This is a genomic window from Nocardia acididurans (assembly GCF_016741815.1).
Taxonomy (GTDB): domain Bacteria; phylum Actinomycetota; class Actinomycetes; order Mycobacteriales; family Mycobacteriaceae; genus Nocardia; species Nocardia acididurans.
In genome coordinates, this window is the sequence record NZ_JAERRJ010000016.1 from 1 (window position 1) to 55,949 (window position 55,949).

The window sequence follows — 55,949 nt, forward strand, 5'->3', positions numbered from 1 at the left end:
GTTCTCCTCGATCCGGTCGGCGATCCTGTTGAGGATATTGGCACGCTCGGTCACCGCCGTGGCACCCCACGCGTCGGCCGCCCGATGTGCCGCCTCTAGCGCCATATCGATGTCGGCAGCACCGGAACGTGCTACCTCGCAGAAGATTTCACCGTCGACGGGTGAGGGATTGTCGAAGTATCTGCCCTCTATCGGGGCTTTCCACTCCCCGCCGATGAAGTTGTCATAGCGGCGCGAGTAACTGACGACACTGCCCTCGGTGCCGGGTTTTGCGTAGATCATGGCGCGGCTCCTGATCACGAATCTTCAGTGATGGGCGTCACTATGAACCGGGAAGGTTGGCGCGAGGTTGGCGGCGGGTTGGCGCGAGGTTGGTGAAAAGTTGCCGCTTCACTGACGTAGCGCGGTGTGCAGGCGGGCGGTCGCGAGCCCGCGCCGGCTGTCGCCGGGTGCGAGCAGTCGCAGTGCGTGCTCGTGGATCTCGATATCGTCCGGGCACCGCTGCCCGAACCGCAGCGCGTGTTCGGGATTGTGATCGGCCAGTACCGCGGTGCGCAGGCACACGTCCAGATGCTCGCGCCACTGCACGATGCCCGGGGTATCCGAATCGGGCAGCAGCGGCCCGCGATACAGCCGCACGGCCGTCGTGATGTCACCGGCCTCGAGGGCGGCGAGCAGTTCCGTGGCATCGCAGGCGAGGGGTTCGGTGAGCATGTACCGGCGGTCGGCGATCTGCCCGTCCGTGGCCCGGCGCAGCCGCGACACATCGGCTTTGAGCGTGCTCGAGGACACCGAGCGTTCCCCGTAGACGGCTTCGTGTAGCCGCTCCGGGGTGAAGCCGTCGGGTTCCAGCGCGAGCAGGGCGAGGATCTCCAGCTGCCGCGGCCGCATGGCCACCGGCTTGCCCTCCTTGAAAAGCCTTGGCACCCCGAGGCATTCGAGCCTGGTTCGGGCTTCGGTGCGGAAATGCCCGACGTGCACACGGGATTCGATGGCCGTGACCAGCGCCCGCACCGTGGTGAGGATCAGCGGGTGCGCGCGGTCCCAGTAGGTCGACAGATCCAGCACCCCGAGCTGTCGCCCGTCGGCGGCCCGGATGGGCGCGCAGTAGCAGACCCAGCCGTGCAGCGCCTCGACCAGATGCTCGGCCGCCCACACCGAGGCGGGCCGTCCGGTGTGCAGGGCCAGCGCCACCCCGCTGGTGCCCATATACGGTTCGTCCCAGCAGCCGCCCGGTGCGAGGTTCACCGATTCGGCCCGCCGCCGCACCGCCCGGTCACCGCAGCTGAACAGCACGGTGCCCGCCTCGTCGGTGACGACCGCGATCATTCCGGCGTCCTCGGCGATCGCCCGCAACTCGCCCGCGAGCTCGGTCACCGGCGTGCGCAGCGGGGATTCGGCCCAGCGCGAACCCCATTCGTCGCGGGAGGTCGCCGGTGCGACCGCGCGAGCCGGATCGACCGTGCGCAGCGACCGCTCCCAGGATTCGACGACTTCATTGCGCAGCACCGGAACCGGCCCGACCGGCCGCGATGAACCGCTGGCCCAGCGCGCCCACATCTTCTCCAGCTCGGCGCGCTGCTGCGAGCGGGCGGGCACGTTCGTCATTGCGCACACTCCTCGCGGCGGCTCGAATCGCGTCCTCCCATGATGGCGCGCACCGCGACGACCCGTCCGCGCATTGGGGCGCACGGGCCGGGGCAATTCGTGCCGGCTGCCTTCGCAGGGTTCGCCGATTCCGCCGCCGCGCTCGCCGCCCTTCCGGATTCGACTGGTAGACAGAGGTAATGGTGCTTCCCTTCCGTTTCGGTGTGAACCTCCTGGCCCCTACCTCCCGAACCGCCTGGATCGAGAAATGCCGTCGCGCCGAGGAACTCGGCTACGACGTCATCGGCGTTCCCGACCATCTGGGCCTGCCCGCGCCGTTCCCGGCGCTCATGCTGGCCGGCGAGGTCACCACCCGCCCGCGGCTCAATACCTTCGTCCTCAATACGCCCTTCTACAACCCGGTCCTGCTCGCCCGTGACGTGGCCGGATTCGATCAGCTCTCCGGCGGCCGGTTCGAACTCGGCCTCGGCTCCGGCTATGTGCGGGCCGAATTCGAAGCCGCGGGAATGCCTTTCCCGTCTCCGGGACAGCGGGTGGCGCACCTCGAGGAGACCGTCGCCACGCTGCGTCGCCTGTTCGCCGATCCGGAGTATCAGCCCCGGCCTTCCCGCCCCGACGGTCCGCCGCTGCTCATCGCGGGCTGGGGTGAACGCGCCCTGCGCCTAGCCGCCGCGCAGGCCGACATCATCGCGTTCACCGGTGGCGGTGCGGGGGAGAGCGGCCGCATCACCCTCGCCGACGACACCGTCACCGCTAAGAAGACCGACTACGTCCGCGACCTGCTCGGCCCCCGCGTCGACAAGGTCGAATTCAACCTGCTCATCCAGGGTTTGGCCGCCCCGGAGGAACGCGAGGCCGCAGTCGGCTACATCGCCGACAACCTGCCGATGGGCTTCGCCGGACAACCCGAGGATCTCACCGTGCTGCTGTTCGGCACGCCCGAGCAGATGGCCGACACCCTGCGCCTGCGCCGAGAACGCTTCGGGTTCAACTACATCACCGTGCTCGAGCACAATATGGAGAAGTTCGCCCCGCTCATCGCGTTGTTGAACGGCGAGTAGACCCGTCCGGTCGCGTTTGGTCCCGCGCTGTCGAGGCATTACGCCAATACAACGACGGACTCGGCGAGGAGGATCAAGTGTCGGGTGCAGTGATAACCGCGATCATCGCGGTGGTGGTGATCGCGTTGCTGATCGTGGCGGCGCTGGCGCTGCGGCCGCGGATGCGCAGCCGCAAGCTACGGGATCGGTTCGGGCCGGAATACGACCGGACCGTTCAGAACGCGCAGAATCGGCGCGCCGCGGAAGAGGAACTGGCGGAACGGGAGAAGCGGCATCAGCAGTTACAGCTGCGCGACCTCTCCGAGGACGAGCGGCAGCGCTATACGGCGCAGTGGACCCAGGTGCAGGAGCAGTTCATCGACGATCCGGCGCGTGCGCTGGATGCCGCCGATCGGCTGCTCGTCAATGTGATGGCCGATCGCGGCTATCCGACCGAGAGCTACCGCCAGCAGGTGGCCGACCTCTCGGTGGAGCACGCGCGACCGCTCGAGCAGTACCGCACGGCGCACGACATCGCCGGGCGGGCGGGACGCGGTGAGGCGTCCACGGAGGATATGCGGTCCGCCATCGTCCACTACCGGACGCTGTTCGTGGACCTCCTCAACGGCCGTCACGCCCAGCACACCGCGCACAACAAGTGAGGCAAGGAAATGAGTATCGGCAGGAAACGCTCCGACAAGGATGCGGCAGAGTCACATTCACCGGCGCATACGGAAACACCCCGGACCAGCGTCACCCCGACCGACGCGGAACGGGTGTCGGCCATGGATCAGGCGGCGAACATGGATCGAGGCAGTGGAACCGAGCACGGCCGGATGGAATCCGAACGGGCGATGACCGAGCGAATGGAACGGCCGCAGCCCCGGACACTCGGGGACGCGGAACACCCGCGGACCTCGACCCCCGGCGATGCGGAATACAGCGGTCGCACAGTACATTCCGGCGGTCAAGCGCATTCCGAAGGCACAGTGCATTCCGGCGGCGCGGGGCGACCTGGCGGCACGGGGCACATGGGCGGGAACGGCGGTGACCGGCTGTTGGCCGAGGCCGATATGGGCCGGTTGCGCGATCAGTGGCGCGAGGTGCAGACTCGGTTCGTCGACGATCCGCAGGATGCGGTCACCAAGGCGGATCAGCTGGTGGACAACACCATTCAGCAGTTGACCCAGAGCTGCGCGCAGCGTCGTGAGGATCTCTCGCAGCGCTGGTCGCGTGGGGAGTCCGCGGACACCGAGGCCCTGCGCCAGGCCCTGCGCGGTTACCGCGATCTGTTCGATCAGCTGGTCGGCACCGCGTCGGCGGCCAGGAACATGTAGCTCTTCTCCTCCACCCGCTGGTGGATGCGCCAGTCGCCGTCGACGCGTACGAAGGTGTCGTGGTACCAGAGACCGCACATCATGAGCTGGCGCTTTCCGTCCGGCCCGGCCACCAGCATCGGGTTGTGGCACATGGTGCGGGCGGTCGCGTGATCGCCCTCCACCCGGATCGACGTGTTGCTCACCAGATGCTGGAAGGCGGAGAAGTTGGGCATGACCGAGGACAGAAACGCCTTGGTGGAAGCCAGATCTCCGGCCGGGCCGCCCATGGCGCTGTAGTCGATGTGCGCGTCTTCGGTGAATATCTCGTCGAGCAGATGCCACTGGTGGGTGTCGACCGCGTGCGAGTAGCGGACCATGAGGTCCTCGATTTCCATTCGGTCGGAAATTTCCTGCAGGGACAGCATGGGGGAAGCGTACGGTGCCCTGGCGTTTGATCTTGTGTTTTCCCAAAGATGCCAGGGTGCAAGAGATCTCATCCAGACCGGTCGCCCATCATTCATGATCGATAGATGGGTGCAACCGAATTCTTCATGCCTTTCGAGGCCGAGGGCGTCAATCCCGCCGAGCTCGACGCGGAAGCCGGTATGTGGGCCTGGCTCGAGGCCTTCGACCTCGTGCCCTCCGCGCCCACCCGGCGGCGCATGGAACGCACACGGCCGGCGCGCATGTACGCCCTGTGGTGTCCGCGCGCGGCCCCCGGGGAGCTCACGCTGCTCACCCAGTACACCGCCTGGGCGTTCATCGTGGACGATCAGTTCGATATCGAGGTCCCCGACCCCCGGCGCTGTCTGGCGGCGGTCACCGCGTTGATCGACGTCTTCGAACCGGGGGCCACACCCCGGGGCGTGCTCGCGGTCGCCTTCGCCGATGTGTGGAAGCGGTTGTGCGCGGGGCGCTCCCGGGGCTGGCGCGCCGCCGTGGAGACGGAGATCCGGGCCTGGCTGTGGACCTACTACAGCGAGAGCGTGGGGCGACTATCCGGCAACCTGCCCGATCTGGAGACCTACCGCGCACATCGCCGGGATGGCGTGGCGCTCTACGTCTTTCTCGATATCAGCGAGATCGCCGAGGGGGTGGATCTCGTACCCGCCGTGCGCCACCTGCCCGCCCTGCGCACCCTGCGCGAAGCGGCGGTCGAGCACATGGGGTTGTTCAACGATGTGCTCTCGGTGGCCTCCGACGAAGCGTCCGGCTATCTCTACAACGCCGTGCTGCTGGCCGAATACCACGGCGGCCGCACTCGTTCGGAGGCCGTCGCCCTCGTCGACGGCATGCTCACCGAGTGCGTGGAGCGCATGATAGCGGCCATCGGACGGTTACCGGAGGAACTGTCCGACGCGGCGGTCTCGGGGAGTGAACGTGCCGACGCCCTCGCCGCGGCCCGAAATTATCAACTGTACGTACGTGCCAATCATGACTACCACTATCAGGCCGCGCGCTATACCAGCGCTCCCGTGGAAGCTCTGGAACACGGCCTTCCGCTCACCTGATCCCGGTTCGAGGTGGCTGTTGCCGAACTGAGATCGCAGCGCAGCCCCGAGGATTCATCTTGTGATGGGAGGATGAGATTCCTTCTACGCATGGCCGCCCATCTGCCACCGGGTGGCTGGGGAGGCCGTGTTCGAGCGAGTGGGACCGATTATGCGAGCCTCGAATCCGATCAGACATGCAGTAGGACAACGGCTGCGGAGCACCAAACGCGCTGGGCTTGCCCACAAACCGGGCACCGGGTTACCCGGGGTCGCCGACGATCATTCGCGCACAGCAGATTCCGGGTTAACCCTGGCCGGCGAACGCTCGGCACGCAGACAGCTCACCGCCGCGCGTATCGCGATCGAGCCGGTGCTGCGTGCCGCGGTGGGTTCGCTGGCCGAACCGCTGGACTGGATGGCGGGCTACCATTTCGGCTGGTGCAGCGCGACCGGTCAGCCGATAGAAGGCGTGCAGGGCAAGGCATTACGGCCCGCGCTCACCTTCGCCGCGAGCACCGCGTGCGGCGGCACCGTGGAGCAGGCCGTGCACGCCGCGGCGGCTGTCGAACTGCTGCACAACTTTTCGCTGGTGCACGACGACGTGATGGATGCCGACCCGTTCCGGCACGGCAGACCGACGGTCTGGCGAATCTGGGGCGAAACCAATGCGACCCTGCTGGGTGACGCCCTGCAGGCATTGGCTCTGGGTGTGCTCTCCGACGGCGCGCCGGAGGAGGTGACCGCCGAGGCGGTCATCCGCTTGGCGCGGGCAACCGTCACGCTGTGCCGGGGACAGTACGAGGATTGCGCCTTCGAAACGCGGTCCTCGGTCAGTGTGGACGAGTACCTGTCCATGGCGGCCGGGAAAACCGGTGCGCTGCTGGGCTGTGCGTGCGCACTCGGCGCGCTGTGCGCCGGGGCGGACCACGCGGTGGTGTCGGCCATGCACACCTTCGGCAACGAACTGGGCCTGGTCTTCCAGCTCGTCGACGACGCCATCGACATCTGGGGCGACCCGGCCGTCACCGGAAAACCCGCGCACAGCGACCTGATCCACCGAAAACAGTCCTTCCCGGTGGTGTGCGCCCTGGCGTCGGGCACCGGGCCGGGCCGCGAACTGGCACGCCTCTACCACGCCCGCCAGCCGATGACGGCCGCCCGCGCAGCCCGCGCGGCCGACCTCATCGAGGAGGCGGGCGGCCGCCAGCGCACCGTGGTTCGTGCGGCCACCGCGCTACGGGCGGCCCTGGACGCTCTACCCCCGGGCCTGGCCGCCGGTGATCTGACGGCCCTGGCCCACCTGGTAGCGCACCGGGATCGATGAGTAGCCGCGCCCGGCCACAGTGTGGTGGCCGGGCACGGGTATCCACGCGGAACCGAGTGAACACCTTGGGGTTTCGTGTGGTTCCCGCGCGTGCGGACCGCGACGGCGGGGGTAGGGTCAGGCGTCGCGGCGGTAGACCGCGACCACCGGGATCTGCCGGGTGGTGCCGGTGCGGTACCCGTCGAACTGCGGCATGATCTCGACCATGCGGTCGTAGAGCCGGCCGCGTTCCGGCTCGTCGATGAATTCGGCCTTGCCCAGGTAGGTTTCGGTGCCGAGCTCGACGACGAGCTCGGGGTTGGCGCGCAGGTTGTGGTACCAGGCCGGATGCTTGTCCGCGCCGCCGTTGGAGGCGATGAGCACGATGCGCTCACCGTCGGGGAGGAACACCAGCGGGTTGGTGATCTGCCGCCCGGACCTGGCCCCGGTCGTGGTGATCACGACCATGTTGTCGCGCCCTTCGAAGGGTCCGCCGACCTTGCCGCCGTTGGCGCGGAACTCCGCGATCACGTTCTCGTTGAATGCGCTCATCTCACCTGTCCTGCCGCACGGATACCGCTCGCACCAACCGGTCGGCTGGGCGAGAAATTCCGTGCCGCGAGGACTTGTCGGAGACCCGGGTTCAGACTTCCTTCTGCAGAGCGTCGAGCCACTCGGTCTTCTCGAACATGGCCGCCGACTCACGGGCCGAGGGCGCGCCCGCGTCCAGGTCGGCGCCCGCGGCGAGAAGAGCCTTCACCACGTCGGCGGAACCGTGGAAGACGGCCCCCGCCAACGGGGTCTGGCCGCTGCCCGTCGCGCCGTTGGGGTCCGCGCCGTGGGAGAGCAGGGTGGTGACCGCCTCGGCGTGGCCGTAGTAGGCGGACAGCATGAGGAGGGTGTCGCCGCGGTCGTTGGTCAGGTTCACCGGGACACCGGCTTCGATGTAGGAGGCCAGCCCCTGCGCGTCGCCCGCACGGGCCATGTCGAAGATCTTGGAGGCGAGTTCGAGGACCTGCGGGTCGATATCTTCAGCGCTCATTCGTTCATTGGTACCAGGTCGGCGGGCGGCCCGTCACTCGAAGCCGTGAGCCTGCGCGACGAGGTCGAAGAAGACCCAGACGCCGCCCTTGTGGTAGGAGTCCGGGTGTTCCGAACCGCCCAGGAACGGGTAGGGGGTGGCGATGTAGACCTCACCGTCGGACAGCGGCCCGAGCCGGGTGCGGATGTCCGAAACATGTTGGGGTGCAAGGACATAGGTGACGACATCGGGGTCGAACAGGACCTTGTCGATGAAGTCGGTGATCTCGGCGAAGGGTCCGTAGGTCTTGGCGCCGGGGCTGTACGGGTCGAGGATGGCGTATTCGCCGGTGCGGGTGCTCATGAGGAAGGCATGCCCCAGGTCGGAGTAGCCGACGACGGTGTCGAACCGGGGAAAGTGCGGGGCCCAGGCCGGCATCACCTGCTCGAAGCCGGAGGGGCCGATCAGTTTGAAGGGCACGCTGCTCACATGGTTCATCCAACCAGAGCGGCAGGACGGCTAGGACAGCGCCTTCTCGCTGCCGCGGTGCAGATCGACCGGCGAGGTGTTGCGGGCATTGGCGCGGTCGATGCCCTTGGCCGCCGGATTCGCCTGCTCCAGTTGGGGTTTGCGGTCGAACAGGACCTTGGTCAGGACACAGGCCAGGTTGGCGTCCAGGTCGTCACGCACCAGCAGGACATTGGGGACCACGATGGTCTTGGCGTCGGCGGGCAGGCCGTAGGTGGCGGCGGGGATGACGCCCGCCTCGTAGACCGGGTTCACCGCGCGCATCTCGTCGAGCAGATCGGTGATGTCGAGGAAGCGCACCTTGTCGCGGGCCGTGGTGAACAGGTCGGTGATGCCGGGGGTGGGCAGGCCGCCGGACCAGAACAGGGCGTCGATGGAGCCGTCCTTCATGCCGTCGACGGTTTTGGTCAGGTCCAGGCGCTGGGCGTCGATATCCCTGTCCGGGTCCAGGCCCGCGCCGCGCAGCAGCCGCTGGGCGATCACCTCGGTGCCGGATTTGGGGGAGCCGGTGGAGACGCGCTTCCCGCGCAGATCGGCGACCGAGTTGATGTTCAAGCCCTCGCGCACGATCACCTGCGTGTAGTTGGTGTAGATGCGCGAGAGCGCCCGCACCGGCTGCTTGCCCTCGAAACCGCCCGTGCCCAGCGCGGCGTCGGCGGCGGAGTCGGCCAGCGAGAACGCGACCTGATAGCTGCCCGACACCAGCTGCTGGATGTTCTGCACCGACGCGCCGGTCTCGGCGGCCGTGGCCTTGACCTTGCCGCCGGTGGCGTCGGTGATCTGCTCGGCGTAGGCATTGCCGAGCGCGAAGTAGACGCCGGTCGCATTGCCGGTGGCGATGGCGATGCGGGTGTCCTGGGTGACCTCACAGGTGACCTCGCCGCCGCTGTCGGCGGTCGAACTGTCCTGGCGGCCACCGCATCCGGTGAGCAGGCCCGCCGCGAGCGCGGCGGCCGCCGCGATGGTGACGTAGCGCCTCATGTCATACCTCCTTGTCGACCGGCGACCCGTGCCGGTGAACGTCCTGTGCCGCACGGGGATCGGTATCCGCGCGCCGCGTGAGCCGGGTGGTGATCGCGGCCGCCAGCAGCAGCGCCGCGCCCGCGCCGACGGTGATCGGGCTCGGATACAGCAGCGCCGCGCCCGCCAGCCCCGCGAGCACCCGCGCGGCCGGTCCTGCCTGTCCGACGCCGAAGATCCAGCCGCCGGTGGCCATGGCCAGCGCGGTCACGCCGACCGCCACAATCGCTGTGGTGGTGAGGATTTCGAGGAACGGTCCGCGCGCCAGCAGCCGTTCGCCGGAGTCGGTGAGCACGAAGACGACCGGAACCAGGAAGGCGGGCAGGGCGTAGCGCAGCGTCTGCCACATGGTGGGCACGGGTTTCGCGCCCGTGACCGCCGCCGCGCCCACCGCCGCCAGCGCGGTCGGCGGCGTCACCTCCGACAGCACCGAGAAGTAGAAGACGAACATGGCCGCCGCCGGTTTGGCCACCCCGAGCCCGAGCAGCGCCGGGCCGATGATGGCCCAGCCGATGACGAACGACGCCGTAACCGGAATCGCCAGGCCGAGCAGTGAAAGCGCCACCGCCGCAAGCACGATGGTGCACACCAGCACCACCGTCGGATTGTCGGAGACCGCCTCGCCGACCTTCACCAGCAGCGAGGCCACCTCCGCGCCGAGCCCGGTCTTGGTGGTCATGGAGGTGATCGTCCCGGCCGCCGCGCACACCGCGACCACCGGCAGCGCCGAGCGGATGCCCGAGGACAGTGCGGTGAATCCCTCGACGAGGAACTCGCGCACCCGATTCGACGGCGTGCCCGGTGAATTCCGCTGCCGCACGGCACGATCGGCGACGGCGAGCAGGAAGGCGAGCGCGGTCGCGTACACCACGGCCCGGGGCGCGCTCATGCCGAGCACCATCAGCACGACGATGACGATCAGCGACAGGAAGTGATAGCCGAAGCGCAGCAGCAGTTTCCACGCCGGAACGACCTCGCCGAGTGCCTCGGTGTCCGCCGGGCTCTCGGCCGCTGCCGCCGCCGAATGGAAGCGCCGGGCGTCGATCTCCACCGACAGCAGGATGCCCAGGTAGTACAGCAGCGTCGGAATGGTCGCCCACGCCAGCACGGTGAGATACGAAACCTCCAGGTACTCGGCCACGATGAAGGCCGCCACACCCAGCGTCGGCGGTGACAGGATCGCGCCCACGCCCGCCGCCGCGAGCATGCCGCCCGCCTGCTCCGGGCGATATCCGGCGCGCTTCAGAATGGGCCAGGTAACCGCCCCTGTGCTCACCGCCGTCGCGGTTCCCGACCCCGACACCGTGCCCAGCAGGAAACCGGAGGTCACCGCCGTGCGCCCCGCCGCGCTGGGCGAGCGCCGGAACACCGCCACCGACAGATCCACGAAGAACCGTGCCGCGCCGGAGAATTCGAGCACCGCGCCGTAGATGGTGAACAGCACGATATAGCTCGCGGTGACGTCCAGCGGCGTGCCGTAGAACCCGCTGCCGGAGTTGTAGAGCGCGTCGACGATCTGCGAGAAGTCCAGGCCCAGATGCGCGATGGACCAGTGCTGCGGCAGCAGCCCGCCGTAGTACCCGTAGGCCAGGAACAGCGCGCACACCAGCGGCAGCACCCACCCGGTGGTGCGCCGGCAGGCTTCCAGGATGAGCAGCAGCAGGATCGCGCCCATCACGACATCGGCCGGTTCCAGCAGCCCCTGCCGATCCAGGAAGGCGTCGTAGCCGCCGCCCGCGCCGCCGATGCGCACCGGCAGCACCGGATACAGGCACACCACCAGTGCGAGCGCGGCCAGCGCCCAGTCCACCGGCGCGGGACCGTCCACCCGGTCGAGGAACTTCCACCCCGACCGGTAGCTCAGGAAGATCAGCGGCAGCGTCACCGCCAGGAAGATGACCAGGTAGTACTGACTGCCCTGCGGCAGCGGCCGAAACACCTGCCACAGCACCAGGATCGCGTCCGCGAAGGCGCACAGCGCCACGAACTTCTCGGTCCGCCCGGAGAGCCGCCGCGCGGGCCGCTCCTCGTCGTCCACGCCCAGTTCGGCCGGTGTGGGAAGTAGCTGCTGCGCACCCGTGGTCATCGACACCCGCTCCCACCTGCACCCAACCGCACCGTACGCTCCTGCTCACCCGTCCGATTGGCGGCACAGTATCACCGGACCGATGGGTCTGGAGTGGGATTCGGTGTGCACCGAATTGCCCGATCCATACCGGACATTCGGCCGAGATCCCCGATTCGGGCCGGTGTATCTCCCACAATCGGTGCCATGCCCAAGCCCTGCCTGCTGCTGCAGTTGCGCCCCGAGCGCGCGGCCGCGGACGACGAATATCACGCCGTACTGCGCGCCGGAGCGCTCGGCCCGGACCGCGTGGTGCGCATCCAGATGAATCAACAGTTCCCGCATATCGACCTCGACGAGTTCTCCGCCGTCATCGTCGGCGGCGGGCCCAGCAATGTGAGCAATCCCGAGGAGCGCAAGTACGACTACCAGCGCCGCTTCGAACCCCCGCTGCGGGAACTGCTGGGCGAGATCGTGGAGCGGGACTTCCCGTATCTGGGCGCCTGCTACGGCCTGGGCATCCTGGCGGATGTGCTGGGCGGCAAGGTCGGCGAGGCCCGCTACAGCGAGCCGCCGGGCGCGCAGACCATCGAACTGACGCCCGCCGCCGGTGCGGACGCACTGCTGCGGGGGCTTCCGACGTCGTTCCGGGCCTTTGTCGGGCACAAGGAGGCGTGCCAGGAGGTGCCGCCGGGCGCGGTGCTGCTGGCCTCCTCCGGCGGCTGCCCGGTGCAGATGGTGCGCGTCGGGCAGAATCTGTACGCCACCCAGTTCCATCCCGAGCTGGACGGCGACGGCCTCGCGCTGCGCATCGAAATCTACCGGCACGCAGGGTATTTCGATCCCGCCGAAGCCGAATCCCTGATCGCGCTCGGCCACCGGGAGTCGGTGCCCGTGCCCGCGGAGATCCTGCGGCGCTTCATCGCCCGGTACTGCGCGGACTGAGGCGCTATCGGATGCGGTGCTCCGCGATGGGCGCGCTCAGGCCGACGCCGTTGAGCTCGAGGTACAGCTCACGCTCGGTCACCGAGACGGTCATGGTGTTGCGCCGCTCCAGCGCGCCCACGGCCGCGTCGATGAAGTCCCGGTCGAAGCTGTAGACCGGAATGTCCTCGGCGCGATGAATCTTCTTGCCGCCCAGCTGCGCCAGCACCTTCACCGGATCACGGTGGGTGTAGACCGCCGCGCGCCCCGCCAGTTTCATGCCCCGGTGCACGCGATCAGCGTCGGGCGCGCCGACCTCGATCCAGGCGGTGATCCGTGTGGTGAGGTCGCGCACGAGGACGGCGGGTTCGTCGGTGGAGGACACGCCGCCCTCGCTGAAGGCGATGCCCTCCTCGTACTCCAGGCAGTAGGCCAGCACCCGGGTCAGCATGAACTCGTCGTTCTCCGACGGATGCCGTGCCACCCGCAGCTCCAGCTCCTCGTAGACGCCACGGTCGACGTCCGCGAGGTTGACCGTGAAGGTATGCAGTGTCGCGCTGAGAGCCATGGGTCCAGAAGCATAGTGCCTGATCAGGAAGGGCCGTTCGGCACGGTCACGATGAATCCCGAATCGGGCACACGCGGGGCCGCGGTCGCTTAGCGTGATCACGTTGATGCCGAGAGGGGTCGAAATGCGTGCCGGGATGCTCAGTGTTGCCGATCTGGTGCAACAGGTCGAAGCGGGAACGATCGACACGGTGCTGGTCGCCATGACGGATATGCAGGGGCGGTTACAGGGGAAACGTTGTTCGGCACGGTATTTCGTCGACGAGGTGCTCGAGCATGCCACCGAGGCGTGTGACTACCTGCTCGCCGTGGATGTCGAGATGACCACGGTGGACGGGTACGCGAGCTCGTCGTGGGATACCGGCTACGGGGATTTCGTTCTGCGACCGGACCTTTCGACCCTGCGGGTGGTGCCGTGGTGGCCGGGAACGGCGCTGGTGCTGTGCGACGTGCTGCAACTCGACGAGCACGGGGAACCGGGCGACAGTCCGGTCGCGCCGTCGCCACGGCAGGTGCTGCGAGCACAGCTGGATCGGCTGGCCGAACACGGATTGCGCGCCTACGTCGGCACCGAACTCGAATTCCTGGTGTTCGACGACAGTTACGAGACCGCGTTCACCGGCGGATACCGGGATCTGCGGCCCGCCAACCAGTACAACGTCGACTACTCCATGCTCGGCACCGCGCGCATCGAACCGCTGCTGCGCCGCATCCGCAACGAGATGTCCGGCGCCGGAATGTATGTCGAGTCGGCCAAGGGGGAATGCAATCCCGGTCAGCACGAGATCGCCTTCCGCTACGACGAGGCGCTCATCACCTGCGACAACCACAGCATCTACAAGACCGGGGCCAAGGAGATCGCCGCGCAGGACGGGCGCAGCATCACCTTCATGGCCAAATACAATGAGCGCGAAGGCAGCTCCTGCCACATCCACCTGAGCCTGCGCACCGAGGCGGGGGAGCCGGTGTTCGCCGGTGACGGTGCGGGCGGGGAATCGGCGCTCATGCGCCACTTCCTGGCCGGGCAGCTGGACGCGCTGCGCGAGCTCACCTACTTCCTGGCCCCGAACATCAACTCCTACAAGCGGTTCCAGGCGGGCAGTTTCGCGCCCACCGCAGTGGCGTGGGGACGCGACAACCGCACCTGCGCGCTGCGGGTGGTCGGGCACGGACCGTCGCTGCGCTTCGAGAACCGCGTGCCGGGCGCGGATGTGAATCCCTACCTGGCCGTGGCCGCCACCATCGCGGCCGGGCTGCACGGCATCGAGAACGAACTGCCCCTCGAAGCCGAATTCCACGGCAACGCCTACCGTTCCGAACGGCCCCGGGTGCCGCGCACCCTGCGCGACGCCGCACAGCTGCTGAGCGAGTCCAAGGTTGCGCAGCGGGCGTTCGGCGACGAGGTGGTGCGGCACTACCGCAATGCGGCACAGGTGGAGCTGGACGCCTTCGACGCCGCCGTCACCGACTGGGAGCGTGTGCGTGGCTTCGAACGACTCTGAGCCGAGCGGCGGCGCGGTGCCCGGACCCGAGGACGCTGCGCCGCAATCCGCTGCGCCGCAATCCGCTGCGCTAGATGTGGCTGCGCTGGATGTGGCTGCGCTGGATGTGGCTGCGCTGGATGTGGCTGCGCTGGATGTGGCTGCGCTGGATGTGGCTGCGCTGGATGTGGCTGCGCCGCAGACCTTTGCGCCGAGTGTGGCTGCGCCGGTGGCCGCTGCGCCGAATGTCCCTGCGTTGGTGCCCGATTCAGTGTATCGGCCGATCATCGGGTTGCCGACCTACGCCGAGCGGGCGCGGTTCGGATCCTGGGATATCGACTGCACACTGCTGCCGCGCGGATACGCCGATCTGGTGCACGAGGCCGGGGGTATTCCGGTGCTGTTGCCGCCTATCGGCGTTCCGGCCCCCGGGCTGCTGGACCGGCTGGACGGCATCGTGCTGACCGGCGGCGCGGATATCGACCCGGCGCGCTACGCCGCCGCCGCGGATCCCGCCACGCGCGGCCTGCGGCCCGACCGCGACGGTTTCGAATTCGAGCTGTTCGCACTCGCGCGGGCGCGGTCCATGCCGGTGCTGGCCATCTGCCGGGGACTGCAACTGGTGAATGTGGCGCTGGGCGGCACACTGCTGCAACACCTTCCGGACGTGCTCGGCCACACCGGGCACAACCCGACGCCGGGCGCGTTCACCAAGACCCTGGTGGCGACCACCGCGGGCAGCGCGGTGGCCGCCATCGCGGGCCTCGAGGTGACCGCGCACTGTCACCATCATCAGGCCATCGACAGACTGGCCGAGGAGCTGTTCGCGTCCGCGTACTCCGTGGACGGCATCATCGAGGCGGTGGAGACCCGCACCGGACCGTTCCTGGTCGGGGTGCAATGGCATCCGGAGGCGGATGCGACCGATCACCGGCTGATGGCAGCCCTGGTGACGGCGGCGGCGACATACGGAGAGGAGCGTGACCGGTGACATCGGCACAGGTGATCAACCCCGCGACCGAACAGGTCGTGACCACAATCGAGGCGGCCGACCAGGCCGCTACCGACGCCGCCATCGCGCGGGCCCAGCGGGCGCTGACCTCCTGGCGTCAGGTCGCGCCCGGTGATCGCGCCCGGCTGCTGCGCCGCTTCGCCGAGGCCGTCGACGCCGACCTGGAACGGCTGGCCGGGCTCGAGGTGACCAATGCCGGGCACACCATCGGCAATGCGCGCTGGGAGGCCGGCAATGTGCGCGATGTGCTGCACTACAGCGCCGGTATGCCGGAACGGTTGCTGGGCAATCAGATTCCGGTCGTGGGCGGGGTGGACATCACCTTCCACGAACCCCTCGGCGTGGTCGGGGTGATCGTGCCGTGGAACTTCCCCATGCCCATCGCGGCCTGGGGTTTCGGGCCCGCGCTGGCCGCCGGGAACACGGTGGTGCTCAAACCCGCCGAACTGACCCCGCTCACCGCCATCCGGCTGGCGGAGCTGGCGCTGGACGCGGGCCTGCCGGAACACGTCTTCCAGGTCGTGACCGGGAAAGGATCGGTGGTCGGGCAGCGGTTCGTCACCCATCCGGCGGTGCGCAAGGTGGTGTTCACCGGCTCCACCGAGGTCGGCAAGCAGATCATGGCCGGGTGCGCCGAGCAGGTGAAGCGGGTGACCCTCGAACTGGGCGGCAAGAGCGCCAATATCGTGTTCGCCGACGCCGACCTGGAGAAGGCCGCCGCCACCGCGCCGTACGCCGTGTTCGACAATGCCGGGCAGGACTGCTGCGCGCGATCGCGAATCCTGGTGCAGCGCAGCGTCTTCGATCGGTTCCTGGAACTGCTGGAACCGGCGGTGCAGGGGGTGCGGGTCGGCGATCCCGCCGACGCGGCCACCGAGATGGGTCCGCTCATCTCCGCCGCGCACCGGGATCGGGTGGCCGGATTCCTGGAGCCCTCGACCAAGGTGGCCTTCACCGGATCCCGGCCCGACGGCCCCGGATTCTGGTTCGCCCCCACGGTCGTGCTGCCCGCCTCACCCGCCGACCGGATCCTGACCGAGGAGGTGTTCGGCCCGGTGGTCGCGGTGCTGCCGTTCGACGACGAGGCCGACGCCATCCGCCTGGCCAACGACACCGAATACGGGCTGTCCGGCTCGCTGTGGACCTCCGATGTCGGTCGCGCCCTGCGAGTTTCGCGAGCCGTCGAAGCCGGGAACCTGTCGGTGAACTCGCACTCCTCGGTGCGCTACTGGACCCCGTTCGGCGGTTTCAAACAGTCCGGCCTCGGCCGGGAACTCGGCCCCGACGCCGCCCGCGCCTTCACCGAGACCAAGAACGTCTTCATCGCCACCGACTGACCGCCGGTCCGATCGGCTCACTCACCACTACAAAGGAGATGCGTTGCAGCGCTTACAGGATCGAGTCGCGGTCGTCACCGGCGGCGGCAGCGGCATCGGCTTGGCCACCGTCCGCCGCTTCGCCCAGGAGGGCGCGAAGGTGGTGGTCGCCGATATCGACGCCACCAGCGGCGAAGCCGCGGCCGCCGAGGTGAACGGTCTGTACGTGAAGGTCGACGTCACCGATGAGACACAGGTCGAGGCGCTGTTCCAGACCGCCGTCGACACCTACGGCGGACTCGACATCGCCTTCAACAACGCGGGAATCTCACCGCCGGAGGACGATTCGATCCTCACCACCGGGATCGAGGCGTGGCGGCGGGTGCAGGAGGTGAATCTGACCTCGGTCTACCTGTGCAGCAAATACGCCATCAACCACATGCTCGAACGCGGGAGGGGCTCGGTGATCAACACCGCCTCCTTCGTCGCCGTCATGGGCGCGGCCACCTCACAGATCTCCTACACCGCCTCCAAGGGCGGCGTGCTCGCCATGAGCCGGGAACTCGGAGTCCAGTTCGCGCGCAACGGTATCCGGGTGAACGCGCTGTGTCCCGGACCGGTGAACACGCCGCTGCTGCAGGAGCTGTTCGCCAAGGATCCCGAACGCGCCGCGCGCCGGCTGGTGCACATTCCGCTGGGCCGCTTCGCCCAGCCGGAGGAGATCGCCGCCGCCGTGGCCTTCCTCGCCAGCGACGACTCCTCGTTCATCACCGCCTCGCAGTTCCTCGTCGACGGCGGCATCTCGGGCGCGTACGTGACCCCGCTGTAGCGTCAATCGTCCTCGGGGACATCCGTTTTCAGCAGGCGCTTGGGGTGCATGCCGTTCACCTGCCCGATGAAGGGCGGATGGATGCTGTAGCCCAGCATGCGGCGGATGTCCTCGCTGACGGCCCGCACGATGTCGTGCGGGGTGGACAGTGTGAAGGCCTCCTGCGGGCGCAGCCACGGCTCGCAGTACTGGGCCGTGAGCGCCAGCCGGGGCGCGGGGGAGTGGTTCGCGCCGCCGCCGTGCCACAGCGTGCCGAGGAAGAACACACAGGATCCGGCGGGCATGACGACGGGTACGCGCTCGTCGGTGTCCGCCGGGAGCCGGTTGCCCCACGCGTGGCTGCCGAGCACGATATCCGTCGCGCCGTTTTCGGCGGTGAAGTCGTCGACGGCCCAGATCGTGGCCGCGCTCAACGCCTTTCGTGGCCGCGGCAGCGGATAGAAGCCGTCGTCGGTGTGCAGCATCTGCGCGGCCTCACCCGGGGTGATGTTGATGGCCTGGATCATCGACAGCAGATAGTTGGGCATGAGCAGGCGATCCAGCAGTGCCAGCACCCGCGGATGCGCCACCACCCGATCGCAGCTGCGGGTCTTGTTGAGCAGGCTGTACACGCGCTGGGTGGCATGACCCTCGAAGTTGTTGCGGCCGGTGCGATCCAGCAGCGGGCGAACCTCGCGCCGGATCTCCGCGAGTTCCTCCGGCGTCAGCAGATCCGCCAGGATCACGTACCCGTCCCGCAGTACCGCGTCCAGATCCGCTTGCGCCACAGCGGGATCCACCGTCCCGCCGCTGCTCTCGGTGCGCCGGTACCGCCCGGCGAGATCGCCCGCCAGGTCGACCACGGATGAGACTTCGGCGCCCATGAGGCCCTCCGATCCAAAACATAACTGAGTTCTGTTATTGTCCGAGGGTGGCACGCGCACCGCTGGGACGTCAACAACTTCTGGATGCCGCCCGCGCCGAACTGATCGACGGCAACGGCGTGGTGGATCTGCACGCCCTCAAACGGCGCTCCGGGCTCAGCACCGGCGCGCTCTATCACCACTTCGGCTCCAAAGCCGGTCTGCTGGTTGCCGTGTACGAGCAGTTCCACGCCGGACTGGTGGCCGCCATCGCCGACGACACCCTCCCCCCGGGCGGGCACTGGGGCGACCGGGAACAAGCGCGCACCCGCAATTTCGTCGCCTACCACTTCGGTGATCCACTGGCCGAACTGCTGCTCACCCGCATCGTGCTGGAACCCGAGGTGGCCGAACTGGAAGCCGGCGCGCTCGCGCGCCTGACCGCCTCGGCCGGTCGCAATATCCGGCAGGGCCAGCTCGACGGCGATATCGACCCCGCCATCGACGCGGAACTGGCGGGTGCGTGCATCATCGGCGCGGTGCGCTACGGCATCGCCGATCAGCTGCGCCGCGACCCGCGGCCCTCGATCGATGTGGCCGCCGAACGGCTGTGGAATGTCATCGCGGGATCACTGACGATCCGCTAGGAGGCTCAGCCCAGCACCGGGAGACTGTGCTCGCTCGCGAGCCGCGACAGCGCCCGCTGCATGATGCCGGTGACATGGTCGTAGGCGGTCTCCGGATCGGGATCGTCGCCCAGTTCTCGCCGCAGATCGATCGGCGACAGGAATTCGATGGTCACCTTGGTCGGCAGCGGCAGATGTCCGGCCAGATCGCTGATGTTCACGATCCACGGCAGCGCCAGTGAGATCGGGAAGACCTTGAGCCGGAACATCTTGTCCAGCTTCAGGAGTCGGGCCAGCCGATCGCCACGGGTCAGGATGAGGTGGTTCTCGTGCGCGCCGTAGTTGACCATCGGGACAATCGGCACGCGCTCCTGCCAGGCCAGTCGCGCGAATCCGGTGCGGCCCGCGAAATCGATGCGATCCTCCTGCCAGGCCGGGCGGTGCACCTCCCAGTCCCCGCCCGGGTACACCAGCACCGCCGCGCCACTGCGCAGGGCGGTGCGGGCATTCTCCGGATTCGCGGCCAGCGTACCGAACTTCGCGGCGGCGTCACCCAGCAGCGGCGCGGCCATCACCAGATTGTGCGCGAGCTGATAGAACGGCCGCTGCGGCCCGAAGTGCCGGGTGAACGCCAGCGTCGTCACCATCACCTCGGGAGAGACGTTCCCACCGGAATGATTGCCCACCACCAGGATCGGGCCCCGGGCCGGAATCCGCTCCAGACCCCGGACCTCCGGGCGGAAGTACAGCCGCGCCGCCTCCCAGGCCGGACCGAGCACGCGGGCAATGAATTCCGGATCACGCAGGGTCAGATCACCCTCGGGAACCCGCTCCCCGACCTGGCGGCCGATCCACTCGACCACCTCTCCGATGGGCAGTGACGGCAGTGCGAACAACTTCATGAGACTTCCCGGATGACGCCCGATGCTGCTTGCTCACGCCATACCCGCCCCGCATCCGGCCACACCCGCGCCGCGCCTCGTACCGTAGATCGCATGACCGAACGCGTGGTGATCATCGGAGCGGATGCGACCGGTATGGCGGCCGCCTCCCAGGCCCGCAGGATGAAAAGTGCCGCCGAACTGGAGATCGTGGTGTTCGAGCGCGGGCATTTCACCTCGTATTCCGCCTGCGGCATCCCGTACTGGGTGGGCGGCGACGTCGACTCGCGTGACGATCTCATCGCGCGCACTCCCGCCGAGCACCGGGCGCGCGACATCGACCTGCGGTTGCGCACCGAGGTGGTGGAACTCGACGTTCCCGGGCGGCGGGTGCTGGTTCGCGAACTGGACGGCGGCGGCGAAACCTGGTGGGGCTACGACAAACTCGTGCTCGCCACCGGCGCCACGCCGATCCGCCCGCCGATGCCCGGAATCGACGCCGCCGGGGTGCACGGCGTGCAGACCCTCGACGACGGGCAGGCGCTCATCGACACCCTGGACACCCTCGACGCGAAAGCCGAGCGGTCGGCGGTGGTGGTCGGCGCGGGCTACATCGGGGTGGAGATCGCCGAGGCGCTGATCAATCGCGGGTACCGGGTGACCATGCTGACCCGGAGCTCGCAGCCCATGTCCACCCTCGATCCGGATATGGGTGAGCTCATCCGGAAGGCCATGGAGGGCATGGGGATTCGCGTCGTCACCGACGCCGAGGTCACCGCCGTCCACACCGGCGACGACGGTCGCGCGCGCAGCGTCGCCACCTCGGATGCCGAATATCCGGCCGACGTGGTCGTTCTCGGCATCGGCGTGCGACCGGCCACCGACCTCGCCGCGGCCGCCGGGCTGCCGCTCGGGCCGCACGGCGGTCTGGTGACCGACCTCGCCATGCGGGTGCGCGGCCACGAGAACATCTGGGCCGGAGGCGATTGCGTAGAGGTGCTGGACCTGGTGTCCGGGTCCCTGCGGCACATCCCGCTGGGTACGCACGCCAACAAGCACGGCCAGATCATCGGCTCCGGCGTCGGCGGCGACTACGCGACCTTCCCCGGCGTGGTCGGCACCGCGGTCAGCAAGGTCTGCGATCTCGAGGTGGCCCGAACCGGCCTGCTGGAGAAGGACGCTCGCGAGGCGGGCCTGCAGTACGTCACCGTCACCATCGAATCCACCAGCCGCTCGGGCTATTACCCGGGCGCCGCGCTCATGACGGTGAAGATGCTCGCCGAACGCCGCACCGGCCGTGTCCTGGGCGTCCAGATCGTGGGGCGGGAGGGTGCGGGCAAGCGCATCGACATCGCGGCCGTGGCCCTCACCGCGCGCATGACCGCCGACCAGATGATCGCCCTCGATCTCGGGTACGCCCCGCCGTTCTCCCCGGTGTGGGATCCGGTGCTGGTGGCCGCCCGCAAGGCCGCCATGGCGGTGCGCAAGGACCAGTTCGTGCGCTGAGGCTCGAAAATGCGTAACCGATGCGTTACGCTTTCGGGGTGGATGAGGTTGCCGCCGCGATCGCCGACCCGGTACGCCGGGAGATCCTGCTCGCCCTGCACGCGGGCACGCTCACCGCGGGCGATATCGCCGAGCTGTTCCCGATCAGCCGCCCGGCGGTGAGCAGGCACCTGCGGGTGCTGCGCGAATCCGGGCTGGTTCGCGACGAACTCGTCGGCAGGCAGCGCTTCTACCACCTGGAGGCCGGGCCGCTGCGCGAGATCGCGGACTGGCTGGCGCAATTCGAGTCGCATCGCGGCTGGGAGGCGCACTTGGACGCATTGGAGACCGAGGTCTACCGGACCCGGCGTGAACGCCGCACCCGCCCGGCCGGACCCGGCAGCGCAAAGGAGAACACCGCATGACCCCCACCCCCGCCGGACGCCTGCTCGGCACCGCCACCGGCCGCGACCTGATTCTGACCCGCCACTTCCGCGCCCCCATCGCCGACGTGTGGGACAGCCTCACCGAATCCGAGCGCAGCGCACGCTGGTTCGGACCCTGGAAGGGCGAGTCCGGGACCGGCCGGACCATCCAGGTGCAGATGAGCTTCGAAGAGACACAACCGTGGATGGATATGCACATCGACGTCTGCGAGCCGCCACGCCGGCTCGGCCTGTCCGCGGTCGACGAGTGGGGCAGCTGGGTACTGGAGGTGACGCTCACCGAGGACGCCTCCGGCACCGAACTCGTCTTCACCCACCACCTGACCCCCGACGTCGACGTCTCCAGCGTCGGCCCCGGCTGGGAGTACTACCTGGACAACTGGGTCGCCGCCTTCGACGACGACCCACTGCCCGCCTTCGACGACTACTACCCCTCGATGAAGCCCTACTACGAGGAGCTCGCCGCCGCCTCCGGCACGACCGAGTAACGGACACAGGCGAAGTCGCCGTTGTGCGCCACCTCCTCTGTCTTCAGTTCCAGGCGGCGGGGAAGCAGCGGCGCACCCGCGCCCAGGGTGACCGGCGCGATCGAGACGATGATCTCGTCGAGCAAGCCGTGATCGGCGAACTGGCCCACCAGCTCCCCGCCGCCCATGATCCAGAGATCCTTCCCGGCGGCCGCCTCGGCCATCTCCTTGTGCACCGCGTCCACCGGTCCGGTGGTGAAGCGGATGTCGCGGCCGTCGTCGAATGACGGGAACTCCCGATGGGTGAACACCCAGGTGGGGATGTCGAAAGCCCAGGGCCCCGGATCGTTGTCGATAACCCACTGATAGGTGCTCGCGCCCATGGCGATCGCCCCCGCGTTCGCCGTGAAATGATTGAGACCCAGCGGGCCGTCGGGATCGGCGTGCCGCGACAGCAGCCAGTCCAGCTTGTGATCGGGTGTCGCGAGGAACCCGTCCAGGCTGGTGGCGGTGTGGTAGACGGTCCTGAAGGTCATGTCAGCCTCTCTTGCGGAGCCAGTCGATGGGATCGCCCGGATCGAGTTCGGTTGCCGTGGTGGCGTTTTCGGAATAGAGCCAATAGCGCGCCAGATGTCTGCGGTGCGCGGAGTAGCTCAGGACATGGGCGATGACGCTGCCGATGTGGAAACTCTCCGGCGGCTCGCACAGCGCGTCGATCAGGGTGTCGTCCCAGCCGCCGCGCAATTCCAGATCGCGCACGGTGTCGAGCCACCGCACCGCGACCCGGTCGTGGCGGCGCACCAGATCGGCCACGGTGTCGGCTTTGTCGTCCGGCATGTTCTCGCCGTGGATGGCGGCCAGCCAGACCTCCTTGGTCTCGATGTGATGAGCCAGGATCGACGCGATGGAATCCTCGGTGCCGCGGAAGGATTCGACCATGAACCCGTCGACCCTGGTGCGGCGGTACTGCTCGTCGGTGAGTTTCGCTGCGGCGTCGAGTAATTCGCGGGTGTCCTCGATATCGTGGTGCACCAGCAGGGTGGTTGGATCCATACCCGTCTGTCCTTTCGGTGCGTTCTCCACCCACAGCGACATGGGCGGATGGAAGTGGATGCCATTGCTCGCGGGCAGCCATCGGCGGCGTGCGTCCTCGGTGGTGGCGCTCGGCGGATGCCCGAAGGCCCTGCCGAACGCCCGGCTGAAACCCTCCACCGAGTCGTACCCGGCCGCGAACGCGACATCGGTCACCGAGGTCCCGGTCGACAGTTCCCACGCCGCGCGTTCGAGCAGCACCCGCCGCTTCAGCGCCACCGGGGACTCACCGGTGCCGCGCGAGAACTGCCGGGTGAAGTGGAACGGCGACACGTACGCGTCCGCCGCCATCTCACCCAGTGTGGTGTTGTCCTCGCGCAGGACCGCGTCGAGCAGTTCCCGCAGTCGATCTCGTCCGTTCCTGGCCACATGACTACTCTGTCAAACCGCGCGGACCCGGCGCTTGACCGTTCTTGCTCACCTGATTCGACCTGTTCGCCCCATTCGGGCAATCGCGCTGATGCGGACGTGACCGGGCGGTTCTACAGTCGGTGGACCAGGAAGCGGGAGGACAGGATTCGAGATGCGCATCGAACAGGTATCGGACTCGGTGTATGCCGTACGCGGCACCAACGTCAACTGGGGGCTGGTGAGCGACGGGTCGGGGGTGACCGTGATCGATGCCGGATATCCCGCGGATTCCGCGGATCTGCTGAAATCGGTGCGCGAGATCGGTCATCAGCTCGCCGATGTCGCGGCCGTGCTGCTCACCCATGCGCACCTCGACCACATGGGCGGCATTCCGGCGCTGGTCGAGGCCACCGGGGTGCCGGTGTACACCGGCGCGGAGGAGGCCCCGCACGCCCGGCGCGAATTCCAGCAGCAGATCACGCCGCCGGAGATGGCCGGACTGCTCGGCAGCCTGCGCGGGGCGAAATGGGTGGCGCAGACCGCGTGGGCGGTGAAATGGCATGTGGGCATGAGCATTCCGTCCGCGACCGCCGGGGACGCGCAGACGCTGGCGCAACTGCCCGGCGGGCTGGTGGCCATTCCGACGCACGGGCACACGGTCGGGCACACGGCCTATCTGATGCCCGCCGAGGGCGTGCTGTTCAGCGGCGACACCCTGGTCAGCGGGCATCCGATCGTGCGAGAGCAGGGTCCGCAGGTGCTGCCGACCGTCTTCAACCACGATGAGCAGGCCACCCGCGCCGCCGCCCGCTCACTGGCCGCCTATGACGCCGAGGTGCTGGTGCCCGGACACGGCGACGTCGTGCGGGAGAAGGTGTCCGTGCTCGCGAATTCGCTGCTGCAGGATCGCGATTCGCGATAGCCCCGCAGCCGCGCCGACCTTGACGCGGGTCGGCCGGCGCGGTGGTGGGTCGCTAGTTCACGACCTGCACGATATCTCCGGGTGACAGGTGGTAGAAGGTGCGCTCCGCACCCACCGGCGTCATCCGGATACAGCCGTGCGACTGCTCCTCGGTGGGGCCGATGTGGGTCGCGATATCGCCGTTGAAGAACACCGCCCACTTCATCGGCACATGGTGCAGGGTGCTCCAGTGGTCCTCGCGTTTGAACGCGACCCGGAAGGTGCCGGGCGGTGTTTCGTAGCCGGGCCGGCCGTGCGACATGACATCCGGCCCGTAGACGACCTTGCCGCCGTCCTCCATCAGCCACATCTCATTGGTCGACAGCCGCAGGCACAGCCTGGTCTCGGCCGAGCAGGGCGCGATCACCGGGGCGATCGGGGAGGGGATCAAGGGTGGGACGCCCGGGATATCGGGGCCGCCCGGCCACAAGGGATCCGCCTGCGCGGGTATCGCCATGCCGAATCCGGCCGCCACGATCCCGGCCAGAACCGCCAGGCGTGCTCCCGTACGTGAATGTCTGCTTCCCATGACGCATCCAGCCTCTCGCCACCGACACCATCTCGGATGGCCGAGCTGTGTGCCGTCTGTATCGAAGGGAACCGTCGGTTGTGCCACACTCCGGAGACAATCAATGATACTGTCCGACACGTTTTTTCGCGTTCATTCGGAGTTCGTGTCCGATCTTTGTGTCGAGATCATGACCCGATGGCACTCCAGCGCCGCGATCACGGCGCACAGCGCGGCCAGCCCGGCGGCGGCGATGCGGAAGTACTGGCCGGTCACGAACTCGGCTGCTGCCCGGTCGATCTCCGCGGCCGTATGCTCGTCCCGGTCGTCGAACAGGATCGACGCCCGCGGCCACAGATACAGGATCGACAGCAGGAACTGGCCGCTGATCAGGGCCGTCAGCGACCCGGCCAGCCAGCGCCGCGCGACCCGGTACCGCAGCGCCGCGACCGCCGCGACCAGCGCGCACAGCGTCATGGCCGCGCCGAGCGGGCGCATGACATCGCCGACCGCGATCACGCTCATGAACTCCTGCGCCTGCACCAGCGATTCCGGGACCTGCCGGAAGATATTCGGATACAGCAGCCAGGTCTCGGCCACGGTGGCCGAGAAGACGAAGAAGGCGACCGTCGCGTAGCCGCCGATCAGAGCGGTGGGGATTCGATAGTTCACGGCGGCGACGCTAGCCGTGGCCGCCCGGCCGGGACGTCCGCCCAGCAGCGCTGATCCTGTCGCTTCAGGGCGTCGTCGATCGCGCCGAGAGTTCCCACGATGTGTCGCTTCCCGAGGACGTCGACCGCGCCGAGAGGCTCGTGGCATGTCGCTTCCGGGTGACCCGTGACTACGTCGGGAAGCGACATCGGTCCCAGCCTCCGGCCGGATGCCCGGCACGGGCCGGGTTCGTATCATGGCCGTATGTCTGTCCGGGCGCGTTCACGGCGGCCGCTCGAGATTTCGCCCCGGTCGGCGGATGCGCTGCTGGGCGCGGGCTTCGCCGTGGCGCTCGCACTGATCATCGCGCTCGGGCTCGGCAACCGGGCGGCGGATCCGCTCGCCTATGTGTTCGCCGCCGGATTCGGCGCGCTTGTGCTGATCCGTCGGCGTCATCCGCTGGCGGTGCTGTGCGCCACCATCGCGGGCATATTCGGGTACTACACGCTGGAGTATCCACCCCTCGGAGTGGCGGTGCCGCTGCTGGCTGCCCTGTTCGCCGCCGCCGACGCGGGGCGGCTGGGCTGGGCGGTCGCGGGCGCGGCGCTGGTGTGCGCTGTGGCACTGTGGTTTCGGCTCCATGAGGGCGAGGCCGCGGGGTATCTCGTGGGGTACGAGGGGGTTTCGAACCTGGCCCTGATCGTGACGGCGCTCGCGCTCGGATCGCTGGTGCGCTCACGCCGCCTCCGCGCCGCACAGCAGGCCGAAATCGACCGTCTCACAGGGGAACAGGCCGAACGACAGGCGGAACTGCGGGTCCGTACCGAACGCGAGCGGCTCTCGCGCGACCTGCACGACACCGTGGGACACATGATGGCGGTCATTACCGTGCAAGCCGGTGTGGCCGCCGAGGCCATCGGGCGCGACGACGATGCGGCGCGCACCGCCGTCGGCCACATTCTCGACACCGGCCGGCGGTCGCTGCGCGAGGTGCGCGGCCTGGTCCGCGTGCTGCGCGCCGACGAGACCGATCCCGACGGCGGCCGGGTGCACTCTCTGGCCGAGGTGCCCGAACTGGTCGGGGCCGCACGGAAAGCCGGCGTGGACGTGCGATTCGAGCCGGGTTCTGTGGCGGGCCGTGCGCTGCCGTCGCAGGTGGAGGCCGCCGCCTACCGCATCGTGCAGGAATCGCTCACCAATATCGTTCGCCACGCGCACGCCACCCGCGCGTGCGTCAGCACCGCGATCGAGGACGGCGCACTGCATGTCGCCGTCACCGACAACGGCGCGGGATCACCTGCGCCACCGGGTGATTCGGCCCGGAACGGGCTCGCGGGCATGCGTGAACGGGTGCGGCTGCTGGGCGGGACGCTCACCGCCGGACCGGCCGACGGAACCGGATTCGCCGTGCGCGCCCGCATTCCGCTCGAGGTGACCGAATGATCCGTGTCGTGGTCGTCGACGATCAGGAACTCGTACGCACCGGCCTGCGCGCCCTCGCCGAGCGCGACGGCGACATCACCGTCGTCGCGGAGGCCGACAACGGTGCGAACGGCGTTGCGGTGGTGCGGCATTGGCTGCCCGACGTGGTGCTGATGGATATCCGCATGCCCGGCACCGACGGCATCGAGGCGACCCGGCGGATCGTCGCGGATCCCGCGCTGGCCGGTACCCGGGTCGCGGTGCTCACGACCTTCGACGAGGACGAGAACATCCTCGGCGCGATCCGTGCGGGCGCGTCGGGTTATCTGCTCAAAGACCTCAGCCCCGAACAGCTCCGGACCGCGATCCGCACCGTCGCCCACGGTGACGCCCTGCTCGCGCCGACCGTCACCCGCACCCTGCTCGACCGGGTGGCCCGCGAATCCGGGCGCACCCGGCCCGAACTGATCGCGGGCCTGACCCCGCGCGAACGCGACGTGCTGGCCCGAATCGGCCTGGGGGAGACCAACACCGAGATCGGGGCCGGGCTGCACATCAGCCCGGCCACCGCCCGCACCTATGTGAGCCGGTTGCTCGCCACCCTGCAGGCGCGCGATCGCGCCCAGCTGGTCGTACTCGCCTACGAATCCGGGCTGGTCCGGCCGGGGCGCTGATCCGGTCACGCGCCGCGCAGATGGAAGTCCCGGTCGTCCGGTGCGGCGAGCATGGATTCCATGGTGGCGCGGTCGAACGGCAGCAGATCGATGCTGCCGCCCTCGGTGAAGTACCAGGAATTGCACCCGGTGTTCCACACCGTGGGCCCCAGCGCCTCGGTGACCTCGGCCTCGAAACGCTCGGTCGCGGCCTCGGTGACCTCGACGGTGTCGAATTCCCCCGCACGCCAGCGCGTGATCCACGCGGTGATGTACTTCGCGGTCACCTCGGCGGCGTGATGCAGCGGAATCGATCCGGTGGGGGAGTTGGGCCCGAGCACCGTGAACAGGTTCGGGAATCCCGGAATCGCGGTCATGCGGTAGGCGCGCGGCCCCTTGGCCCAGGCGTCGTCGATCGACAGGCCCTCGCGTCCCACGAGATTCATCGGCCGCATGTAGTTGTGCGCCTTGAATCCGGTGGCGAACACGATGGTGTCCACCTCGTGGTGGCAGCCGTCGGCGGTGCGGATACCCGTGGGCGTCACCGCCTCGATACCGGTGGTCACCAGCTCGGCATTGCGGGCCTTCAGCGCGCGATAGTAGCTGCCGGACAACACCTGTCGTTTGCACAGCGGCTGATAGTCGGGCGTCAACTGCTCGCGCAGTTCCGGGTTGCGCACCTGCGCCCGCAAACTCAGCTTGGCGTACTCCTGCACCGCGCGCCGCCGCCAGCTCGGCCGGGTGACGACATCGGTGAAGACCCGCGCCCCCGTCATACCCGCCTGGTAGAGCGCCTGATTCACCTGCGGCAGCCGATTCAGCACCGCGCCGACGACCCCCGGCTGCGGCAGCCACATCGGGGCCCAGATCACCCACTGCGGGCTGCGCACGAAATGCGTGATCGACGTGGCCTTCGGCTGCAGGGCCGAAACCACCTGCACGCCGGTGGATCCGGTGCCGATCACGGCGATCCTGCGGCCCTCGGTGCGCACGGCGTCATCCCAGCGGGCGGTGTGCACGACATCCCCGGTGAACTCCGCCAGCCCCGGAATATCGGGCATGGCGGGATGATGCAGCACCCCGGTCGCGGCGATGACGAAATCGGCGTCGTACACGGTCCCGTCACCCGTCTCGACCCGCCAGCGATTCTCGTCGAACTCCGCCGACACGACCTCGGAATTCAGCCGCACATGCGGTCGCAGCCCGTACTGCTCGGCCACCCCGGCGAGGTATTGCTGAATCTCGGGGCCGGGCGCGAACACGTGAGACCAGTCCGGCTTGGGCGCGAACCCGAACTGATACAGCTGCGACGGCACATCACAGGTCAGCCCCGGGTACCGGTTCCAATGCCACACCCCGCCGAAGTCGGACCCCTTCTCCAGGATCACGAAGTCATGAAACCCGTTGCGCTGCAGAGTAATCGCACTCGCGATCCCGGACACCCCGGCACCGATGATCACAATGCGCGGTTCCCGAGACGTGGTCATCGGCCACTCTCCCGCGCCGAACCGCACCCGATCATGCCCAACCTCCTTGTTGGATACCGTCAGTATTCGAATACTGACGGTATTGGCGGGCTGTGTGCCTGTCAAGCTCGGCACCTGGATGCCGGAGGGGGGCCCGAGTGCCGGGTGGGCGGCCGTGCGGCAGCCCACCCGGTGAATCATTCAGCGGGACTTCACCATTCGACCGGAAGCGTGGTGATGCCGTACACCATGGCGTCCTCCTTGAACGAGATCTGATCGATCGTCGTGGCCAGGCGCAGGGTCGGGACGCGGCGGAACAGCGTCTGCAGGGTGATGCCCAGCTCGAGGCGGGCCAGCTGCAAACCGATGCAATTGTGCCGACCGGCGCCGAAAGCCAGGTGCTGGGCGGCATTCGGCCGGGTGACGTCGATCGTCTCCGGGTCGGGGAACGTCTCCGGATTCCAGTTCGCCGCACCGATATCGAAGATGATGCCGTCGCCCTCGCGAATGGTCTCGCCCGCGATCTCGATATCGGCGGCCGCGACCCGGCGCAAACCGGTGTGCGTGATGCTCATGTAGCGCACCAGCTCGTCCAGCGCGGAGGACAGCAGCTTGGGATCGTCGATATCGCGGAGCAGGGCCAGCTGCTCGGGACGTTCCAGCAGGGCCAGGACGCTGAGGCCGATCATGTTCGCGGTGGTCTCGTGCCCGGCCGCCAGGAAGCCGACGGCCTGCAGCGCGGCCTCCCACGACTGGAGCTCACCCGCCCGCACCAGCTCGGCCATATCGGAGATCATGTCCTCGCCCGGATTCTCCAGCTTGCTCTCGAGCAGTTTGTTCAGGTACCCGAGCATTTCGATGGTGATCTGCTGGGCTTCCTCGAGCGAGGTGTTGCTGTCGAAGCCGATCTCGGTGCTGCGCTGGAAGTACTCGTGATCCTCGTACGGCACGCCCAGCAGTTCACAGATCACCAGGGACGGCACCGGCAGGCCCAGCGCGCGCACCAGATCGACCGAATCGCCCGCGGCGAGCATCTCGTCGATGCGCTCGTCGACGGCCTTCTGGACCAGCGGCCGCAGTAGCTCCAGACGTTTGGGCGTGAACGGCTTGGCCAGCATGCGGCGGAAGCGCGCGTGTTCCGCGCCGTCGGTGTTGAACATGGTGCGCGGGCTCAGTTCGGCGAGCGCCTTCATCGCCGGACTGATGTACGGGAAGTTCGGATGCTTGTTGTCGAGGTGGACGTTCGGGTCGGGGAACAGCGCACGCAGCTCCTCGTAGCCGGTGACCAGCCACGCCACCTTGTCCTCCCAGGTGCGGACCTTGGAAATCGGTCCGGCGGCGGCGATTTCGCGCACCTGCGGCGCCGGCGCGAACGGGCAGGCCGCCGCGCGGGGCATGGGGTAGAACGGCGTCTCGGTGGATGTTTCGGTCATGGGTCATTCCTCGATCTGAATTGCTTGGGCCGGGCAGAATCTCGCTGCGGTGCGCACGGCGTCGGAGTGCTCGGCCGCGGGGCTCGCGTCGAGGAGTAGAACGAGCCCGTCGTCATCCCCCTGATCGAAAACCCCCGGCGCATGTACGGTGCAGTGCCCCGACGCGATGCACATGTCTTGGCTGACAGCCACTTTCATAGACGAACTTGATCTCCCGTGCGTACCTGTTGCCGCACCGAACATACCCCGCGCCGGGACAACTGTCAGAGACGCTTGTCTGAAAACTGGGTCGCGGCCGGTTGTTTCAAGCGCCCGAACAACCAGTAGCCGGGCGAGCGCGGGTCGTCACCGGTCAGGAAGTCGAGCACGCCCGCGGTCAGCTCCGCGGCATCGATGATCCCGTTGCCATCGGTGTCGGTCGCGGTGAACAGCGCATCCGTCTCCGGTTCGTCGATTCCCAATCCCCGCGTCACGGACCGGAATTGCGATCGGGAGATCCCCCGGCTGTTGTCACCGAGCAGTTGCATCACCGAGCTGACGAGCCGGGATGCGCTGTCGGACACCGCATCAGGTATCCGGGTCGCGGGCCGGACGAACTCGTGCAGGTCGATGCTGCCGTCGCCGTCGAGGTCGTAGTGGCGGACGAGCTCACGGGCGAGCCGCTCGTAGTTCTCGCGCAGCCGGACCGCGCACGGATCTCCGAGCGGGCGTCCGAAGGACTGCGTGAGCCGCATCGCGTGCACGCGGAAGTCATCGAGGCCGATGCGGCCGTTCCCGGTGGCGTCGAGCACCCGGAACCGGAGTTCGTGGGCATCGAATCGCGTTTCCCGGCAGGCGGTTTCGCGGGAAACGGCGGTGATCAGATCGGTGGCCCAGCGGGTGGCCTCCGGTGCGGCGGGTTCCACCAGGGCCATATGGTCGAGGGCGTCGAATTCGTGGAAGAACACATTCGTGCCGCAGTCGGCGAGCGCGCGGGTGAAATCCCGGCCGTGCTCGACCGGGAACACCGGATCGGCTCCGCCCGCGCAAAGGAACAGCGGCCGATCGTATTTCGTGGCCGGCGGGCTGGTCGACTCCAAGGCTTCGACCAGGGGTTGCCAGGCCGCGATGCCGGTGAATCCGGCCTCGTCATTGGTGAGCGCGGCGCACCGGGTGAGTAATTCCTTCATCGATTCGTGGCGGGCCGTGCGCAGCAGTGCTCGCCCCTGCTTTTCCAGTGGTTCGTCCGGTGTGAATGCGGGTCGCCGGACCTGCAAGCCCGCCAGAATCGCCGGAATGAGCGCATTGACGGGCATAGCGCCGTCGGCGGTGTGGTCACGGACGAAATCGAGGAATCGCACGGGAGGGGCGAGCGAAACCGTGCCCAGCAGATCCAGTTCCGGTGCGTAGGCGGTGCACAGCGCCGCCGCATACAGGGCCCCGTGCCCGCCCTGGGAGAAACCCGCGATCACCGTCCGGTTATCGGCGGCCACGTCCATATCGTGCACGGCCAGCACGATGTCGATGATGTCGTCGGCGATGGCCTCGCCGTCCAGGTAGGGGTGCGGTTCGCTGGTGCCCAAACCCTCGTAATCGGTTGCGGTGACGATATATCCGGCCGCGAGCCAGTGCCGCAGATGCCGTCGCTCCGCCGAGCACAGGCCCACCTTCGACGGGGCGTTGTGCTCGTTGATGCCCACCGTGCAGTGCGCCCAGCTCAGCACCGGCGCGGACGAGGCGGTGGAGTCGGGCAGGAACACCGAACCGCTCACCGCGCGCTTACCGCCCGTGAAAACGGGGGCGACGTATTCGATGCGGAATCCCCGGCGGGTGCCCTCCGGCCAGAATTTCTCGGGGAGCGGATTCACCGTGAGCAGGGTGCCGTGCGCGATATCGGTGCAATCGAGAACTGCGGTCACATCCACCTCCGGAACGCCGGAAATTCGGGAACGCGGTGTTCAACGAGCTGTGCACGAGCATAGAGCACCGTTCAGATCGGGACGCGCAGGCGTTCCAGTCCGTCGAGAATGAGGTCCAGCCCGAATTCGAATTCGGTCTGGTCGTCGCACCAGCCCAGCATCGCGCCGGCGTCCTCGGCGTGGGCCTCGTCGGCGTTCATCATGCCGGTGATGTTCGGGAAGCGGTCGGCCATGGAATTCAGCAGCGCCGCGGCCTCGTCCTCGCTCTGATCCGTCGGCGGCTGGAACAGTTCCTGGGTGAAACCGAGCGCGCGGCTGCCGAGGGCGTGCATGGCGTGATGGGCGAGGTCGAAGGAGAAGCCACCGGTGCGCAGCAGCCCGATCACCGAGTCGAAGTAGGCGATCACCGACAGTGTCATGGGGGAGCGTGAGCCGATCAGGCCCGGCGCCCAGGGGTGGCGCAGCAGCACCTGGCGGGCGGTCAGAATGCGTTCGCGCAGTACGGTTTTCCATTCCTCCGGCGACTGCGCCGCCAGGTGCGCGACCTCCTGGTTGATGGTGTCGAGCACGAGTTCGACCATGCCGTCGAGCAATTCGGCCTTGTTCTTGACGTGGTAGTAGAGCGACATGGCCTCGACGCCGAGGTCGGTGGCGACATTGCGCATGGTGACCGCCTCGACTCCGTCCCGGTCGGCCCGGGTGGCGGCGGCTCGCAGGATCTGCTCCCGGCTCAGGCGGGGTCGTTGGTCGGTGGTGGCCATGACAGTCAAATTTACCGTACGCGGTAAGGCGCGCGGGTCTTGACAGCCTTACGTCGTAATGCTTCCCTTACAACATAAGACTTACAACGTAAGGGGAGTGGCTGGACATGTGGATCTGGATAGCCGTCATCGTGGGAACACCGCTCGGGGCGGGCCTGGCCTGGATGCTGTTCCTGATGGTCGTGATGCGCGCGGGCTACGCGCCGGGCATCGCCGTGGTGCGCCGGTTCAACCGGAACGTCACCAACCGGCGGGTGCTGAAGACCGCCGGGCAACCCGGGGCCGCCGCCTCGGTCATCCGGCATGTCGGGCGGTCGAGCGGGAAGGCCTACGCCACCCCCGTCGGGATCACCGAGGCCGGTGAGGACTTCCTCATCTCGCTGCCCTACGGGACCGACCCCGACTGGCTGCGGAACGTGCGCGCCGCCGGAACCGCGAAGGTGACCCACGAGGGCATCACCTATCTCGTCAGCGAACCCGAACTCGTGGATACCGCTTCGGTCGCGCGCTACCAGTCGCTGTCCGAGCGCATCGGCTGGTGGGTCTTCGGAGTCGATCACGTGCTGCGCCTGCGCAGGACGCCCGTCGCGCCGTGACCGTCCCGAACCGACGAAGAGAAGGAAAGAGTATGAGCCAGTACGCCATTCACGCCGAAGGGCTGTGCAAGCGGTTCGGCGACCACGCCGCCGTCGACGGCGTCGATCTGACAGTTCCCGAAGGCGGCGTCTACGGATTCCTCGGCCCCAACGGAGCGGGCAAGACCACCACCATCCGCATGCTCGCCACCCTCATCCGGCCCACCTCCGGACGGGCGCGCGTCTTCGGGCACGACCTCGTCGAGGACACCGAGGCCGTGCGCGAATGCATCAGCCTCACCGGGCAATACGCCTCGGTGGACGAGGACCTCACCGGCATGGAGAACCTCGTGCTGATGGGACGGCTGCTCGGCCACCGCGGGCGGGCCGCCACCGAGCGGGCCCGGGAACTGCTGGCCGCGTTCGATCTCGAGGCCGCCGCCGACCGGCAGGCCAAACGGTACTCCGGCGGTATGCGGCGGCGTCTGGATATCGCCGCCAGCATCGTCGCCACGCCCGCGCTGCTGTTCCTCGACGAACCGACCACCGGACTCGACCCGCGCAGCCGCACCGAGGTATGGGAGGTTGTGCGGGCGCTGACCGACTGCGGCACAACGGTTCTGCTCACCACCCAGTACCTGGAGGAGGCGGACCGGCTGGCCGATCGGCTCGCGGTCATCGACCACGGCCGGATCATCGCCGAGGGCACGGTCGCCGAACTCAAGCAGACCGTCGGGGCCGGAGCGGTACGGGTCCGGCTCCGTGACCCGGCACAGGCCGCCGACGCGGAAACCATTCTGCGACAGGAGCTGAGCGCACCGGTGTATCGCGAAGACGACCCGGCCGCGCTGTCGGCACGGGTCGACGACGCCGGGCGTGCCGGGGCCGCGCTCACCGCACTCGCGCACGCGGGCATCGAGATCGGTGATTTCGGTGTCGGGCAGAGCAGTCTCGACGAAGTATTCCTGGCCCTCACCGGCCAGCCCGCCACCACCGATGCGCCCGAGGAGATTTCGGCATGAGCACCGCCACAGTCCACGCGGGGGACGCCCTCGCGCTGTCGAGCCACACCCGGCCCGCACGCCCGGCCGGCGCGACCACCGCGCTGGCCTTCGCCTGGCGGGCGGTGCTGCGCATCAAGCATGTGCCGGACCAGCTTTCGGATGTGACCGTCTTCCCGCTCATGATGCTGGTCATGTTCACCTACCTGTTCGGCGGCGCGCTGGCCGGGTCCACCGCGGACTACCTGCAGACGGTGCTGCCCGGCATCCTGGTGCTGACACTCACCATGACCACGCAGTCGACGGCGGTCGCACTCAACGCCGATATCGCCAAGGGGGTGTTCGATCGGTTCCGGTCACTGCCCATCTGGCAGCCCGCGCCGCTGGTCGGAGCGCTACTGGCCGATCTGGCCCGCTACGCGATCGCGGCCGCGGTGATCGTGGGTTCCGGTGTGCTGCTGGGCTTCCGGCCCGACGGCGGAATCGTCGGCCTGCTCGCGGGCGTGGGCGTGGTGCTTGCGTTCGCGTGGAGCCTGTCCTGGGTGTGGACGAGTCTGGGACTGCTGGCCCGCACACCCGAATCGGTGATGTTCCTGGCCATCCTGGTGACATTCCCGCTGACCTTCGTCAGCAATGTGTTCATCGATCCGGCGACGCTGCCCGGCTGGCTCGAGGCCTTCGTGGACGTCAACCCGATCACCCATGTGGTCAGTGCCGTGCGCGGACTGATGCACGGTGCGCCCGTCGCCGCCGAACTGGGCTGGGTGCTGCTCACCTGCGCGGTGCTGGTGGCCGTCTTCGGTCCGCTGACCATGCGGCTCTATCGCCGCGAACGCTGACATCAGGGTGGAACCGCCTGGCGCGCAACGCTATCGGCGTTGCGCGTCAGGGCGTGTCCAGCACGCTCGCGGGCACCCCGTACGGCAGGAACCGCACCCGGCGGCGCTCGTCGGTGTTGTCGCGGTGCGCGCGCAGCGCCTCGAGCTCGTTCGGGAACACCTGATCCACGCGGGCCGTGCCGTCCTCGTCGACGGTGTAGATGGCCCACACCCCGCTGCCCGTCTCACCGGTCGTCTCGCCCTCGGACTTGGGCGGGCGCGTGCGCTCGGGCTGCTGCACGAACTGCCCGAGCAACGACGCCAGCGTATTCACACTCGTGCGATCGATGTACTGGCCGGCCTTGCCGAGCAGATCACGAAACTCGTCGCCCGCCTCCCGCATCGCGCGCTCGAAATCCTCGGGATCGATCCCGAAAGGCCCATTGTTCGCCATCCCACCACTCCTGACGCCGGATTCGTCGCTACGCCCTCAGTCTCCTCGTCGAATCGGCGCCGCGCCACGTTCGATTCGCCCGCGTCGCGCCCGCGGTAGCCGCGGACGCGGTGTCAGTGCGCGAGATCGGCGAGACCGCCGTGCCGGTGCAGATGCCCGTCCGCGCCGAGCTCGATCACCGTGTCGATGCCGAGCCGGGCGAGGAACGGGTGATCGTGACTGACGACGAGGATCGCGCCGCGGTAGCCGGCGAGAGCCTCCACCAGCTGGTCGACACTGGCGATGTCGAGGTTGTTGGTGGGTTCGTCGAGGATGAGCAGCTGTGCGGGCGGATCGGCGAGCAGCAGCCGCGCCAGGCAGACCCGGAAACGCTCGCCGCCGGACAGGGTCGACACCGGGCGGTCGACGGTGTCGCCGCGCAACAGCAAGCGGGCCAGCTGATTTCGAATGGTGGCGGGCGGTGTCGCGGTCGCCACCGCGTGCACGTTGTCCAGCGCGCCGGCGTTCTCGTCCAAGCCGTCCAGGCGCTGGGGGAGATAGCCGACACGGTCGGTGCGCAGCGTGCCCGTCACCGCGACTCCGACCCGTGCGCCGGTGGCGGGACGCTGCGCGGCACCGGCGCTCAGCAGGTGTTCGAGCAGCGTCGTCTTGCCCGCGCCATTGGGACCCACCAGCGCGACGCGTTCCGGACCCTGGATGGTGACTGTGCGTGCGCCGTCGTGGAATTCGGCGATGCGACGGCCACGGGGCACATCCGGGTCGGGCAGCTGGAGATGGATGTGCTCCTCCTTGCGGACCCGGGATTCCGCGTCGTCGAGCATCTGCTGTGCGCCGCGGACCTTCGCGTCCATACCGGTGCGGAGCGCACCGGCGGACACCTGCGCACGGCTGGCGCGGTTGCCCGCCAGGATGCGCGGGATCCCGCCGTGCTGCTGGGTGGCGCGGGCGGTGCGTTCGCGGCGCGCCAGTTTGGTCTCGGCTTCGATGCGCTGGCGTTTCTCGGCCTTGAGGGTCTGCTCGGCGGTGCGGGCCGCCTGGGCGGCCGCGGCCTGCCGCTGTTCCAGGTCGTGCTTCCAGGCGCTGTAGGGGCCGCCGAAGACTTCCAGTGTGGCGGCATGCAATTCGGCGGTGCTGTCCATGTGTTCGAGCAGTTCCAGATCATGGCTGACGACGATCAGGGTGCCCGGCCAGGTGTCGACGAATCCGGTCAGCTGGGCGCGGGTGGCGCGATCGAGATTGTTGGTGGGTTCGTCGAGCAGGGTGATCGGCGTACGGCGGAGGCGCAGGCCGGTGATGGCGACCAGCATGGCCTGGCCGCCGGAGATCTCGCCGGTGCGGCGGCCCAGATCGGCGGCGGTGAAACCGATTTCGTGCAGCGCCTCATCGGCGCGGGCTTCGATGTCCCAGTCGTCGCCGACGATGTCGAAATGCCGTTCGTCGGTGTCGCCGGACTCGATGGCGCGCAGTGCGGACAGGGTGCGGTCGATGCCGAGCAGTGCGGCGATCGTGGTGTGCTGACCGAGGGTGAGGGTCTGCGGCAGGTATCCGACCTCGCCGCTGACCTCGACGCGGCCCGAGGTCGGGGTGAGCAGACCCGCGACCAGTCGCAGCAGCGTGGATTTCCCGGCCCCGTTGCGGCCCACGAGTCCCGTTCTGCCGGTGCTGAATACACCGGTGAGACCGGCGAGGGCCACGGTGCCGTCCGGCCATTCGAAGGTCAGGTCGCGCAGGGTGATGGGGGTGTTCGCAGAGGTAGGCATAGTTATCTCCTTGTGCCCGTGGCGGAGTGCGTGTCGTCGGGCCCGGATCGGGCCGCGCGGAGATCGCGGGGCCACACGAATCCACGGAGGGAACTCCGGAAGATGCGGGCCCGCAGGCGATTACCGCGTGAGAATGACGAAGGACCGGGCGACGGGCATCACACGGCCGCGCGCATGCGCGGTGAACAGTGCGTCACAACGGACGAACCGGCGATCCCGGGGCGCCGCCTTCGATGAGGCGGCTACAGTCTGTCGACCTCGATGAGCACCCGGCCACTCTACTCCGCATGCCTTTCCGAAGTCCGAGCGCGGTCGGATAGTCGCGCACCCGGAAACCGCCGAGGGACGCCAGGATCAGGCCGATGACCACTGCGGCCAGGGCCGAGAACACGCCGCCGGTCGCGAATCCGATACGCGCGCCGTACGTGTCGGTGATCCAGCCGATCAGCGGCGCGCCCAGCGGTGTGCCGCCGGTGAACACCATCATGTACAGCGCCATCACCCGGCCGCGCATGGCGGGGTCGGTGGCCATTTGAATGGAGGAGTTGGCGGTCACGTTCACCGTCAGCCCGAAGACGCCGATGGGCACCAGCATCAGTGCGAAGAGCCAGAAGGAAGGCGTCATCGCGGCCACGATCTCGAGGAAGCCGAAGAGGAACGCCGCGGTGATCAGCAGTCGCAGCCGGGTGGTGGCCCGGCGCGCCGCGATGAGGGCACCGGCCAGCGAACCGGCCGCCAGCAGCGAGTTGAGCAGACCGTAGGTGCTCGCACCCGAATGGAACACGGTGTCGGTGAAGGCCGTCAGCCAGATCGCGAAGTTGAAGCCGAAGGTGCCGATGAACCCGACCAGCACGATCGGCCACAGCAGTTCGGGGCGGCCCGCCACATAGCGCAATCCCGCACGCAGCTGCCCCTTTCCGCGTGGCGCGCGCTCCACCCGATGCAGTTCGGCGTGCCGCATGAGCAGCAGCGCCGCGATCGGAGCCAGGAACGACAGGCCGTTGAACAGGAAGGCGTAGCCACTGCCCACCGCGCCGATCAGCAGGCCCGCGACCGCCGGGCCGACCAGCCGCGCGGACTGGAAGTTGGCGGAATTCAAGCTCACCGCGTTCGCCAGTTGATCCGGGCCCACCATCTCGGCCACGAAGGCCTGGCGAGCCGGATTGTCGACGACGGTCACCAGCCCGAGCGCGAACGCGGTCGCGTATACGTGCCATACCTGCACGTGCCCGGTCAGTGTGAGCACGCCGAGCACCAGACCCGTTGTCCCCATGGCCGATTGGGTGAACAGCAACAGCGGCCGCTTCGGTAGCCGGTCCACGAGCACGCCACCGTAGAGCCCGAACAGCAGCATCGGCAGGAATTGCAGCGCGGTGGTGATGCCGACCGCGGCGGCCGAACCGGTGAGGCTCAGCACCAGCCAGTCCTGTGCGATGCGCTGCATCCAGGTGCCGGTATTGGAGACCACCTGGCCGGTGAAGAACAGCCGGTAGTTGCGAATCCGCAGCGAACTGAAGGTACCGCGCGGAGGGGAGGTGAGTGCGGGAGTATGTCGGTTCTCGGATGGGGTGGGCGCGACAACTCCCGGGCTCACAGATTCGCCTCCTACGATGCGATGGCTACAGGTGTGCGGGTGCGCTCCGGCACATGGCCGCTGTCAACCCGCGCACGGCACCGCAGAGGGATTCGGCGATCTGGTCGGCGATTCGAATGCGGAAAACTCCCGCTCACGGACAGGGCTCCTACGACATCATCGGCGTGGCCGGAAAGCCCAACACTTTCTTTAGCCTAATCAACTGAATGGCCGGGCGCCACCGAATTACCCGTGGCATCCGCCATAGGAGCTGCGACACTGGTGTGGTGACCAGTCGCCGTCGCGAGCGCACATTCGACAGGTTGCTTCGATTGACAGCCGCGGACCTGGACACCGCCGCGCTGATCGACGAAGCGGGGGAGTTGCTGGCCGCCGCCGTACCCCACGACGCGGGCTGCTGGCACACCACCGACCCCGGCAGCCTGATCGAAACCGGATTCCGGGCACACCACATGCCGCCACCCGATGCCTCGGTCGCGCGCTTCGCCTATCTTCCCGACGATTTCAATTCCTTCGCGCGACTGGCGAGCGGACGACAGCACAGCGGGGTGCTCAGCGAAATGACCGGGGGACAACTGGATCGGAGTGTGCGCTATCGAGAATTGCTGCGGCCCAACAATATTACCGGAGAATTGCGTATCGCCCTGATCGCCGACGGCGACTGCTGGGGCAATGTCTCGCTGTTCCGGGAAGCGCCCCGCGACTTCACCTCGGACGAGCGGGATTTCGCCGACGAACTGTCCGGGGTGCTCGGGCGCGGGCTGCGCAGAGCCGGGGTGCGGGCGCGATCCGCGCCGGAGAGCGCCGGGCGGTGGCCGGGCGTGCTCGTCGTCGGTGACGCCGGTGAGATCGTGTCGATCTCGGAACCCGCGCGCTCGTGGCTGGCCGAACTCGGCGCGCCGGACGCGCCCGAACACGAGGGGCTGCCGTTCGCGCTGGTCGCCCTGGCCGAGCGAGCGCGCGGCGATCACGAGGCGTGGGCGCGGGTGCGCGCGGACAGCGGGCGGTGGATATCGCTGCACGCGTCCGCCTCGGGCGGCCAGGTGGCATTCGTGCTGCAGGAAGCCCACCCCGGGGCCATCGCTCCGCTGCTGTACGCGGCATTCGCCTTCACCGCGCGGGAACGCGAAATCGTCGACCTCGTCGTGCAGGGCCGCAGTACGGAGGCCATCGCACAGCGGCTGTTCATCTCACCGCTCACCGTGCAGACCCATCTGACCTCGATTTTCGCCAAAACGGGTATCCGCAGCCGACGACAGCTCGCCGGGCTGCTCACCGGGAGCGCGGACCCCGGAAATACGAGAAATCTGGGATAGGCCGCACCCACCCGCCCTTCGTAGCGTCACAGGGGCCGATCCGCGACGGGCGGATCACGGGTGGGAGGACGAACCGATGGCTGTCGAAGCGCGAACCAATAGCGATGTCGCCGAACTGAACGTACTCGATCCAGGCTTCCGGCCGGACGGACCGGAGGTGGCCGCCGCCCGCGCCGCGAACTGGTACGCCCGGACGCCGATCGGGTTCGCCGTCCTGCGGCATCGGGAGGCCACCGCCTTCCTCGCCGATCGCCGGGTCCGCTGGGGCGGAGTCGAATCGCTTGCGGCACAGGGCATCACCTCCGGACCCGCGGTCGACTGGATCGGATCGGTGCTGCCGAGCATCGAAGGCGAGGACCATGCCCGGCTGCGGCGGCTGGTGAGCCGGGCCTTCACCCGCGCGGCCGTGGACCGGTTACGGCCGGTGATGCGCGCCGTCACCGAGGAACTCGTGGAACCCCTTGTGCAACAGGGCGAATGCGAGTTCATGGCCGACTTCGCCGACCGCTATCCGGCGCGAATCCTGGCCGAACTGCTGGGCATCCCACCCGAACAGCGGGAAACCTTCCGCCGGTTGCCGCAGGAGATCGGGCTGATCTTCACCGTCTCCGCGGCCCAGCATCTGGAACGCATCGAAACCGCCGTCGCGACCCTGGACGACGCCATCGACGACCTGCTCGAGCAGCGCCGCCACACACCCGGCGACGACCTGCTCACCGACCTGATCGCCGCCGAAGACGCTGGGGACCGGCTCTCCCCGGTCGAACTGCGGAATATGGCCGGCGCACTGCTGTTCGCCGGGCAGGACACCACCCGCCAGCAACTCGGGCAGGCCGTGCGACTGTTCCTCGACCATCCCGGCCAATGGCGCCTGCTCGCCCGGGACCCCTCGCTCGCGCCGCGCGCGGTCGAGGAGATCATGCGGGTGGCGCCGGGCGTCAACACCATCTGGCGGGTCACCGACGAGACCATCGACTTCGAAGACCTCACCATCCCCGCCGGCAGCTTCATCAACGTCCTGTCCAACGCCGCGCACACCGACCCCGCCGCCTTCGGCGACGCCGAATTCGACATCACCGCAACGAGATCAGCCGCGCAGCTCACCTTCGGCGGCGGCATCCACTACTGCCTCGGCGCACCCCTCGCCCGCGCCGAAATGGCCGAAGCGCTCCCGATACTCGCGCGCCGACTGCCGCATCCGAGGGCGGCCGGTCCGGCTCGGCCGGGACCCACGCTCGGGCCGACCGGGCCGCTCACCCTGCCGCTGCGCTTCGGCTGAGTTACGGGGTGAAAGCCGAACCGGTGAGCAGCGCCTGCCGGGCCTCGTCGACGGCGGCGGCCCACGGGCGGTCGCCGAGTTCGGTGAAATCCGAACCGTCCATGACGGCGCTGGACAGAATCACCTCCGGAGTCAGGTCGTCGAGGACATCCAGTGTGGCCAGCAGGGATTCGCGGTCGCTGTACCCCTCGAGGTACCCGGCCCACCAGTCGCCCTTCTCGCCGCGCAGGATGGTGTCACCGGTGAACAGGTAGCGGCGGCCCGAGATCTGCGCCAGATAGCTGGTGCTGCCGGGCGTGTGGCCCGGGGTCGGGATCACCTCGACACCGCCGACACCGGTGTGCCGGTCGGTGAACGGGTCGTGCACGGGTGTCGTCGTCACCAGGGACGCCTCGCTCGCGTGGATGTGCAGCCGGGTGCCGAAGCGGTCGGCGAGATCGGCCAGGGTGGAGGTGATCTCGTCCTGATGGCTCAGGTACTGGTGGGCCGCGCCGCCGAGTTCGGCGATCCGGTCGAGCTCCTCGGGCAGGGTGGTGTTGTAGAAGAGGACATTGCCCTCGGGACGGGTCCACAGGTAGGCGTGGGTGTACAGGCCGGGGGCGGGATTCTGGGCCTCGGTCACCCAGAGGTCGGCGGCGATCTGTCGCATGATGGGCTCCTCTCGCGCTGGTCGCCCGGTGCGGGCGGTCGCTACCCGTAAGGCGCGAGATCCGATCCAGCATTGCTGGATCGGCCGCCGGATTCGATCGGAGCGGGGATCAGACCGCCCAGTGGATATCGCGCTGCGGGTCGTAGCGGCAGGCGACACCGAGCGAGACACAGGCGCGCAGATGCTCGCCCAGTTCGGGATGACCACGCTCGACGCGGCGCAGGGCATCACGGATACGCGCCGACACGGTCTTGCGCGCCCGCTCGGCCTCGTCGCCGAGCAGGCGCGTGCGACCGCCCAGCCCGGCGGCATGCCGGAGCTCCTCGAGCAGCGCGGCCCGCTCGGTATCGATCGCGGCCGCACGCCTGTCGTCGAAACGGTCACGGGCGCTGTCGATTTCGGCATCGAGCTGGGTGAGGCGGCGACGATACTCGGCCTTGGCGCGCTCATCCAGCACCGTGTCCGCGCCGAGACGCCGTGCGCCACGCACCACGTCGGCGGAACCCGCGCCACCGAGCAGTTCCAGGGCCGAGATCTCCTGGCCCGCATGGGATAACAGCGTGTGCAGATCACGCAAGCCCTTGGAATCCGGCAGATGCAGCGTCCGGCCGGCGAAACGCAGCGTCCAGACGCTGTCCACCAGCCGGAAGACATTGCCGGAGGGCTCCATTGCGCGATGTTCACGCAGGATCTCCGGACGCGGCGCACCGGAATGCGTTCGAGCCGACGCCGTTTCGGCCGCGGCCAGCCACGGTGCCGCCCGCAGGCGACGGGCCGACTCGGCGGCGGACTCCAGCTCCGCGGCGGCCACCACCGGATCATGGGCGGCGGCGAGTCGGCCGAGCCAGTAGGAGTACGGGCCGTAGACCGCGCCGCCACCGGCCACCACAGCCCACAATCCACGCAGGGGCCACAGGGCATCCCAGGCGATCTTGCGCGGTTCGGCCTCGTCCAACACGATGGCCGCATAGGCGAGCGCGATCAGCGGACCCGCGTGAAAATGCCGGGGATAGGTGTCGAGCAGGGCGCGGATCTCGTCGAACCCCCGGCGGAGCGTGCCGTATCGGTCTTCGGTGGATGTATGCTCCGCCGCCTCGAATAGTGCGGCCCCGCCGTGGAATCGGGGTGTGGCGTCCGGCATCGGCTCGAGCCCGTGGAGGTGGGTCCGGGTACCGGACGCGGGTTCCGCTCCGGCTGTGTGACGGCCGGGGCCGAACATCGGGCTTTCGCTGTCGAGGTGACGCGCGGCGTCGATCACCCGGGGCACGACCGGATAGACGCCGCCCAATTCCCGGTACCTGTCATGGATTTCGGTGGCGTCGGCGTGCGCGGTGAGAGCCAGCACCCAGCGCTGCTCCAGCCACAGCGGGACGCGATCCACCTCGCCGATGCGCTCGCCGAGCGCGTAGGCGCTGTCCATGGCGCGGGCGGCCTCGTCGAATCGGCCCGCGAGCACCGCCAGAGAAGCGGCACGGGAGCGCGCCATGAACCGGGCACGGGGCAGCCGCGAGCGTTCCGCGAAGCTCGTGAAGGCGGCCTGTTCGAGATGCGCTCGGGGGTCACCCAATTCGAGCAGCGCGGCGATGCGCAGCACGAATCCCTGCACCCGGAGATCGTCATCGCTCGAGCGGTCGGCCAGTGCGCCGATCTCCTCGGCGAGGGCCAGCCGTTCCGGAGCGGTACCCGGACGCCACAGGGCATCGTGCCGTGCGATCAGGCTCAATCCCAAGGCATTCTCGTCGCCGGACGCGCGGGCCAGGCGCAGGGCCTCGGCGCTCATGGATTCCGGCGTGGCCGTGGAATGTCGTGTTCGGCGCGAGGATCCGGTGTGCACGCGCACCCGTGCGGCGGCTGCCAGCAGGCGCACGGCCAACGGGTCCGCCGCCGAACGACTGTCGACATACAGCGCGTGGGCCGCGTCGATGAGCTCGATCTCCCGCGCCCCCGCACCCTCGGGGTCCGGCATACCCAGCTCGTGCAGTCCCAGCACGGCGCGAGCGAAGAACTCCGCATCGGATCGTGCCCGCGCCGCATGGATTACGTCCTCGTAGGCGCGTCGCGCACCCGCCAGATCGCCCGCGTCGTGCGACACCTCGGCCAGGAACAGGCCCAGCTCGTCGCGCCGCACCACCTGATCGGCAGGCAGCAGCGTGAGCGCCCGCACCAGATGCCCGGCGACCTCACCCGCCGCCATCCGCCCGCACGCGTCATTGGCCGCAGCCAGAAGGTATTTCAGCGCACACGCATCGGCCCCGGCATCACCCAGCCCCGCCACCGCGGAGGCATGAAACGCGAAATCGCTTGCGGTAGCGTGCGACAACTCCCGCGGCAGCCGCTCCAACGCCGCCAGCACCGCCGCATGCCGACCCCGCGCCTGCGCCACCTCGGTCCGGGCCACGAGCGTCTCGCGCACCAGATCGTGCACGAACACGAACCGCCCCCGGTCGGCGGCGGACACGAGCCGCGCCTGCACCGCGGCAGCCACCGCGTCCGCCAGGTGAGCCGTCCGGTCTGCTGTCCCCTCGCGGGCGGCTTCGCGCATATCGTGCGATTCGAACGCCGCCACCAGCACCGGGAGACCGAATTCACGGCCGATGAAGGCGGCCATGGTGAGGACGTCCACGACGTGGCCCGGCAGCGGTGCGAGCCGCGCCTCCAGGGTTTCGCGGACACCCGGCGTCAGCGTGTCCATCGGGCTGCCGCTGTGCCAGAGCCGTGCGGTCTGTTCGGCCAGGAAGGGATTGCCGCCGGTGAGGGCCGTCATTCTGGCCGCCGCGGCAGCGGGAACAGCGCGGCCGGTCAGGCGGGTGGCCAAGGCGGCGATATCGGCGGCGGGCAGGCCGGTGAGCTCGATCGTGCGCGCGGTCGCCCGCAGTTCGGCGAAAGCTGTTCGCAGCAGCTCGTTCTCGTCGGTCAGTTCGTTGTCACGGACGGCCGCGAGCAATGCTATGCGCTCGAACCACGAGTGACGTGCCACGAAGGTCAACAGCCGCACCGACTCCGGATCGGCGCGATGGAGGTCATCCACCACCACGATGAGCGGCCGTCGCCGCGCCGCGGTCACCAGTGCGGAGGTGACCGCGTCACCGATACCGAACAGTGCGCTCGTGGAGCGGGAAATCGGCAGCGCGGCTTCACTATTGGTGATCTGCACCGCCGGACCGGTGGACTCCCGCGCGAAGGGCTGGGCGGTACCCGGCGGGTCGACGAGCAGCGGCAGGGCCGGACCGGCGGCCGCGACGACACCCTCCCAGTCGTCCGGAGTTCCGGCGCTGCGCAGGCGACGCAGAATCTGCACCCAGGGCCAATAGCCCGGAACCCCGTCACCGGACCAGGCCGTCCCGGTGAGCACCAGCGCCTCACCGTGGAACTCCGCAATACCGTGCGTGAGCAGGGCAGTCTTACCGATCCCCGCCTCGCCCGTGATCAATACCAGACCGCCGTGGCTGCTGACCGTGCGCTGGAGTTCCTCGCGCAGAACCGATTCCGCGTGCTGCCGACCGATCAATGCGATGCCCGACACGCGCCCTCCTCGCGGCTTCTTCCCGCCAGCCTATCGCCCCGCTGTAGGCATCGGCGGGTACCGTGCGATTGCGGGCCAGCAGGACCGCGGGCACCGAGGCGAGCACGAAAAGCACGGCCGCCATCGCGATATAGAGGTACACGCCGGTCGCCGTGCTCATCGGCGGTCCGTCGGCGGAAATCCCCGGAGCCCGAGTCGCTTTGAGCACCTCACCCCCGGCGAAGTTGACCACCACGGAGCCGAGCGCGAGCACAACCGACACCAGACCGGCGATCGTGCCCTGCCGCTCGGGCGCCGCGAGCGCGGTCGCCAGGTTGTAGCCGGAGGCCCCGATCGCGCCGGCCGCCACACCGAGCAGAGTGCCGCAGGCGATCGCGAGCGGAACGGCCGAAACACCCGCCAGCATGCCGAAACTCGCCCCGGCCCCGACCGTGATCCCCACGAGCAGGGGAAGTGCCGGACCGAAACGTCCCGCCATCCATCCAGCGCCCACACCACCGAGCACAATGCCGAGATTGGGGGCGGCGAGCAGCACCGCGATCGCCTCGCCCTCGCCGAGCCCGTAGCCGAGCCCCTGATCGGGGGACACCCGGGCGACGAGACCGGTTAGCTGGAGCATGCTGCGGAACGAGCCCGCCGCCAGCACCAGGGCCAGCAATGTCAGCAGAATCGGACGGCTGAGAGCGCGAAGGTCGATGACGGGTTCGTCGATCCGCAGCGTGCGCACGACCCACCCGGCCAGTGCGGCGGCACCTCCCGTCAGCAGGAGAACCATGCCCGCGGAGAGCCATCCGAACTCTCGCCCGAGACTGAGATAGGCGAGCACCGCGCCGAGACCACCGCCGAGCAGCAGCGCGCCGAGCACGTCGATCCGGCCGGAGTCCCGGATCGGCGACTCCGGCAGCAGCGCACGCACACAGAGCGCGGACACCCCGGCCAGCAGCGCTGCCGCCAGGAACACGCTCCGATAGCCGAACGCGTCAATGACCGGCTTCATCAGGAACGGCTCGACGATTCCGACGATCGACGAACCGGAGGTCACGAGCCCGACCACGGCCATCGCCACACCCGGAGTGCAGATCTGACGGACGAGCGCCACCGTCAGGAACACCGCGGCGAACGCGGCACCCTGCAGGAAACGGCCCGCCAGGAAGATCCACAGCGTGGGGGCGACGAGGCAGATCAGCGCTCCCACACCCGCGAGAAGTAGTGTGCCGACGAGTATTCGGCGCTTGCCGAAGAGGTCGGAACTCTTCGCGAGCAGCGGCGACCAGAGTGCACCGGCCAGCATGGCGCTCGCATTCAGCCAGGCGGCCTGATCGGTGTCGAAATGTTCCAGCAACTGGGGCAGGACCATCATCGGCGAGCCGATGACCACATCGGCCAGCACATTGGCCAGGATGAGCACCGCCGCCCAGAGGATGAGCCGCCTGCTCCAGCGGTGCTCCCGGACGCCCAGGACGGGGATTTCCACCGTGTCGTCGTTCACTGTGAATTCTCTTCGCTCCATGAGGTTTTCAGTGCACGCCGGTGTCGTGTGCGCGCAGCGCCCGGTTGCGGGCGGCGATATCGGCCCAGGTGGCCGGGACGATGCGGTCGCGACCGCGCGCCACACGGTGCTGGGCGGCGGTCACATACGGGCGCTGCCGCGCCTCGTATCCCGCGAACGCGGCGACGTGGTCGTCGCGGTGCCGGTCGAGTTCTTCGGCGAGAAATCGAGCGCCGGTGAGCGCGAGCGAGGTGCCCCGGCCGGAGAGATAGGCCGGGCAGTACCCGGCATCCCCGACCAGGACGACGCGGCTGCGATGCCAGGACGGCAGGCAGACCCGGCTCGCGGAGGTGAAGTAGAAACCGGGATCGGCGCGGGCCGCGTCGAGCAGTTCCGGGATCCGCCACGACCGCTGGCCCGCGAAGGCGTCGATCAGGATCCGTTTCTGGGCCGCCATGTCGCGATGGTCGTAATCGATTTGTTCCGAACGGAATTGGAAGTTGGCGACAGTCCGGCCACGGTACCGGAAGACGCCCGCCATCCGCCCGGGGACGTTGTAGATGGAGTTGATGTCCGCGCCACGCGGCTCCCCGGGAAGGTCGGCGAGCGCGAAGTAGACACCGAGGTGCTGCTGGTGGCCGGATCCGAACACCAGCCCGCGCACCGCGGAATGCTGGCCGTCCGCGCCGACCAGCAGGTCGTAGCGGTCCGTTCGGCCCGACGCGAAATACACCTCGACTCCGCTGCCATCCTGGCTCACCGATTCGATCGAGTCGCCGAAGCGGATCATCGCGGCATCCGGGAGCGCCTCGGCCAGAATCCGGACGAGATCCCCGCGCAGAAGTTCGATGTCGTCCACGGAATCGTTGATCTCCGCCAACGGGATTCGAGCCACCGGCCGCCCCGCGCCGTCCACGAACCAGGTGAGCTCCGACATCCGTACCCGCTGCCTCCGAACCTCTTCGAGCAATCCCATCCGGGCCACGGTCTCGACGGCTTCGCCGCGGATATCGATGGGCGTGCCGGTGAGCCGGAGGCGCTGGGCGGACTCGACCACGGTGACGTCATGACCGCGCGCGCCGAGCTGCAGCGCGCATGACAGCCCGGCGATACCGGCGCCGGAGACAAGGATTTTCACGGGTGCTCCAAGAAGGGAAATCTAAAAGCAACAATCTGTCGCTTTAATGGAGCATACTTACCACCGGCTTTGCCTCGCAACGCCGAACCCGGCCACAATCGGCACCCGACAGAGAACACGGAGGTGAGCGCGTCAATGGCCGACGCCGAAGAACAACCCCCAGCCCGCCGCCCCGGCGGTCGCACCGCCCGGGTACGCGCCCAAATCCTCGCCGCCACCACCGAACTCGTCGCACGCGACGGCATCACCGGCTTCCGCTACGAGGAGGTCGCCGACCGCGCCGGCGTGCACCGCACCAGCGTCTACCGCAACTGGCCCGACCGAGAGGAGTTGGTCGTCGAGGCCCTCCTCCGCTACGCCGAAGACCTCGCCTCGGTCGCCGACACCGGCGACCTCCACCGAGACCTCGTCGACTACCTGCTGGCCCTGGCCACCGGCCTGCACACCCCCTTCGGCCGCACCCTCGAACAGGCCGTCCAACCCGCCCAGCACAGCCCCGCCATCCGCGGAGCCCTGGCCAGAATCCTCGACCAGCGCACCGCCGCCCTCCAGCAACGAATCGACACCGCCACCCACCGCGGCGAACTCCCCCCAACCGACAGCGCCTTCCTCGGCGAAATGCTCTCCGGCCCCGTCCGCCTCATCGTCCACCGCGGCCTGCGCCCATTCACCCGCGCCGACGCCGACCGAATCGTCACCGTCGTCCTCGCCGGCATCCGCGCCACCGCACGACCTCAGGATTGACAGCGCAGCTTAGGCGAACCTAAGTTGTGGACTTCCGGGCGCAGCGCATGGAGGAGAAACAGTGGCCACAACCGACGATTCCCCCACCCACACCTTCGGCGGATCATGCCGTGCTGCCCTGAACGACGGTCGCGCACTCCACTACCGAATCCTCGAAAACGGCAGCCCCACAGTGGTATTCGAATCAGGCATGGGAATGTCGGGCTCGATCTGGGGGCTGGTCGCCCCTGCCGTCGCCACACAGGCGACCACGGTGGTCTACAACCGAGCCGGCACCGGCCGCAGCGATGACGACAACCAGCCACTCACCCTCGAACACGCGGTCTCCGACCTGACCCAGCTGCTCCGGCAGCTCCCGCCCCCTTTCATCCTGGTAGGCGCCAGCTGGGGCGGCCCCATCATCCGATCGCTCACGGCCACAAAAGAATTCGACGTCCGAGGACTGGTCCTCGTAGACCAATCTGACGAAAACGCCCCCGAGTACTTCACCCCCGAAGCCGAGCGTCGCATGGAACGCACCGCCCCGTTCACCCTCACCCTGGCCCGCCTCGGCCTATATCGACTGGCCTCCAGAATCGGCCGAGCCCAACCGAGTGACGTCTACAAAGACTTCCGTCACAACGACTTCGGTACCCGCGCAGCCCGCACAATGGGCAGAGAAGCCCACGAATTCCTCCCCGCCATGCGCCGCCTCCAAGCCAACCCCTCCCGCCTCGAAGGCGTAACCGTCTCCGTAATCAGCGGCACGAAAGCCGGCTGGATCGACAAGGCCCAGCGTCCAGCGATCAACCGCGCCCACCGCCGCACCGCAGAACACCTGGCCAACGGCAGATTCGTGGAAGCACAACGATCCGGCCACTACGTGATGTTCACCGAACCGGAACTCATCGTTGACGAAATCGCCCGCGTTATGCGAGGCATCCTGTAGGTGCCTGGCAAACCCTCTGACCTTGGCGGAAGATGACAGGCATAAGCACAATGTCTCGCAGGCGGTAGGTGGTCAGCAGCGCGCGGCTTCGCACCGGCTCCATCCAGATCCGTCGAAGGCTGGAAAGTAATGCTCGGTGCCTGGTGCGGCCCTGGCAGTAGCGAATGGTGAACCGCGGTCATCGATGATGGTTTCATCAGAATCGACACCATCGCTCCACTGCAGGTGAAGCCTCCATTCGACATAGTTCGCGGTATTGGCAAATATATAGAAGGTCTCGCTGTCTGCGTCGGTTATACGGTACGGCAGCGTGATCGGCTGAAGCATGCTGCTCTCGACAAGCGAGCTGTCCGGATTGACTATGGAAGGGGGACGGCGTCGAGATTCACCTCTGCGTATCGACCGCTGGTAGGCGAACCGCATGCCCTTTTAATCGAGGTTCCGACTATCCCTCCTTCGATGCGATTCACCGCCTCGACACGCAGGCCGGTCAAAGTTACTGGGCGTGCGTCGCGTCCCCGCACTGTGATGAGAAGCCTGCTCGTCACGGCCCCCGTCTCATCAGGAAATCCGCTATCAATTCCATTGTTCGCGCGGACCCAGGAGGGCCAATCCTTTTCATCCTTCGGAGGCGGACCAAGCGCATCGATGGTTTTTTGGAATATATGTGGGCTGCTGCACGAATACAGTTCTCGAAGAGTGGAGAAAGTGAATGGTATTGAATTGAAGGTTGTCTGGGCTGGTGGAGTCGGAGTTAAGGTGGGTGTTGTTTTGGAAACTGGTGGGTTTGGATTGCGATCCCACGGGGACCATGCGAGCAGTGCAATGACTACTCCGATTATGGCAACAACCACACCTATAATTCCGGCTATCGAGCCTGTCCAAGTTGCCGAACTGCTCTGCGGTGGTGCTGACCTTTGCGCATGCGGGCTGTTGTTTGCGAAATTTATGTCACGTCCGGTGAGATTGTAAACCGTAGCGGCGGCTGGTGCAGATGACGGCGGCTCTTGCCGTGAAATCCCTTGCGCTGATCGAGCTACCGCCTCGCCTTCGGGCGTGAGTCGAAAACGTGCAGACGGCCCCGACCCCATGCTCACCGCGTAGCGTTTGTCGGCTAACCACGCTGCGGCCGCTTCCATTTCCGGTCTAGTCGGAAACGGATCGGGCCAAATCGCCGTGCCGCTAGCCGCGCCGGGGAGTGTGGAGCCATGCTGTCCTGCAAGCGTCTCCCCGTAGAGCCATTGCAGCAGTGCGGTACGGATGCTGAACAAGCGCTCAGCGGCGTCGGACATGTTCCACCCTCGGTTCTACCTCGCATACTCAGAGGTAGGAACACTACATGGATTCAGCACTGTTGTGTCTTGAAACCAAAATTTGAATCTGATTGATCGTCAGGGGGGAACTTCTGAAAACTGTCTATTCGAACTGATTTGCGTCCATGCACATGCTCGGCGCTGTGAACGAAGTGGGTCGTACCATGAAGTGAGAATTGGCGTTGGTAATGTCCGTCTAACCGGATCAGGATTCGGCGCGGACATTCCCTATCGGCGCCTCTGAGCGAGGCGCTGGTGTGGTGGTTGGTGATCAGGGTGAAAGCGCCTGTGTCACTCCGTAATCCGGACCGCTGATGCTCGGTCCGGTGGTCGTGGCCTCGCTGTAATGGGGAATCGGGTTGGTCGGCGGAATTATTTGTTGATGAAGATGCCTGCGATGTCGGCGTTCTTGATGGGGGTTTCGGAGTTGGCCTGGACCTGGCAGAGGGCTTGGACTGAGGCCATGGTGATGTCGACCTGAGTGCCGGCGGGTTCGGCGTCGTTGCCGGTTTGCTGCTTGATGGCCTTGGTGATGGTCATGCGCTGGTCGTCGGCGTTCTGGTTCAGGTATTCGCTGCAGGTGGTGTCGCCGCCCTTGTTGAGGGCGCGGGCTACGTCGGTACAGCCGGACAGCAGGGTGACCGCGAAGGCGGCGGCGATGACGGGGGTGGTCCAGCGGAGGGTTTTCATGTGGGTCCTCGGGGTGCGGGCGGCGGTGTCGGACCGTCGCGGTCGACCGCCAACTGTAGAGGGCCGTCATTGCCCGGCAATCCTGGCTGGACCCTGAGATCTAAGGGAATGGATGTGATTTGCATCACAATACGCCGGACATTTCGGGGTGTTTTGATGGCATGGTTGGGGCATGTCTTTTGCCTCCGGTGACATCATTCGCGTGCTCGGCGCCAGCGAGCACAATCTCCGCAATGTTTCGATCGAGATCCCCAAGAACAAGGTCACCGTGTTCACGGGTGTGTCGGGGTCGGGGAAGTCCTCGATCGTGTTCGACACCATCGCCGTGGAATCGCAGCGGCAGCTGTACGCCACCTTTCCGGCGTTCATTCTGAACTTTCTGCCGCGGTACGAGCGGCCGCACGCCGAGGCCATCGAGAACCTGACCGCGCCGGTGATCATCGACCAGCAGCCGGTGGGCGGGGGACCGCGGTCCACCGTCGGCACCATGACCGACATCTACTCCATGATCCGGGCCATGTTCGCGCGGTTCGGGTCGCCGACAACGGGATTGGTGTTCGAGTACTCGTTCAATACGCCGCAGGGCATGTGCCCGGAGTGCGACGGGCTCGGGGTATCCGTGCGGGTCGATCCCGACAGGCTCGTGGACCGGTCGAAGTCGCTCAACGAGGGCGCGATCCTGTTGCCCGGCTACGGCGTCGGCAGCGGGGACTGGCAGCTGTACGGGAACTCGGGGCGATTCGACCTGGACAAGAAGGTCGCCGACTACACCGAGGCGGAATGGCACGATCTGCTGCACGGCAGCGGCGGCAAAGTGGAACTGACCTTCAACAAGGGGACGTGGAAGGCCAATTACGAAGGGCTGGCGGACAAGTTCACGCGGTCCAAGCTCAAGCGTGACACCTCCGGGCTGTCGGAGAAGACGCGGGAGCAGATCCAGAAATACCTCACCGAGGGCGTCTGCCCGGCCTGTCACGGCGCCCGGCTCAACGAGAAGGCGCTCGCCACCAAGGTGAACGGACGCAATATCGCGCAGTGGACCGCCCTGCAGATCACCGATCTGCTCGACGTGCTCGACGAGGTGACAGACCCGGCGGCCCAGGGATTGGCCGACGCCACCCGAATCGCCCTGGGGCGCATCGTCGACATCGGACTGGGCTACCTGAGCCTGGACCGGCCCACCTCGACGCTGTCCGGCGGCGAGGGCCAGCGATTGAAGATGATCAAACACCTGGGCAGCACGCTGGTCGGAATGACCTACATCTTCGACGAACCCAGCGTCGGCCTGCATCCGCGCGACGTCGGACGCCTCAATCGCATGCTGGAAGCGTTGCGAGACAAGGGCAATACCGTACTCGTCGTCGAACACGATCCGGACGTCATCCAGATCGCCGACCATATCGTTGATGTCGGGCCGCGCGCCGGCGTGCACGGCGGCAACGTCGTGTTCGAGGGCAGCTTCGCCGAACTGCGCGCCGCCGACACCCTCACCGGGCAGGGATTGCGGCGAACCTTCACGGTCAAGAGCGAATTCCGCACCGCCACCGGGGAACTGCGGGTCGACAACGCGTCGATGCACAACCTGAAAGATGTGTCGGTGGGCATCCCGACCGGCATTCTCACCGCCATCACCGGCGTCGCCGGATCGGGGAAGAGCAGCCTCATCCGCGACGAATTCATGGCCCGCTACCCGGATTCGGTGTTCGTCGACCAGTCGGCCATCGCCGCGTCGTCCCGTTCCACCCCGGCCACCTACCTCGGTCTCATGGACACCATCCGCAAACTGTTCGCCAAGGCGACCGGGCAGCCGCCGGGTCTGTTCAGCTTCAATTCCGATGGCGCGTGCAAGGAATGCGGCGGCCGCGGCGTCATCATCACCGAGGTCGCCTACATGGACCCGGTCACCACCCACTGCGAATCCTGTGACGGGCGACGGTTTTCCGAGGACGTGCTCGCACTCACCCTGCGCGACAAGTCGATTGCCGATGTCCTGGAGATGTCCGCCGAGGAGGCCGTCGAATTCTTCCCGGAAAAGGCATTGAATGCCAAGTTGCGCACCATGATCGAAGTCGGCCTCGACTACCTGAGCCTCGGCCAGGCCATGAGCACCCTGTCCGGCGGCGAACGCCAGCGCATCAAACTCGCCACCCAGCTGCAGAACACCGGCACCGTCTACGTGCTCGACGAACCCACCACCGGCCTGCACATGTCCGACGTGGACACGCTGCTGAAGCTCATGGACGGGCTCGTCGAACGCGGCAACACCGTCATCGTCATCGAACACAATCTCGACGTGGTCGCCCACGCCGACTGGGTGATCGACCTCGGGCCGGACGGCGGTAAGAACGGCGGCGAGATCGTCTTCACCGGCACCCCGGCCGCTCTGCTCGAGCATCCCGAGTCACTGACAGGGGAGTACCTGCGCCGCTACAAGACCGGTCACCACAGCCAGTAGGTGACGCCGAGCCCGCGCTCGCGCGCGAGCGTCATCACCGTGCCCCACCGGGTGAGAAACGACGCGAAGAGGTCGAAGGTGCCGACGCGGTCGTCGCCGAGCAGATAGGGCTCGATGAAGGGGCGCAACTCGCCGACGCGTGGCGCAAGCAGTGCCCATGCGTCGGCGAGTACCTCGACGGTGTCCGGCGGGAAGGCCCAACCGTCGCAGACGCCGTCGAGAAAGGTCAGCGCCGCAGTCCGCAACGGTGCGTCACGGGTGTTGTCGAACTCGTCGAAGACATCGCACTCGGGGTTCGAGAAGCAGAACCACTCGTAGCTGTCGCGGGTCCGGGCCCAGGCATGCTCGAAGGACAGGTGCCAGCCGCTGGAGACGGTCGCGCCTCGGTACTGGGCGATCCAGCCGTCGACATGCCAGCGCAGCTGGTCCGCATCGGTCTCGAGCCAGTTCGCCACGGGGCCGAGCTGCAGCAGCTCCCATGCGCGAGACGAGTTCTCCTGCGGCCCGATCTCCTCGAGGAAGCGTGGCCACTGCGCGAGATAGACGCTGAGATATACGCCCACGGTCAGTCCGTGCCGATCTGCTGGGCGTGCACTCTTGCGGGGAGTGCCGAATCCGCCGGGTGCCCGAAATCCGCCATGCCGCATCCTGGCATGCGAATCCGGCATGGCGCGAACGGATTTCGCCGTCGGCGGGCGGTCTCGGTCAGACGGAATGGGCCGCGCGGCCGAGCAGGGCGGCATTGGCTTCCGAC

The 55,949-nt window shown here is 67.9% G+C and carries 56 protein-coding genes (1 of these 56 running past the window's edge); 25 read left to right on the top strand and 31 right to left on the bottom strand.

All coding sequences use genetic code 11. The features are described from left to right. Positions 1-282, bottom strand: a 282-nt coding sequence (locus tag JK358_RS33575) for an aldehyde dehydrogenase family protein (protein ID WP_201955595.1), incomplete at its 3' end; no start/stop codon positions are given. A 108-nt stretch (positions 283-390) separates the two neighbouring features. Next, complete coding sequence (locus JK358_RS33580; protein ID WP_201955598.1) at positions 391-1,608, bottom strand: sigma-54-dependent transcriptional regulator family protein; 1,218 nt, start codon at positions 1,606-1,608, stop codon at positions 391-393. Positions 1,609-1,787: 179 nt separating this feature from the next. On the opposite strand from JK358_RS33580, the gene JK358_RS33585 reads away from it, so the two are divergent. The 3 genes from JK358_RS33585 (at position 1,788) to JK358_RS33595 (ending at position 3,985) form a co-directional block, all read left to right on the top strand. Continuing rightward, a complete protein-coding gene (locus JK358_RS33585) occupies positions 1,788-2,669 on the top strand; it encodes a TIGR03621 family F420-dependent LLM class oxidoreductase (RefSeq protein WP_201955601.1) in 882 nt (293 codons plus the stop codon). Between the two features lie 77 nt (positions 2,670-2,746). Next, positions 2,747-3,310, top strand: coding sequence for a hypothetical protein (locus tag JK358_RS33590; protein ID WP_307817870.1), 564 nt, complete (start codon positions 2,747-2,749; stop codon positions 3,308-3,310). Positions 3,311-3,679: 369 nt separating this feature from the next. Then, positions 3,680-3,985, top strand: coding sequence for a hypothetical protein (locus tag JK358_RS33595; protein ID WP_201955604.1), 306 nt, complete (start codon positions 3,680-3,682; stop codon positions 3,983-3,985). Here the strand turns inward: JK358_RS33595 and JK358_RS33600 are convergent. After that, positions 3,946-4,392 carry a nuclear transport factor 2 family protein gene (locus JK358_RS33600; RefSeq protein ID WP_201955605.1) on the bottom strand — a complete coding sequence of 149 codons (447 nt, stop codon included), beginning with the start codon at positions 4,390-4,392 and terminating at the stop codon, positions 3,946-3,948. The genes JK358_RS33595 and JK358_RS33600 overlap by 40 nt on opposite strands. Before the next feature lie 105 nt (positions 4,393-4,497). On the opposite strand from JK358_RS33600, the gene JK358_RS33605 reads away from it, so the two are divergent. Both JK358_RS33605 and JK358_RS33610 read left to right on the top strand, forming a co-directional pair. Beyond that, entirely contained in the window at positions 4,498-5,478 is a 981-nt protein-coding gene (locus JK358_RS33605; RefSeq protein WP_201955607.1) for a terpene synthase family protein, read from the top strand. 352 nt (positions 5,479-5,830) lie between these two features. Further along, the gene (locus JK358_RS33610) at positions 5,831-6,784 is read left to right on the top strand and encodes a polyprenyl synthetase family protein (protein ID WP_307817871.1); all 954 of its coding nucleotides are present in this window, start codon (positions 5,831-5,833) and stop codon (positions 6,782-6,784) included. Between the two features lie 117 nt (positions 6,785-6,901). Here the strand turns inward: JK358_RS33610 and JK358_RS33615 are convergent, their stop codons facing one another. The 5 genes from JK358_RS33615 to JK358_RS33635 form a co-directional block, all read right to left on the bottom strand. Next, complete coding sequence (locus tag JK358_RS33615) at positions 6,902-7,315, bottom strand: nitroreductase/quinone reductase family protein (RefSeq protein WP_201955618.1); 414 nt, start codon at positions 7,313-7,315, stop codon at positions 6,902-6,904. Positions 7,316-7,406: 91 nt separating this feature from the next. Continuing rightward, on the bottom strand, positions 7,407-7,805 hold the full coding sequence (locus JK358_RS33620; protein ID WP_201955620.1) for an ankyrin repeat domain-containing protein: 399 nt from the start codon (positions 7,803-7,805) through the stop codon (positions 7,407-7,409). Between the two features lie 33 nt (positions 7,806-7,838). Further along, positions 7,839-8,273, bottom strand: a complete 435-nt coding sequence (locus tag JK358_RS33625) for a T6SS immunity protein Tdi1 domain-containing protein (RefSeq protein ID WP_201955622.1) — start codon at positions 8,271-8,273, stop codon at positions 7,839-7,841. Between the two features lie 30 nt (positions 8,274-8,303). After that, positions 8,304-9,293: a TAXI family TRAP transporter solute-binding subunit gene (locus JK358_RS33630; RefSeq protein ID WP_201955624.1), complete on the bottom strand. Its 990-nt coding sequence runs from the start codon at positions 9,291-9,293 to the stop codon at positions 8,304-8,306. 1 nt (position 9,294) lies between these two features. After that, entirely contained in the window at positions 9,295-11,418 is a 2,124-nt protein-coding gene (locus JK358_RS33635) for a TRAP transporter permease (protein WP_201955626.1), read from the bottom strand. Between the two features lie 186 nt (positions 11,419-11,604). Between JK358_RS33635 and JK358_RS33640 the strand changes: the two genes are divergently transcribed. Then, entirely contained in the window at positions 11,605-12,342 is a 738-nt protein-coding gene (locus tag JK358_RS33640) for a glutamine amidotransferase (RefSeq protein WP_201955629.1), read from the top strand. Between the two features lie 4 nt (positions 12,343-12,346). On the opposite strand, the gene JK358_RS33645 is transcribed toward JK358_RS33640, so the two are convergent. Continuing rightward, positions 12,347-12,889 carry a YaeQ family protein gene (locus JK358_RS33645; protein ID WP_201955632.1) on the bottom strand — a complete coding sequence of 181 codons (543 nt, stop codon included), beginning with the start codon at positions 12,887-12,889 and terminating at the stop codon, positions 12,347-12,349. A gap of 124 nt (positions 12,890-13,013) precedes the next feature. Here JK358_RS33645 and JK358_RS33650 point away from each other — a divergent pair, with 124 nt between their 5' ends. The 4 genes from JK358_RS33650 to JK358_RS33665 are packed head-to-tail and all read left to right on the top strand — an operon-like array spanning position 13,014 to position 17,526. Further along, positions 13,014-14,390, top strand: a complete 1,377-nt coding sequence (locus tag JK358_RS33650) for a glutamine synthetase family protein (RefSeq protein ID WP_232852375.1) — start codon at positions 13,014-13,016, stop codon at positions 14,388-14,390. Then, positions 14,371-15,360, top strand: coding sequence for a gamma-glutamyl-gamma-aminobutyrate hydrolase family protein (locus JK358_RS33655; protein WP_307817872.1), 990 nt, complete (start codon positions 14,371-14,373; stop codon positions 15,358-15,360). Before JK358_RS33650 ends, JK358_RS33655 begins: the two co-directional genes overlap by 20 nt. Further along, a complete protein-coding gene (locus JK358_RS33660) occupies positions 15,357-16,718 on the top strand; it encodes an aldehyde dehydrogenase family protein (RefSeq protein ID WP_201955637.1) in 1,362 nt (453 codons plus the stop codon). Before JK358_RS33655 ends, JK358_RS33660 begins: the two co-directional genes overlap by 4 nt. A 43-nt stretch (positions 16,719-16,761) precedes the next feature. Then, positions 16,762-17,526, top strand: a complete 765-nt coding sequence (locus JK358_RS33665) for a 3-oxoacyl-ACP reductase (protein ID WP_201955639.1) — start codon at positions 16,762-16,764, stop codon at positions 17,524-17,526. Positions 17,527-17,528: 2 nt separating this feature from the next. Here the strand turns inward: JK358_RS33665 and JK358_RS33670 are convergent, their stop codons facing one another. After that, positions 17,529-18,389, bottom strand: a complete 861-nt coding sequence (locus tag JK358_RS33670; RefSeq protein ID WP_201955641.1) for a phytanoyl-CoA dioxygenase family protein — start codon at positions 18,387-18,389, stop codon at positions 17,529-17,531. 47 nt (positions 18,390-18,436) lie between these two features. On the opposite strand from JK358_RS33670, the gene JK358_RS33675 reads away from it, so the two are divergent. Beyond that, a complete protein-coding gene (locus JK358_RS33675) occupies positions 18,437-19,015 on the top strand; it encodes a TetR/AcrR family transcriptional regulator (protein WP_201955644.1) in 579 nt (192 codons plus the stop codon). A gap of 5 nt (positions 19,016-19,020) precedes the next feature. Here the strand turns inward: JK358_RS33675 and JK358_RS33680 are convergent, their stop codons facing one another. Next, positions 19,021-19,896: a lysophospholipid acyltransferase family protein gene (locus JK358_RS33680; protein WP_201955647.1), complete on the bottom strand. Its 876-nt coding sequence runs from the start codon at positions 19,894-19,896 to the stop codon at positions 19,021-19,023. A 93-nt stretch (positions 19,897-19,989) separates the two neighbouring features. On the opposite strand from JK358_RS33680, the gene JK358_RS33685 reads away from it, so the two are divergent. From JK358_RS33685 to JK358_RS33695, 3 genes are read left to right on the top strand one after another with little or no spacing between them, the layout of a single operon-like run. Beyond that, entirely contained in the window at positions 19,990-21,381 is a 1,392-nt protein-coding gene (locus JK358_RS33685) for an FAD-dependent oxidoreductase (RefSeq protein WP_201955649.1), read from the top strand. Between the two features lie 20 nt (positions 21,382-21,401). After that, the gene (locus JK358_RS33690) at positions 21,402-21,785 is read left to right on the top strand and encodes an ArsR/SmtB family transcription factor (RefSeq protein ID WP_201955652.1); all 384 of its coding nucleotides are present in this window, start codon (positions 21,402-21,404) and stop codon (positions 21,783-21,785) included. Continuing rightward, positions 21,782-22,294, top strand: coding sequence for an SRPBCC family protein (locus JK358_RS33695; protein WP_201955655.1), 513 nt, complete (start codon positions 21,782-21,784; stop codon positions 22,292-22,294). Before JK358_RS33690 ends, JK358_RS33695 begins: the two co-directional genes overlap by 4 nt. Here JK358_RS33695 and JK358_RS33700 read toward each other — a convergent pair. Next, on the bottom strand, positions 22,255-22,809 hold the full coding sequence (locus JK358_RS33700; protein ID WP_201955657.1) for a dihydrofolate reductase family protein: 555 nt from the start codon (positions 22,807-22,809) through the stop codon (positions 22,255-22,257). The two genes, JK358_RS33695 and JK358_RS33700, sit on opposite strands and share 40 nt — an antisense overlap. 1 nt (position 22,810) lies before the next feature. Next, positions 22,811-23,734 (bottom strand): helix-turn-helix domain-containing protein, encoded by a 924-nt coding sequence (locus JK358_RS33705; RefSeq protein WP_201955659.1) that lies wholly within the window; start codon positions 23,732-23,734, stop codon positions 22,811-22,813. A gap of 154 nt (positions 23,735-23,888) precedes the next feature. Between JK358_RS33705 and JK358_RS33710 the strand changes: the two genes are divergently transcribed. Further along, positions 23,889-24,638 carry an MBL fold metallo-hydrolase gene (locus tag JK358_RS33710; protein WP_201955662.1) on the top strand — a complete coding sequence of 250 codons (750 nt, stop codon included), beginning with the start codon at positions 23,889-23,891 and terminating at the stop codon, positions 24,636-24,638. Between the two features lie 52 nt (positions 24,639-24,690). On the opposite strand, the gene JK358_RS33715 is transcribed toward JK358_RS33710, so the two are convergent. Together JK358_RS33715 and JK358_RS33720 are read right to left on the bottom strand one after the other, a co-directional pair. Next, on the bottom strand, positions 24,691-25,206 hold the full coding sequence (locus tag JK358_RS33715) for a L,D-transpeptidase (RefSeq protein WP_201955665.1): 516 nt from the start codon (positions 25,204-25,206) through the stop codon (positions 24,691-24,693). A gap of 132 nt (positions 25,207-25,338) precedes the next feature. Then, complete coding sequence (locus tag JK358_RS33720; protein ID WP_201955667.1) at positions 25,339-25,857, bottom strand: hypothetical protein; 519 nt, start codon at positions 25,855-25,857, stop codon at positions 25,339-25,341. A gap of 243 nt (positions 25,858-26,100) precedes the next feature. On the opposite strand from JK358_RS33720, the gene JK358_RS33725 reads away from it, so the two are divergent. Together JK358_RS33725 and JK358_RS33730 are read left to right on the top strand one after the other, a co-directional pair. Next, complete coding sequence (locus JK358_RS33725) at positions 26,101-27,279, top strand: sensor histidine kinase (RefSeq protein ID WP_201955669.1); 1,179 nt, start codon at positions 26,101-26,103, stop codon at positions 27,277-27,279. Beyond that, positions 27,276-27,932, top strand: coding sequence for a response regulator (locus JK358_RS33730; RefSeq protein WP_201955671.1), 657 nt, complete (start codon positions 27,276-27,278; stop codon positions 27,930-27,932). The genes JK358_RS33725 and JK358_RS33730 overlap by 4 nt, the downstream gene beginning before the upstream one ends. 5 nt (positions 27,933-27,937) lie before the next feature. Here JK358_RS33730 and JK358_RS33735 read toward each other — a convergent pair whose 3' ends face one another. The 5 genes from JK358_RS33735 to JK358_RS33755 form a co-directional block, all read right to left on the bottom strand. Then, positions 27,938-29,398, bottom strand: coding sequence for a flavin-containing monooxygenase (locus JK358_RS33735; protein WP_201955673.1), 1,461 nt, complete (start codon positions 29,396-29,398; stop codon positions 27,938-27,940). A 191-nt stretch (positions 29,399-29,589) separates the two neighbouring features. Continuing rightward, positions 29,590-30,810: a cytochrome P450 gene (locus JK358_RS33740; RefSeq protein ID WP_201955676.1), complete on the bottom strand. Its 1,221-nt coding sequence runs from the start codon at positions 30,808-30,810 to the stop codon at positions 29,590-29,592. Positions 30,811-30,813: 3 nt separating this feature from the next. Beyond that, positions 30,814-31,053 (bottom strand): ferredoxin, encoded by a 240-nt coding sequence (locus JK358_RS33745; RefSeq protein ID WP_372440780.1) that lies wholly within the window; start codon positions 31,051-31,053, stop codon positions 30,814-30,816. Positions 31,054-31,073: 20 nt separating this feature from the next. Next, positions 31,074-32,708 (bottom strand): lipase family protein, encoded by a 1,635-nt coding sequence (locus JK358_RS33750; protein WP_201955682.1) that lies wholly within the window; start codon positions 32,706-32,708, stop codon positions 31,074-31,076. 71 nt (positions 32,709-32,779) lie between these two features. Further along, positions 32,780-33,469, bottom strand: coding sequence for a TetR/AcrR family transcriptional regulator C-terminal domain-containing protein (locus JK358_RS33755; RefSeq protein WP_201955685.1), 690 nt, complete (start codon positions 33,467-33,469; stop codon positions 32,780-32,782). 107 nt (positions 33,470-33,576) lie between these two features. Between JK358_RS33755 and JK358_RS33760 the strand changes: the two genes are divergently transcribed. The 3 genes from JK358_RS33760 to JK358_RS33770 are packed head-to-tail and all read left to right on the top strand — an operon-like array spanning position 33,577 to position 35,884. After that, complete coding sequence (locus JK358_RS33760) at positions 33,577-34,065, top strand: nitroreductase family deazaflavin-dependent oxidoreductase (protein WP_201955699.1); 489 nt, start codon at positions 33,577-33,579, stop codon at positions 34,063-34,065. Between the two features lie 32 nt (positions 34,066-34,097). Beyond that, complete coding sequence (locus JK358_RS33765) at positions 34,098-35,066, top strand: ATP-binding cassette domain-containing protein (protein WP_201955727.1); 969 nt, start codon at positions 34,098-34,100, stop codon at positions 35,064-35,066. Beyond that, positions 35,063-35,884, top strand: coding sequence for an ABC transporter permease (locus JK358_RS33770; RefSeq protein ID WP_201955729.1), 822 nt, complete (start codon positions 35,063-35,065; stop codon positions 35,882-35,884). The genes JK358_RS33765 and JK358_RS33770 overlap by 4 nt, the downstream gene beginning before the upstream one ends. A gap of 46 nt (positions 35,885-35,930) precedes the next feature. Here JK358_RS33770 and JK358_RS33775 read toward each other — a convergent pair whose 3' ends face one another. From JK358_RS33775 to JK358_RS33785, 3 genes are all read right to left on the bottom strand, one after another. After that, a complete protein-coding gene (locus JK358_RS33775) occupies positions 35,931-36,317 on the bottom strand; it encodes an Rv0313 family protein (RefSeq protein WP_201955731.1) in 387 nt (128 codons plus the stop codon). A gap of 113 nt (positions 36,318-36,430) precedes the next feature. Next, positions 36,431-38,077: an ABC-F family ATP-binding cassette domain-containing protein gene (locus tag JK358_RS33780; protein WP_201955734.1), complete on the bottom strand. Its 1,647-nt coding sequence runs from the start codon at positions 38,075-38,077 to the stop codon at positions 36,431-36,433. Positions 38,078-38,270: 193 nt separating this feature from the next. Continuing rightward, positions 38,271-39,671: an MFS transporter gene (locus tag JK358_RS33785; protein ID WP_201955736.1), complete on the bottom strand. Its 1,401-nt coding sequence runs from the start codon at positions 39,669-39,671 to the stop codon at positions 38,271-38,273. Between the two features lie 311 nt (positions 39,672-39,982). Here JK358_RS33785 and JK358_RS33790 point away from each other — a divergent pair, with 311 nt between their 5' ends. Both JK358_RS33790 and JK358_RS33795 read left to right on the top strand, forming a co-directional pair. Next, the gene (locus JK358_RS33790) at positions 39,983-40,987 is read left to right on the top strand and encodes a helix-turn-helix transcriptional regulator (protein WP_201955739.1); all 1,005 of its coding nucleotides are present in this window, start codon (positions 39,983-39,985) and stop codon (positions 40,985-40,987) included. A 76-nt stretch (positions 40,988-41,063) separates the two neighbouring features. Then, positions 41,064-42,266 carry a cytochrome P450 gene (locus tag JK358_RS33795; RefSeq protein WP_201955742.1) on the top strand — a complete coding sequence of 401 codons (1,203 nt, stop codon included), beginning with the start codon at positions 41,064-41,066 and terminating at the stop codon, positions 42,264-42,266. A gap of 1 nt (position 42,267) precedes the next feature. Here the strand turns inward: JK358_RS33795 and JK358_RS33800 are convergent, their stop codons facing one another. The 4 genes from JK358_RS33800 to JK358_RS33810 all read right to left on the bottom strand — a co-directional run bounded on the left by JK358_RS33800 (position 42,268) and on the right by JK358_RS33810 (position 49,065). Then, positions 42,268-42,915, bottom strand: a complete 648-nt coding sequence (locus JK358_RS33800; protein ID WP_201955745.1) for an MBL fold metallo-hydrolase — start codon at positions 42,913-42,915, stop codon at positions 42,268-42,270. A gap of 109 nt (positions 42,916-43,024) precedes the next feature. After that, positions 43,025-46,429: an ATP-binding protein gene (locus JK358_RS39640; RefSeq protein ID WP_307817880.1), complete on the bottom strand. Its 3,405-nt coding sequence runs from the start codon at positions 46,427-46,429 to the stop codon at positions 43,025-43,027. Beyond that, positions 46,317-47,927: an MFS transporter gene (locus JK358_RS33805; RefSeq protein WP_307817873.1), complete on the bottom strand. Its 1,611-nt coding sequence runs from the start codon at positions 47,925-47,927 to the stop codon at positions 46,317-46,319. Before JK358_RS33805 ends, JK358_RS39640 begins: the two co-directional genes overlap by 113 nt. 28 nt (positions 47,928-47,955) lie before the next feature. Beyond that, positions 47,956-49,065, bottom strand: a complete 1,110-nt coding sequence (locus JK358_RS33810; protein WP_201955751.1) for an FAD-dependent oxidoreductase — start codon at positions 49,063-49,065, stop codon at positions 47,956-47,958. A 135-nt stretch (positions 49,066-49,200) separates the two neighbouring features. Here JK358_RS33810 and JK358_RS33815 point away from each other — a divergent pair, with 135 nt between their 5' ends. Both JK358_RS33815 and JK358_RS33820 read left to right on the top strand, forming a co-directional pair. After that, the gene (locus JK358_RS33815) at positions 49,201-49,809 is read left to right on the top strand and encodes a TetR/AcrR family transcriptional regulator (RefSeq protein WP_201955764.1); all 609 of its coding nucleotides are present in this window, start codon (positions 49,201-49,203) and stop codon (positions 49,807-49,809) included. A 61-nt stretch (positions 49,810-49,870) separates the two neighbouring features. Beyond that, complete coding sequence (locus JK358_RS33820; protein WP_201955767.1) at positions 49,871-50,737, top strand: alpha/beta fold hydrolase; 867 nt, start codon at positions 49,871-49,873, stop codon at positions 50,735-50,737. A gap of 72 nt (positions 50,738-50,809) precedes the next feature. Here the strand turns inward: JK358_RS33820 and JK358_RS33825 are convergent, their stop codons facing one another. Together JK358_RS33825 and JK358_RS33830 are read right to left on the bottom strand one after the other, a co-directional pair. Further along, positions 50,810-51,064, bottom strand: coding sequence for a hypothetical protein (locus tag JK358_RS33825; RefSeq protein ID WP_201955770.1), 255 nt, complete (start codon positions 51,062-51,064; stop codon positions 50,810-50,812). A gap of 1,358 nt (positions 51,065-52,422) precedes the next feature. Continuing rightward, positions 52,423-52,740 carry a hypothetical protein gene (locus tag JK358_RS33830; RefSeq protein ID WP_201955774.1) on the bottom strand — a complete coding sequence of 106 codons (318 nt, stop codon included), beginning with the start codon at positions 52,738-52,740 and terminating at the stop codon, positions 52,423-52,425. Positions 52,741-52,912: 172 nt separating this feature from the next. On the opposite strand from JK358_RS33830, the gene JK358_RS33835 reads away from it, so the two are divergent. Then, entirely contained in the window at positions 52,913-55,195 is a 2,283-nt protein-coding gene (locus JK358_RS33835; RefSeq protein WP_201955777.1) for an ATP-binding cassette domain-containing protein, read from the top strand. Here the strand turns inward: JK358_RS33835 and JK358_RS33840 are convergent. After that, positions 55,180-55,758, bottom strand: a complete 579-nt coding sequence (locus JK358_RS33840) for a hypothetical protein (RefSeq protein ID WP_201955780.1) — start codon at positions 55,756-55,758, stop codon at positions 55,180-55,182. The two genes, JK358_RS33835 and JK358_RS33840, sit on opposite strands and share 16 nt — an antisense overlap. A 142-nt stretch (positions 55,759-55,900) precedes the next feature. After that, positions 55,901-55,949, bottom strand: partial view of a tetratricopeptide repeat protein gene (locus tag JK358_RS33845; protein WP_201955783.1) — the final stretch only. Its footprint extends 818 nt past the window's final position; 49 of the gene's 867 nt are visible here — the last part of the coding sequence; the start codon falls outside the window, past its right edge; its stop codon occupies positions 55,901-55,903.

Excerpts from the sequence above, each read along its gene's own strand:
- JK358_RS33580 (WP_201955598.1), bottom strand. The coding sequence starts at position 1,608 with ATGACGAACGTGCCCGCCCGCTCGCAGCAGCGCGCCGAGCTGGAGAAG.
- JK358_RS33585 (WP_201955601.1), top strand. The coding sequence starts at position 1,788 with ATGGTGCTTCCCTTCCGTTTCGGTGTGAACCTCCTGGCCCCTACCTCC.
- JK358_RS33595 (WP_201955604.1), top strand. The coding sequence starts at position 3,680 with ATGGGCGGGAACGGCGGTGACCGGCTGTTGGCCGAGGCCGATATGGGC.
- JK358_RS33600 (WP_201955605.1), bottom strand. The coding sequence starts at position 4,392 with ATGCTGTCCCTGCAGGAAATTTCCGACCGAATGGAAATCGAGGACCTC.
- JK358_RS33605 (WP_201955607.1), top strand. The coding sequence starts at position 4,498 with ATGGGTGCAACCGAATTCTTCATGCCTTTCGAGGCCGAGGGCGTCAAT.
- JK358_RS33615 (WP_201955618.1), bottom strand. The coding sequence starts at position 7,315 with ATGAGCGCATTCAACGAGAACGTGATCGCGGAGTTCCGCGCCAACGGC.
- JK358_RS33620 (WP_201955620.1), bottom strand. The coding sequence starts at position 7,805 with ATGAGCGCTGAAGATATCGACCCGCAGGTCCTCGAACTCGCCTCCAAG.
- JK358_RS33630 (WP_201955624.1), bottom strand. The coding sequence starts at position 9,293 with ATGAGGCGCTACGTCACCATCGCGGCGGCCGCCGCGCTCGCGGCGGGC.
- JK358_RS33635 (WP_201955626.1), bottom strand. The coding sequence starts at position 11,418 with ATGACCACGGGTGCGCAGCAGCTACTTCCCACACCGGCCGAACTGGGC.
- JK358_RS33640 (WP_201955629.1), top strand. The coding sequence starts at position 11,605 with ATGCCCAAGCCCTGCCTGCTGCTGCAGTTGCGCCCCGAGCGCGCGGCC.
- JK358_RS33645 (WP_201955632.1), bottom strand. The coding sequence starts at position 12,889 with ATGGCTCTCAGCGCGACACTGCATACCTTCACGGTCAACCTCGCGGAC.
- JK358_RS33650 (WP_232852375.1), top strand. The coding sequence starts at position 13,014 with ATGCGTGCCGGGATGCTCAGTGTTGCCGATCTGGTGCAACAGGTCGAA.
- JK358_RS33670 (WP_201955641.1), bottom strand. The coding sequence starts at position 18,389 with ATGGGCGCCGAAGTCTCATCCGTGGTCGACCTGGCGGGCGATCTCGCC.
- JK358_RS33680 (WP_201955647.1), bottom strand. The coding sequence starts at position 19,896 with ATGAAGTTGTTCGCACTGCCGTCACTGCCCATCGGAGAGGTGGTCGAG.
- JK358_RS33685 (WP_201955649.1), top strand. The coding sequence starts at position 19,990 with ATGACCGAACGCGTGGTGATCATCGGAGCGGATGCGACCGGTATGGCG.
- JK358_RS33690 (WP_201955652.1), top strand. The coding sequence starts at position 21,402 with ATGCGTTACGCTTTCGGGGTGGATGAGGTTGCCGCCGCGATCGCCGAC.
- JK358_RS33695 (WP_201955655.1), top strand. The coding sequence starts at position 21,782 with ATGACCCCCACCCCCGCCGGACGCCTGCTCGGCACCGCCACCGGCCGC.
- JK358_RS33700 (WP_201955657.1), bottom strand. The coding sequence starts at position 22,809 with ATGACCTTCAGGACCGTCTACCACACCGCCACCAGCCTGGACGGGTTC.
- JK358_RS33710 (WP_201955662.1), top strand. The coding sequence starts at position 23,889 with ATGCGCATCGAACAGGTATCGGACTCGGTGTATGCCGTACGCGGCACC.
- JK358_RS33715 (WP_201955665.1), bottom strand. The coding sequence starts at position 25,206 with ATGGGAAGCAGACATTCACGTACGGGAGCACGCCTGGCGGTTCTGGCC.
- JK358_RS33725 (WP_201955669.1), top strand. The coding sequence starts at position 26,101 with ATGTCTGTCCGGGCGCGTTCACGGCGGCCGCTCGAGATTTCGCCCCGG.
- JK358_RS33730 (WP_201955671.1), top strand. The coding sequence starts at position 27,276 with ATGATCCGTGTCGTGGTCGTCGACGATCAGGAACTCGTACGCACCGGC.
- JK358_RS33735 (WP_201955673.1), bottom strand. The coding sequence starts at position 29,398 with ATGACCACGTCTCGGGAACCGCGCATTGTGATCATCGGTGCCGGGGTG.
- JK358_RS33740 (WP_201955676.1), bottom strand. The coding sequence starts at position 30,810 with ATGACCGAAACATCCACCGAGACGCCGTTCTACCCCATGCCCCGCGCG.
- JK358_RS33745 (WP_372440780.1), bottom strand. The coding sequence starts at position 31,053 with ATGTTCGGTGCGGCAACAGGTACGCACGGGAGATCAAGTTCGTCTATG.
- JK358_RS33755 (WP_201955685.1), bottom strand. The coding sequence starts at position 33,469 with ATGGCCACCACCGACCAACGACCCCGCCTGAGCCGGGAGCAGATCCTG.
- JK358_RS33760 (WP_201955699.1), top strand. The coding sequence starts at position 33,577 with ATGTGGATCTGGATAGCCGTCATCGTGGGAACACCGCTCGGGGCGGGC.
- JK358_RS33765 (WP_201955727.1), top strand. The coding sequence starts at position 34,098 with ATGAGCCAGTACGCCATTCACGCCGAAGGGCTGTGCAAGCGGTTCGGC.
- JK358_RS33770 (WP_201955729.1), top strand. The coding sequence starts at position 35,063 with ATGAGCACCGCCACAGTCCACGCGGGGGACGCCCTCGCGCTGTCGAGC.
- JK358_RS33775 (WP_201955731.1), bottom strand. The coding sequence starts at position 36,317 with ATGGCGAACAATGGGCCTTTCGGGATCGATCCCGAGGATTTCGAGCGC.
- JK358_RS33780 (WP_201955734.1), bottom strand. The coding sequence starts at position 38,077 with ATGCCTACCTCTGCGAACACCCCCATCACCCTGCGCGACCTGACCTTC.
- JK358_RS33795 (WP_201955742.1), top strand. The coding sequence starts at position 41,064 with ATGGCTGTCGAAGCGCGAACCAATAGCGATGTCGCCGAACTGAACGTA.
- JK358_RS33800 (WP_201955745.1), bottom strand. The coding sequence starts at position 42,915 with ATGCGACAGATCGCCGCCGACCTCTGGGTGACCGAGGCCCAGAATCCC.
- JK358_RS33815 (WP_201955764.1), top strand. The coding sequence starts at position 49,201 with ATGGCCGACGCCGAAGAACAACCCCCAGCCCGCCGCCCCGGCGGTCGC.
- JK358_RS33825 (WP_201955770.1), bottom strand. The coding sequence starts at position 51,064 with ATGCTTCAGCCGATCACGCTGCCGTACCGTATAACCGACGCAGACAGC.
- JK358_RS33830 (WP_201955774.1), bottom strand. The coding sequence starts at position 52,740 with ATGAAAACCCTCCGCTGGACCACCCCCGTCATCGCCGCCGCCTTCGCG.
- JK358_RS33835 (WP_201955777.1), top strand. The coding sequence starts at position 52,913 with ATGTCTTTTGCCTCCGGTGACATCATTCGCGTGCTCGGCGCCAGCGAG.